Below are 57,671 nucleotides of genomic sequence, written 5' to 3'. Positions count from 1 at the left end.
GACGCTAAGCATCTCCCCGGCGGTAAGCGGCGACTGTTCGGCCATCTCAATAAGCGTCGCGTCGTTAAAGACGACGTATGGCGGGATGTTCTCCTCGTCGGCAATCGCTTTACGTAATTTACGCAGCTTGGCGAACAGCTTGCGGTCGTAATTGCCGCCGAAGGATTTCTGCATCGCTTTCGGTTTTAGCGCCACGATACGCGGCACGGCGAGCTGCAGCGGGACTTCACCGCGCAGTACCGGACGCGCGGCCTCGGTGAGCTGCAGCGCGGAGTGCTGGGCAATATTTTGCGTCACCAGTCCGAGGTGGATTAACTGGCGAATCACGCTCACCCAGTGCTCGTGGCTCTGCTCGCGACCAATACCGTAAACCGGCAGTTTATCGTGGTTCAGGTCGCGGATACGCTGATTGTTGGCGCCGCGGAGTACTTCAACCACGTAGCCCATCCCGAAGCGTTGATTCACCCGGTAAATAGTTGAAAGCGCCTTGCGCGCGTCCATTAAGCCATCGTACTGCTTTGGCGGGTCAAGGCAGATATCACAGTTGCCGCACGGCTCCTGGCGCCCTTCGCCAAAATAGTTCAGCAGCACCAAACGGCGACAGGTCTGCGCTTCGGCGAAGGCGCCCATCGCATTCAGCTTATGACGTTCAATATCCTGCAGCGGCCCGGCGGGCTTCTCCTCCAGGCAGCGGCGCAGCCACGCCATATCCGCCGGATCGTAAAACAGCATCGCTTCCGCCGGCAGGCCGTCACGCCCGGCGCGGCCGGTTTCCTGATAATAGGATTCAATATTGCGCGGGATATCAAAGTGCACCACAAAGCGGACGTTCGGCTTGTTAATGCCCATACCGAAGGCCACCGTCGCCACCACGATCTGCAGATCGTCACGCTGGAATTTCTCCTGCACGTCGGCACGAATATCATTTTCCAGGCCAGCATGATAGGCCGCCGCGCTGATGCCGCGGCTTTGCAGCCTGGCTGCGGTGTCTTCAACTTTAGAACGGCTGTTGCAGTAGATAATCCCTGATTTACCGCGCTGATCCTGGACGTATCGCATCAACTGATCGAGCGGCTTAAATTTCTCCATCAGCATATAGCGGATATTGGGGCGATCGAAGCTACTAACCTGAATCAGCGGATCGTTAAGCCCCAGCAGGCGAACAATATCGCGGCGGGTGGTGTCATCCGCGGTGGCGGTGAGCGCCATAAACGGAATATGCGGCATCCGCTGACGCAGCTGGCCCAACGCGGCATATTCCGGGCGGAAATCATGGCCCCACTGCGAGATACAGTGCGCCTCATCCACCGCCAGCATCGCTAAGTTCCAGTGGCTCAGATGCTCCAGGAAGTTGTCCAGCATCAGGCGTTCCGGCGCGATATACAGCAGACGAATCTGCCCGCTGCGGCACCCCGCCATCACCTCTTGCTGCTGCTCGCGGCTCTGAGTCGAGTTAAGACAAGCCGCGGCGACGCCGTTAGCCAGCAGCTGATCGACCTGGTCTTTCATCAGCGAAATCAGCGGCGACACGACAACCGTCAGGCCGCCTAGCACCAATGCAGGCACCTGATAGCACAGCGACTTACCGCCGCCGGTCGGCATCACCACCAGGCAATCGCGGCCTTCCAGCGCCGTGGCGATGATCGATTCCTGGCCCGGGCGGAACTGCTGGTAGCCGAAGGTCTCTTGTAAAACCTGCTTAGCCAGCGATTCCTGATTTAATACTTCCGCCTGTGCCACGTTGACCCCATCCGCCTGAAAAGAAAACAGGCGCTATTTTCAGCGCCTGAGAGCCAGAGTGCAACGATTAAAACAGATCGTTGAGCATCACGCCGACGCCGACCCGCGTCTGATTGAAGTTATAGTCGATGAGCGACTCGCCATAACCGCTGTACACCTGAGTATAGGCGCGCACGTGTTTGGTAATAGGGTAACTGACCCCGATTTCCGCGCCGCCGTAGCCCGTATTCCAGTTATATTGCCCCTGAGCGCTAAAAATAGCTTCCCCCAGCTGGTAGCCAATCTTCAGGCGGTAGTACCCCAAGTATTTCGTAATATCCGGGTTATCATCGGTGCTGCCGACCACATACCACGGCTTCACTTCAACTAGCCAGTTACCGTTTTGCGCCATCAGGCGAGTATACAGGCGGTTCCAGCTACGTGACGTTGGATCGGAACGGCCGTTAGAGTCGTGGTTATAGCCGACTTCGATATCGCGCAAGGTCCAGCCGGCAAACTCATAATCCGTCGCGAAGCCAAGGAAGAGCTGAGGCTCGTAGTTAGTTTCGCGAAACGGCGCCGAGCCTTTACTGTTAGAGAGCTGCCACCAGGATTTTTGCGTATAGGAGGCGCCAAGCAGCGAATTATCGCCGAGAATGCCGCGCCATAACGGGAATGCCAGGCTGAGCTGGAACTTCACCTCATCCTTACGCGCGTCATCTGCCCAGTCGTAACTACGAATAGCCTCTTTATTGAGATCGCTGGTCCACGTATAGAGCAGATAGTTGCTCTCATAAGGATAAAGCAGGAACGGATTATCATGGTCCTGCAGCAGGTTGGCGATAATACTGCCCCGTACCGCGGGTTTGTCATGAACGGATTGTTCAATCGGCGCGTCCTGCGCCAGAACGCCCGCCGGCAGCGCGCTAAGCGCCAGCAGCCAGGCTAAAGAGATACGCATTACTGTTCTCCTGAAGAAGGGTTCTTATTTAATGTTTTGTCCTGCTGCCATTCTACCTATTTATCCACCTCCCGCTGCGTTATCGCCTCCGAAAGTGGAAATCAATATTTTTGAAGCATAAAATCAACATTTCATTAACGAAATGGACCTCTGCTATGTCTGAACTGACCGCCGCCGCCGCGCTAAAGCTGGTGGGAGAGATTTTTGTTTATCACATGCCTTTTAACCGCGCGCTGGGGCTTGAGCTGGAGCGTTATGAAAAGGAATTTGCCCAGCTCAGCTTTAATAATCAGCCGATGATGGTTGGCAACTGGGCACAGAGTATCCTGCACGGCGGCGTTATCGCCTCTGCGCTGGATGTCGCCGCTGGGCTGGTCTGCGTCGGCAGCACCCTGACTCGCCATGACACTATCAATGAAGAAGAGCTGCGCCAGCGCCTCTCGCGGATGGGAACTATCGATTTGCGCGTCGATTACTTACGCCCTGGCCGCGGCGAGCGCTTTACCGCCACCAGCAGCCTGCTGCGCGCTGGAAACAAAGTCGCGGTGGCCCGCGTCGAGCTGCATAACGAAGAGCAGGTTTATATCGCCAGCGCCACGGCCACCTATATGGTGGGTTGATTGCCGCAGATCGAGTAACATCACTCTCTTTGGCAATGGATTCTACCAATGGACGCAAAACAAACGCGGCTGGGCGTTATGCTGGCGCTGGCCGCCTATTTTATCTGGGGTATCGCACCGGCGTACTTCAAACTTATTTACTACGTTCCCGCCGATGAAATCCTCACGCATCGCGTGATCTGGTCTTTCTTTTTCATGGTGGCGCTCATCAGCGTCAGCCGCCAGTGGCCGCAGGTAAAAAAACTGCTAAAAACCCCGCGCAAGATCTTCCTGCTCGCGCTCTCTGCAGTGCTGGTCGGCGGCAACTGGCTGCTCTTTATCTGGGCGGTCAATAACCACCATATGCTGGAAGCCAGCCTCGGCTACTTTATTAACCCGCTGGTTAATATCGTGCTCGGGATGGTTTTCCTCGGCGAACGCTTTCGTCGGCTGCAGTGGTTGGCGGTGATCCTCGCCTTCTGCGGCGTGCTGGTGCAGTTGTGGACCTTTGGCTCACTGCCGGTAATCGGCCTTGGGCTAGCCTTCAGCTTTGCCTTCTACGGACTGGTACGTAAGAAAATCGCCGTCGATGCGCAGACCGGCATGTTGGTGGAAACGCTATGGCTGCTGCCAGTGGCGGCGATCTGGCTTTTCGGCATCACCGATAGCCCAACCAGCCATATGGGAGACAACCCCTGGTCGCTCAATTTGCTGCTAATGGCCGCGGGCGTGGTAACCACCATCCCCCTGCTGTGCTTCACCGGCGCGGCGACCCGCCTGCGCTTGTCGACGTTGGGCTTTTTCCAGTACATCGGCCCGACGCTGATGTTCCTGCTGGCGGTAACGTTCTACGGTGAAGTGCCGGGCACGGATAAAATGGTAACCTTCGCCTTTATCTGGGTGGCGCTGGCGATATTCGTGATGGATGCGGTATATACGCAAAGACGGGGGCGTCGGGGATAGGATATTACCCGATGTCGGCTACGCCTTATCCGGCCTACAAAAGCACAACACGTAGGCCCGGATAAGCGAAGCGCATCCGGCACAACAACTACAGCCAGTTTTTACGCTTGAAGTAGAGATACGGCGCCAGGCCGGCCAACATCATAAACACGATGGCTCCCGGATAACCAAAGCTCCAGTGGAGTTCCGGCATAAACTCAAAGTTCATCCCATAGCTGGACGCCACCAGCGTCGGCGGCAGGAACACCACTGAGACCACCGAGAAGATCTTGATAATGCGGTTCTGCTCGATGTTGATAAAGCCCATCGCCGCCTGCATCAGGAAGTTCACCTTCTGGAACAGCGATTCGTTGTGCGGCAGCAGGGATTCGATATCTCGCAGGATCTCTCGCGCCTGTTCCAGCTGGCCTGCCGGCAGGCGCGCCTTGCGCACGAGGAAGTTGAGCGCGCGCTGGGTATCCATCAGACAGAGGCGAACCTTCCAGCCGATATCTTCCAGTTCCGCCAGCGTCGACAGCGCTTCGTCGTACTCGTCGCCCTGGTGGCCTTCCATAATCACGCGGCTCAGCTTTTCCAGGTCGCTGTAGATGTTTTCTATTTCATCCGCCAGCTGTTCGATTTTGGTCTCGAACAGGTCTAACAGCAGCTCATAGGCGTTGCCGTCGACCAGCGTCTGGTTACGCACGCGCATGCGGTACAGGCGAAAAGCGGGCAGTTCACGCTCGCGCAGGGTAAACAGGCGGCCTTCGCGGATAGTAAACGCCACGGTTGAGTTACCGGCGTGATCGTCAGCATCTTCGAAAAAGAAAAAGGAGTGGATGTGTAAACCATCTTCGTCTTCAAAGAAACGCGCTGACGCTTCGATGTCTTCCAGTTCCGGGCGCGTCGCCAGGTTCTGGCCTAGCTCCGTTTGCACACGGCTACGTTCGTCATCGTCTGGCTCGACCAGATCGACCCACACCGAGCTGGCAAGATGCTTGATCTCATCGGCCTCAAGGCGCGTTAAACGATTATTTTCCAGTTGAAATGCGCTCAGCATGACCGGGACTCCCAATACAAAAAATTTATCGGACAGTTCGATGGGCACACAGAAACTATTTGGGTTTCAGACCATTAAGCCTGACTCAGAGCGACGGGGATAGGACGAGTCGCCGACAACCGCTAAGGCTATCGGCATAAGGGGATAGCCTTAGGAGTTGTTCCTGAATGACAGGAAGTTGAGCCAGCATCTACTGGGTGTGTCCAAGGCGAATGTCCTCTTAGCGTAATCGTGCGCGCATGTTACGCCAGCGCCAAAACGGCGTCAACACGCAAGGGAACGCTAAAGAGCAAATCCTGCCCTTTAGCATATAAGGCTAGCAGATTATTACAAAAAAATTATATTTTTCTTAAAGTTACACCGTTTCCAGCCGGGCGTAGGCGGCAACCAGCCATTTAATTCCCTGCCCCTGGAATGCCACCTGCAGCCGGCTATGTTCACCGCTGCCCTCAAGGTTTACGATGGTGCCTTCGCCGAACTTCGGATGCCGAACCCGCTGGCCCAGCTTATAGCCGGTATCGTTCTCCGCCACCGGAGTACCGAGGCGCTGATGGTTAACCGGGCGGCTCACCGTCGCCCGCAGCCGCACCTCTTCCACGCACTCTTCCGGCAGCTCGCCGATAAAGCGCGATGGGCGATGGTAAACCTCTTTGCCGTACAAACGACGGGTTTCGGCGTAGGTCAGCGTCAGTTTCTGCATCGCGCGCGTCACGCCGACGTAGGCCAGACGACGCTCTTCCTCCAGACGACCGCCCTCATCAAGCGCCATCTGGCTCGGGAACATCCCCTCTTCAACACCGACGATAAACACCTGCGGGAACTCCAGCCCTTTCGCCGAGTGCAGAGTCATCAGCTGTACCGCATCCTGCCAGGTATCCGCCTGCCCTTCGCCGGCTTCCAGCGCGGCGTGGGAGAGGAACGCCTGCAGCGGCATGAGATCTTCATCTTCTTCGTTGTAGCTGAACTGGCGCGTCGCCGTCACCAGTTCTTCCAGGTTTTCGATACGGGTCTGGCCCTTCTCGCCTTTCTCCTGCTCATACATCATACGCAGGCCGGAATCTTTAATGACCCGGTCAGTCTGGACATGCAATGGCATATCGGCGGTTTCCTGCGCCAGCGCGTCGATAAGCTCCATAAAGCGCTGCAGCGCGCTGGCAGCGCGGCCAGCCAGCGCTTTCTCTTTCAGCAGCTCGCGGCAGGCCTGCCACAGCGTCAGCTGACGATCGCGCGAGGTCTGGCGCACCACATCCAGAGTACGATCGCCGATGCCGCGGGTAGGCGTATTGACCACACGCTCAAACGCCGCGTCATCGTTGCGGTTGGCAATCAGGCGCAGATAAGAGAGCGCATCTTTGATTTCCTGACGTTCGAAGAAGCGCATGCCGCCGTAGATACGGTAAGGCATGCTGGCCTGCAGCAGCGCCTCTTCCAGCACGCGCGACTGGGCGTTACTACGATAGAGGATGGCGCACTGCTCCAGCGCTCCGCCGTTCTCCTGCCAGGTTTTAATTCGGTTAACGACGAAACGCGCTTCATCGAGATCGTTGAAGGCGCAGTACAGCGAAATGGGCTCACCGTCGGCGCCGTCGGTCCACAGTTTTTTGCCCAATCGCCCGTTGTTATTTTCAATCAGGGCGTTAGCCGCGCTGAGAATATTGCTGGTCGAACGGTAATTTTGCTCCAGGCGGATGGTTTCCGCGCCGGGGAAGTCATTAAGGAAGCGCTGAATGTTTTCGACCTGCGCGCCGCGCCAGCCGTAAATCGACTGGTCATCATCGCCGACAATCATCACTTTGCCGGTATCGCCCGCCAGCAGGCGGATCCAGGCATATTGAATGTTGTTGGTATCCTGGAATTCGTCGACGAGAATATTGGTGAAGCGCTCGCGGTAGTGCTGCAGGATGTGCGGTTTGTTCAGCCACAGCTCGTGCGCGCGCAGCAGCAGCTCGGCGAAGTCCACCAGCCCGGCGCGATCGCAGGCTTCCTGATAGGCCTGATACACCTTCTGCCAGGTCTGTTCGACCGGGTTGCCGTAGCTCTGAATATGGTGCGGGCGCAGCCCTTCATCTTTTTGGCTGTTGATGTACCACATCGCCTGACGCGGCGGCCATTGCTTCTCATCCAGGTTCATCGCCTTAATCAGGCGCTTCAGCAGGCGTAGCTGGTCTTCGCTATCGAGGATTTGGAAATCCTGCGGCAGGTTGGCATCCAGATGATGGGCGCGTAGGAGGCGATGGGCCAGGCCGTGGAAGGTGCCGACCCACATACCGCCCTGGGTGGTTCCCATCAGTTGGCCGATACGGTGGCGCATCTCCGCCGCCGCTTTGTTGGTAAAGGTCACCGCCATAATGGAATATGGCGAGCAGTTCTCTACGCTCAGCAGCCAGGCGATACGGTGCACCAGTACGCGCGTCTTACCACTGCCCGCCCCTGCCAGAACCAGCATATTGGTGCGCGAGGCCGCTACGGCTTCACGCTGTTTGTCATTAAGGCTGTCGAGCAGGTAAGAAACGTCCATTGGCACCGCCGGAAGAGAAGGGGTTCCACGAACCCCTGTTAATATATACAGAGTTACTGGTGATTATATCAGCGAGGTCAGAGATGCCAACCGTGAAATTTCAATATGCGGCAGCAGGCGGCTATCGGCGGTTTTCATCAGCGAGGCGTCCTGCGGCTTGATCCAGCAGGCCTGCATTCCACAGCGAATTGCGCCAGCTACGTCGGTGGTCAGATCATCGCCGACGTGCAGAATCCGCCCGAGCGGCAAATCCAGACGCTCCGCCGCCAGATGGTACATATCGGCAAACGGCTTGGAGCGGCCATCCGGACCCGCGCGCAGCACGAAACGGAAATAGTCGTTCAGGCCGAACAGTTCCGGCTGGGCGTTACCGTTGGTGATAGCCACCAGCGGCCATTTCTGCGCCAGCTTCGCCAGCGTATCGTGCGTCTCCTGCGGCACATCGACGCGGCTGCGCCAGTGGGCGAAGTTTTCCATCGCCGCATCGGCGCCGGCTTTCGCCTCGGCGGCGGAGAGCCCGGCGTTACGCATCCCTAACTCCAGCGCGCGGTGGCGCCAGACGGTGACATCATGATAAATCTCAGGTTCTGAGGACAATAGCGTTTGTCGCAGCTGACTAAGCGCATGGGCATCAAACTGGCTCAGCGCCGGATGGTAATTGCGCACAAACGTCAGCGATTCCTGCATCGTCCGGTCAATCACCGGACGGTTATCGTAAAGGGTGTCATCCAGGTCGAACGTCAGCGCGGAGATCGGGCCCAGAGGTCGGTAAAAACGCATTATTTCCCCCGTTTAGCGCGCGGATGCGCGGCATCGTACACCGAGGCAAGGTGTTGAAAATCGAGATGGGTATAGATTTGGGTGGTGGAGAGATTGGCATGCCCCAGCAGCTCCTGCACGCCGCGCAGATCGCCGCTCGACTCCAGCATATGCGTCGCGAAGGAGTGCCGCAGCTTATGCGGATGCACGTGGCTATTGAGCCCCTGCTTTATGCCCCACTCGGCAAACCGCTTCTGCACGTTGCGCGCTGAAATGCGCTTACCCAGCTTCGACAAAAACAGCGCGTCGTCATCGCCGCCGAACAGGCCGCGCAAATCCAGCCAGTGTTCGATCCACGCCACCGCGTTGCGTCCAATTGGCAGGCGGCGCTCTTTGCTGCCTTTCCCCATCACCCACACTTCCCCTGACTCAAGATCAAGGTGCTTAATATCAAGGTTAACTAACTCAGAAAGACGCAGCCCCGCGCCGTACATCACTTCCAGCATCGCCCGGTCGCGCACCGCGAGCGGGTCGTTGAGGTCGATATCCAGCAGCCGATTCACATCATCAACGTCGATATTTTTCGGCAAATGGCGGGGGATCTTCGGCGCCGCAATCCCCTTCGCCGGGTTAGCGGCCAGCTCGCCCTGGCTGACCATCCAGTCGAAAAAGCTGCGCAGGGCGGAAAGCCGCAGCGCCAGGCTCGCCGGCCCTAAGCCCGCGCGGCGGCTACGCACGGCAAAGCTACGAACCTGAGCGGCATCGCACTGCTGCCAGCTTGTCACCCCGGCATCCTCCGCCAGCGCGATCAGCGCTTCTAACTGACGCTGGTAATTCGTGAGCGTAATGGGGCTAAGCTGGCGCTCAACGCCGAGATAGCGCAGAAAGCGATCGACGCAGGATAATAGCGGGGAGTGGCTCATGCGCGTTCAATCCAGCGCTCCAGCAGGCCGGGCAGCATACGGGCGATCTCCTGCAGTAGCTGCGTCCCCTGGCCTTGCTGATAATGCTGCGGATCGCGGCTGCTGAAAAACATCACCCCCGGCGCGTCATCATCGCCCAGTAGCGACATCGCCACCGAGCCGATAGCTTTCGCATCCGGCAGCACCACCAGCAGCTCTGGCCCATTCAGCGGCCCAAGATAGTGACGAGCCTGGCCCAGCCGCTGGATACGAATGGGTTCGAACGCCTGCCGGCTCAACGCCAGATGGGTGAATTTAGACGGCGCGCCGAGATGCCAGCTGTCCGGAAACAGGCGCACCGTCGCACCTGCCAGGCCCAGCTCGCGCGCCCAACGATGAAAGCGGTTGAGCATTTCATCCAGGCTATCGGCGGACGCCAGACGCGTCTGCAGATGGAACAGGCGCTGAAACAGGCTTTGATTGGCCGTCGCCTGTTCCATCAGCAGCGTCATGTTCTCTTCCAACACGTTGATATGGTTACGCGCCCGCAGCATATGCCACTCGACCAGCGAGATGGTGCCACGCACCGGATGCGGGACGCGGATATGCTCTACCTGCGCCGCATTACGAATAAAGAACTCAGGATTTTGCAGCAGATAATCTACTACCGCGCTGTCGTCGAGCGCTGTGGCGAGTTCCTGCTGTTCTTCCCCGATCTGTTTCATAGATGAATAAATCCGTCGTAGACGTGTGCCGCCGGGCCAGTCATATACAACGGTTGACCCGGACCTTTCCAGGCGATGTCGAGACGCCCGCCTGGCAATTCCACGCGTACCTCTTCGGCGAGTAATCCTTGTTGGATACCGACCGCCACCGCCGCACAGGCGCCGCTGCCGCAGGCCTGCGTTTCACCTGCGCCGCGTTCATAGACGCGCAGACGAATATGAGAGCGTTCCACTACCTGCATAAAGCCGATATTGGCGCGTTCCGGAAAACGTTCGTGGCTTTCCATCACCGGACCGAGGGTTTCCACCGCAGCGGTATCCACGTTATCGACCTGAATCACGCAGTGCGGGTTGCCCATTGAGACGACGCCGCACAATACTGTCTGTTCAGCCGCGCGCATAATATAGGTCTTTTCCGCTTTGTTGGCGCGGAACGGGACCTGAGAAGGTTCGAAATTCGGCTCACCCATGTTAACGCGCACCAGATCATCTTCCGTTACGCTTAATACCATACGACCGTTGGCGGTGCTCACGCGGATATCACGTTTATTGGTCAGGCCTTTTAAACGGACAAAGCGGGCGAAGCAGCGCGCGCCGTTGCCGCACTGCGAGACTTCGCTACCGTCAGCATTGAAGATACGGTAGTGGAAGTCCAGATCGGGATCGTACGGCGGCTCGACAACCAACAGCTGGTCGAAGCCGACGCCAAGATGCCGATCCGCCAGGCGACGAATCAGCTCCGGTGAGAAGAAAACATTCTGCGTTACCGCATCAACAACCATGAAGTCGTTGCCGAGGCCATGCATTTTAGAGAACTGCATTATCTACTCCAATTGCGCGGAACAGAACGTTATCGTTAATAGTTAACCTGAGTCGGACCGCCATTATCGCCGCGATCGTTACGATCCGGCGTCGCGCTCTGAATGCCTGGGTTAACCGGCTTGGTCGGCGGCGGCGCAGTTTTGTCTGCCGGCGGGAAATACAGCGGCCCTTTCAAACCGCAGCCGGTCAGGCTGAAGATTGCAAACAGAACGGCAAGCGTGGGTAAAACGTTTTTCATTGATAGTTGCCCATGATTCATTCGTTACTGCTTTCTATCATCGCAGGAGAAGACGTAAAAGCAAGCGTTTAGCATCTGACTGCGCGCGCTTTTGTTTCGCGCTATACTGCGGCCATCTTCAAAAATCAAAAAAGCAGAATATAACTATGAACGACAGTGAATTCCATCGCCTGGCCGATAGCCTGTGGATGACCATCGAAGAACGTCTGGACGACTGGGACGGCGACAGCGATATCGACTGCGAAATCAATGGCGGCGTGCTGACCATCAGCTTCGAAAATGGCAGTAAGATCATTATTAACCGTCAGGAGCCGCTGCATCAGGTCTGGCTGGCGACCAAGCAAGGCGGCTATCACTTCGATCTGCAAGGCGACGAGTGGATCTGCGATCGCAGCGGCGAACGCTTCTGGGATCTGCTGGAGCAGGCGGCGAGCAATCAGGCCGGCGAGACGGTGAGCTTCCGTTAATGACGTCTTTCCCGGATGGCGGCGCATCGCGCCTTATCCGGGGCAAATCTACGAGTAGCGCTGCTGCAGCACCGGTGAGGCGACCGCTTCCTGGCCCGGCGGCACCGCGGCGGCAATCGCCTGACTGCGGAACGGGATCACCTGCGTGCGTCCGTCAACTTCGACTATCTGATAGAACTGCGGCAGGTTGAAGTTAATGAAGCTTGAGCCGTAGGTGAAGCGATCGTGCGATGACGAGTAGAAGCGGCTGACGTCGCGCACCAGCTCTTCTTTGCTGCCTTCGCAGTGGTGATAGACCTCGGCGCGGTTGCTTTCGTCGAGAATGTAGATGTTAAAGCCGCTGTCATTGTTATCCGCATCTTCAAAGAAGAATTGAATAATCCCTTCGCTGGCGAAGCCATCCACCACCGCCGGCAGCTTAACGTGATTGGTTTCTACCTGTACTGACAGGCCGTGGAGCTTGTTGTGCGAGATAGCGCCGTAGAACTCAATGGCGTTTTCCAGCTTCTGCACCGAAACGTTCAGGCGCTCGAAGAACAGGCCCCAGGTCTGGCCGGAGACGCGCAGCGCTTTGAAGCGCCCGGTGTCCTGACGGGTACTAGAGAGGCGCAGTTCGATGCACTCGGAGACCATCTGCTGCACGCGGGTGCGGATAAGGCCACGCAGATGCTGGCTATAGCAGAACACCTCCACGCTATCCGGCGGCGCGGCATCCTGATGCATTTTGCCGAGAATAGTCTTCAGCGCTTCGATCATCGCCTGCTCGCCGTTAAAGTGCAGCGTGCGCACTTCGTTCCACGAGTTGCGATACAGCAGGTCGACGCTGCCAATCAGGCATTTTTGCTCTTCGCCGAAGCTGAAAACATCGAGCTTACGGAAGTCGAAATGCACCACCTGATTGCGGAAAGCCGCCGTCGGGTCATATTCGAGGTTGACGATAATCGCCAGGTGGCGAATTTCGCACGGGCTGTACAGCGCTTTTGGCGTCGGCGCCGGCAGGCGCAGCGGGAAGTGGTGCGACACGTCGGCCACCATCTCCTGCAGCTTCGGCAAATCGACGATACCGTTGCCCTTAATAAACAGACGGGTGCGTGAGGTCAGCAGGCCGTTAAACCAGGCCCAGGCCACCAGCTTATTAAGATAACGGTTATATTCCAGCGGCTGATGGCTGATAATCGATTCCATATCCGGCGCGCGGTTATACAGATACCAACCGGTACGGTTGGCGCGGCCCGGCGGCACGTGGATAAAGGTCAGATTCGGCTCCGACAGGTCCGGTGAAATTTGCGGGTTCACCAGGGTGACCTTGCCCGGCAGCGCTTCAAAGGCCGCATACAGCTTGCGCGTCAGCACGCCGATATCTTGCGGGCTGGCGGAGACGCTAAGGTTATTGCGCCGAGCGAAGCGGATCAGATTACGATAGCTCTGCATCATCGCGTCGAGCAGTTCGTTGTGCGCTTTGCGCACTTCATCGATTTTCCAGTTAGCGCGGTTATCAAGCATCATCAGACGCTTTTCATCCCAGCCCCACTCTTTCACCAGCTGGCTGACGACTTCACGACGCCAGCCCACGCAGGCGCGCTCGCGGCTGAGTTTTTCACAGACTTTCAAATAGAAGCAGCGACGAACCAGATCGAGACGGGTGTCGTCTTCGATAGCCTGCAGATAGGCGGTTACGCGCTCCAGCATCATGCAGTAAGGGTCGAGACCGAATGAGACAATCTCGCCATCGTGCAGGCGCTGTTTAATATCTTTCGCCAACAGGCGGTTGTTGGGGTATTCCCAGGAGTAGGCTTCCAGCAGCAGCGTTTTCAACACCGCTTTATACGGGGAGTCGATGCTTTTATACAGCTGCCACAGGCTGGCGCCGAAGTACTCTTCCGCCGACAGCGAACTGAGGCCGCCGAGATCGAGCCATTCGTTTGGCGTCAGCACGCCCTGGGCATACAGCCCCATCACGTAATCATCGTAATGATCTTCTTCATCGCCCGGCACCATATTCCACAGAATACGTTTCCCGGCAAGACGCACGGCGGTGCGGTAAAATTCATCGAGCAACAAAATATGCTGGGTCGAACCACAGTCTTCGCCGCCCAGGCTGCCGCTTTCGTTATGGCGGAAGCGGTTTTCGTCGATCAGGAAGAAACTGACCTCGACGCCGAGCGACGCCGCCCAGCTTTCAAGCAGGCTGCATTTACGCTGCAGCAGTTGGCGTTCTTCGTTATCCAGCCAGGCCTGATGGCATACCCAGATATCCAGATCGGAAGAGCAGCTTTGCCCAACGGAAGAGGTACTGCCCATCGAATAGACGCCGGTAATCGGCAGTTCGCCTTTCGGCGGTTCCTGCGTTAGCAGGCCGCGATGCAGTTCGAGTTCGTCAAGATAGTGGCGTTGGGTTTCATCAGGCGTGTAGAGGCAAATGCCGCGGGGAACGTTACCGTCAAGGTAACCCGGCATCAGCGGGTGATGATAATGTAGTAATGTCGGCAGAAGACTGTAAACCTGCTGGAAAGCGGGTCCCATGGCAGCAAGCGCGCGATCCACGCGCAATTGATTGATGGCATCCAGTCTCTGTTTCAGTGTCTCAATATAGAGGTACAAGACATATCGCCTGATGTTCAAAAATCCGACGTACAATAGTACGGAGGATTTCAGTATTTCAACAAGAACCGTCACCATTCGTCATCGGTGTGGTTGTGATGAACTGCTGGCTGACAAATGGTTTAAAACGTGATCAATTTAACACCTTGCTGATTGACCGTAAAGAAAGATGCGCTACATACAAGTGTAGCACCGTTTGCCGGGTGTAAATTCCCCACTACGCTTGCGGCAACCGCATCCGCATGAAACGCTAAAGGTCATCATGCCAGCATCCCACATTAACCGCGAAACTAACATCCCTAAAGCAACAATGTTAGGATGGCTCATGGTCGACAATGACGGTAACAAGCATGTTAGACAAAGTTTTGAGAATTGCCACACGGCAAAGCCCGCTTGCGCTATGGCAGGCACATTATGTGAAAGAGCGTCTGGAGTCCTGTCATCCGGGGCTTTCCGTTGAGCTGGTGCCCATGGTCACCCGCGGCGACGTGCTCCTTGATACCCCGCTGGCGAAAGTGGGCGGCAAGGGCTTATTTGTAAAAGAGTTAGAGCTCGCCATGATTGAGGGGCGCGCCGATATTGCCGTCCATTCGATGAAAGATGTCCCGGTCGAATTCCCTGAAGGCCTGGGATTGGTCACCATCTGCGAACGTGAAGATCCGCGCGACGCCTTTGTTTCCAATCACTATGCCTCAATTGACGCGCTGCCGGCTGGCAGCATCGTTGGCACGTCAAGTTTACGTCGCCAGTGCCAGTTGGCGGCAGAGCGCCCCGATCTGGTGATTCGCTCGCTACGCGGCAACGTCGGCACGCGATTAGGCAAACTCGATAACGGCGAGTATGACGCTATTATCCTTGCCGCCGCCGGGCTGAAACGCCTGAAACTGGAAGCGCGTATTCGCCAGCCGCTCTCGCCTGAACAATCTCTGCCGGCCGTCGGCCAGGGCGCGGTGGGTATCGAATGCCGCCTTGACGATGAATGGACCAAAGCGCTATTAGCGCCGCTTAACCATACGGAAACCGCCGTGCGCGTACGTGCCGAGCGGGCGATGAACACCCGTCTCGAAGGCGGTTGTCAGGTGCCGATTGGCAGCTATGCCGAACTGCGTGATGGTGAGCTGTGGCTACGGGCGCTGGTAGGCGCGCCGGATGGGTCGCGGGTCGTGCGCGGCGAACGTCGCGGGCGGCCGGAAGAGGCAGAGGCGCTCGGCGTTTCGCTGGCGGAAGAGCTACTGGATAACGGCGCCCGCGACATCCTCGCGGCGGTCTATGATGGAGAAGCCCCACGATGAGCATCCTGGTCACTCGTCCGCTACCGCAAGGTGAAGAGTTAGTCAGCCGCCTGCGCGCGCTGGGACGCGTGGCCTGGAGCTTTCCGCTGATTGAATTCACGCCGGGTCGAGAACTGGCAGCGCTCCCGCGCCAGCTGGCGGCATTAGGCGCGGACGATTTGTTGTTTGCGCTGTCGCAGCATGCAGTGGAATTCGCCCATGCCCGTCTGCTGAAGGAGAGCCAACGCTGGCCCTCCGACCCGGCCTATTTCTCGATAGGCCGCACCACCGCGCTGGCCCTGCATACGGTCAGTGGTAAAAATATCCGTTACCCGTTAGATCGGGAAATCAGCGAAGTCTTGCTACAATTACCTGAATTACAAAACATTGCGGGCAAGAAAGCCCTGATTCTGCGCGGCAACGGCGGGCGGGAATTATTAGGCGACACGCTGCGTGAACGCGGCGCCGAAGTAACATTTTGTGAATGTTATCAACGTTGTGCGAAGTACTATGATGGTGCGGAAGAGGCTATGCGCTGGCAATCTCGTGGAGTCACTACGCTGGTGGTCACCAGCGGCGAGATGCTGCAGCAGCTGTGGTCGTTAATACCCCAGTGGTATCGCGAACAGTGGCTGCTGCACTGTAGCCTTGTCGTTGTCAGCGAACGTCTGGCCCTTCAGGCCCGGGAATTGGGCTGGCAGGATATTCAGGTTGCCGATAACGCCGACAACGATGCGCTGCTACGCGCATTACAATAACTCTCAACATTGGAAGCCATAATGACGGAACAACAAAATCAATCCGCCGTGGTTGAAGAGACCAGGGAGGCCGTGGAAACCACGCCACAGCCAGAAAACAACGAGAAGAAAAAGGCCGGCAACAAAACCAGCCTGGCGCTCAGCGCGATTGCTATCGCTATCGCCCTCGCCGCCGGTATTGGCCTGTATGGCTTAAATAAGCAACAGGTTACTCGGCAAAACGAAACCAGCTCTGAATTAGCAAGCCAGCTCGCGGCGCTGCAAAAAGCGCAGGACAGCCAGAAGAGCGAGCTGGAAGGCATTATCAAACAGCAGGCCGATCGGCTGAGCGAAGCCAAACGCGAACAGGAAACCCTGACGAAACAGCTTGATGAGCTACAGCAAAAAGTTGCCGTGATTTCCGGCAGCGACGCCAAAACCTGGCTGCTGGCGCAGGCTGATTTCCTGGTTAAGCTGGCGGGACGTAAGCTGTGGAGCGATCAGGATGTGACGACCGCCGCCGCACTGCTGAAAAGCGCCGATGCCAGCCTCGCCGACATGAACGACCCAAGCCTTATCGGCGCGCGCCGCGCCATCACCGATGACATCGCTTCGCTGTCGGCGGTAAGCCAGGTCGATTACGACGGCATTATCCTCAAGGTTAACCAGCTGGCGAACCAAATCGACAATCTGCGTCTGGCTGATAATAACGACGATGATTCCCCGATGGATGCCGACAGCGATGAGCTCTCCAGCTCCATCGGCGAATGGCGCGTTAACCTGCAGAAAAGCTGGCAGAACTTTATGGATAGCTTTATTACCATACGTCGCCGCGACGAAACGGCGGTGCCGCTGTTAGCGCCAAATCAGGATGTCTATCTGCGCGAAAATATCCGCTCTCGTCTGCTGGTTGCCGCGCAGGCGGTGCCGCGTCATCAGGAAGAAACCTATAAGCAGGCGCTGGAAAACGTCTCCACCTGGGTACGCGCCTATTACGATGCTGAAGACGCCACCACCAAGGCTTTCCTTGAAGAGGTGGATAAGCTCAGTCAGCAGAGTATCACCATGAGCGTGCCGGAAACGCTGCAGAGCCAGAGCCTGCTGGAAAAGCTGATGCAAACCCGGGTGCGTAATTTGATGGCCCAGCCTGCGGCAGCCGCTCCGGCGCCAGCGCCAGCAGCGACCGCGCCAGCCCCTGCGCCGCAAGGAGAATAACCGATGCTGAAAATTCTCCTGCTTTTCGCACTGCTGATCGCCGGGATCGTCGTCGGCCCGATGATCGCGGGCCACCAGGGCTACGTTCTGATCCAGACCGATAACTACAATATCGAAACCAGCGTGACGGGCCTTGTGATCATCCTGATCCTCGCAATGGTGGTACTGTTCGCTATCGAGTGGCTTCTGCGCCGCATTTTCCGTACCGGCGCGCACACGCGCGGCTGGTTCGTCGGCCGTAAGCGCCGCCGCGCGCGTAAGCAAACCGAGCAAGCGCTGCTGAAACTGGCGGAAGGCGATTACCAACAGGTTGAAAAGCTGATGGCGAAAAATGCCGATCACGCCGAACAACCGGTCGTGAACTATCTGTTAGCGGCGGAAGCGGCCCAACAGCGCGGCGATGAAGCTCGCGCCAATCAGCACCTTGAGCGCGCCGCCGAACTGGCCGGCGACGATCTCATCCCGGTCGAAATTACCCGCGTGCGCCTACAGCTGGCGCGGAACGAAAACCACGCCGCTCGTCACGGCATCGATAAGCTGCTGGAAGTGACCCCGCGTCATCCGGAGGTGCTGCGTCTTGCCGAGCAGGCCTATACCCGCACCGGCGCGTGGAATTCACTGCTGGACATCATTCCATCCATGGCGAAAGCCAACGTGGGGGATGAAGAGCACCGCGCCGCGCTGGAACAGCTGGCGTGGATTGGCCTGATGGACAAAACGCTGGCCGACGGCGGTAGCGAAGGGCTACGCGAATGGTGGCGCAACCAGAGCCGTAAAACGCGCGCGCTGATACCGCTGCAGGTGGCAATGGCCGAACGCCTTATCGAGAGCGACGATCACGATACCGCCCAGCAGATTATTATCGATGGTCTGAAGAAACAGTATGACGACCGCCTGGTCATGCCGATCCCGCGACTGAAGACCAATAATCCGGAGCAACTGGAGAAAGTGCTGCGCCAGCAGATCAAAGCCGTCGGCGACCGTCCGCTGCTGTGGAGCACCCTGGGCCAGTCGCTGATGCGTCACGGTGAATGGCAGGAGGCCAGTATCGCCTTCCGCGCCGCGCTTAAGCAGCGTCCGGATGCCTTTGATTACGCGTGGCTTGCCGATGCGCTGGACCGCCTGCATCAGCCGGAAGAAGCGGCGACCATGCGTCGTGACGGCCTGCTGTTGACGCTGCACAATAACCCTCAGCAGTAATTCACGATAACGCTATCGCCTCGTTCGAGGCGATAGCGCCCTTCTCTCGCGAAAAGATAACCTTCCCCTGAAAGAAAAAAACGCCTGCACTGAAATCAGGGCAGGCGTTAAAACAGGTCTGTTTGACAACAAATTGGGTGCTTCACTCAACGTTATGTCCATGGTGTTTGATGAGACATATAAAATGCGACATCTATCAGTGGACGATAAGCACCGTAAGTACGGCTCTGCATCATTCCCGAGTTTATGAGGCACGAAGGCGAACATAAGAGATGGAATGAGCATCTACCCGGTTATTATCGCACAGGATCCAGCGAGATTGCATCTATCGCAGCAATCATTTGGGACAATTCCGGACAATAATTCGCAGAGATAGAAACTATTTTTTACGAGGAAGATCAGCGGGATAAAAGATGATTGAGCAAATCCGGAAAACAAAAAACCCCGCCGAAGCGGGGTTCAAAATTGGTCGGCGAGAGAGGATTCGAACCTCCGACCCACTGGTCCCAAACCAGTTGCGCTACCAAGCTGCGCTACTCGCCGAAATACTGCTTTTTGAATTTTTAGTTCAATTCTTTAAAGTCGTGGTGCGAGGGGGGGGACTTGAACCCCCACGTCCGTAAGAACACTAACACCTGAAGCTAGCGCGTCTACCAATTCCGCCACCTTCGCAATTCACAACTCTATCAAATAATGGGGTGGCTAATGGGATTCGAACCCACGACAACTGGAATCACAATCCAGGGCTCTACCAACTGAGCTATAGCCACCACAACAATTCTTTTACGCGGTATTAAAACCACCGCAGCTCCAGCACCGGGTAAATGGTGCGCCCGACAGGATTCGAACCTGAGACCTCTGCCTCCGGAGGGCAGCGCTCTATCCAGCTGAGCTACGGGCGCTTAGCGCCGTTGCGGGGGTGGATAATACGGACTTCCCCCCCCCCTGTCTAGTGCCTTTTTAAATAAAATTTCTATTTGCTCACAGTTTGTGCGCTTTGGCGCTTATTCCGCCGTTTTATCGAGATTTCCCCGCTTGCCGAGGCCGAAAACCTTATAAATAAGGGTCACCAGGGCGAGGAAAATAATTCCGACAAAGAGCGACATCCGGGTTTCATCGTTAATTCCCATGCCGATTAGCACACAAACGAGGAATGCCATCGTCAAATAGTTCGCCCACGGGAACAACAGCGAACGGAACGGATGGCTGGCCATCGCCTGCTGATGCTCGCGACGGAAACGCAGCTGGCTAATCAGGATCACAAACCACGGCACCATCCCCGGCAATACGCTGGCGCTATAAACATAGACAAACACGCGCTGCGGGTTAGGAATAATGTAGTTCAGGCACGAACCGATGAGCAGAATCACGATCGATAGCGCGACGCCCGCTACCGGTACGCCCTGACGCGACACTTTGGCCATTGCCGCCGGTAGCTGGCGGTTGCGCGCCAGCGCGTACAGCATACGCCCACAGCTATACATCCCGCTGTTGCACCCTGACAGCGCTGCGGTCAGCACCACGAAGTTGATAATCCCCGCCGCCGCGGTAATGCCGATTTTGGCGAAGGTGAGGACGAACGGGCTTCCAGTCGAGCCAATCTGGTTCCAAGGGAAGATAGTCACGATAACGAAAATCGCCCCCACATAGAAAATCAGGATACGCCAAAGCACTTTGCCCACCGCGCTACGCAGCGTGACTTGCGGGTTTTTCGCTTCTCCGGCGGTGATACCGATAAGTTCAACGCCCTGATAAGAGGCGACGACAATACACAGCGCCGTCAGGAAGCCTTTCCAGCCGCCGGCGAAGAAGCCGCCGTGTTCGGTCAGGTTGCCAAAACCGATCGACTGTCCGCCATTGCCGAAGCCAAAGAAGATAACGCCCAGGCCGATGACAATCATCACGATAATGGTGGTGACTTTAATCATTGCAAACCAGAACTCGATCTCACCGTAAAGACGTACTGCCGCCAGGTTCGCTAGCGCGACCAGCCCGACGGCAATCAGCGCCGGGATCCACTGCGCCATCTCCGGGAACCAGAACTGCACATATACTCCAATGGCGGTGATCTCAGATATCCCCACCGCCATCCACATAAACCAGTATGACCAGGCCGTGAGATAGCCGAAGAACGGGCTCATATAACGGTGTGCGTAAACGGCGAACGAGCCGGTTACCGGTTCGAGGAACAACATTTCGCCCATCGAACGCATGATAAAGAAGACAAATAAACCGGCGATAATATACGCCAGCAGGACGGACGGACCGGCCCACTTCAGCGTACTTGCCGCCCCCATAAATAACCCTACGCCAATCGTCCCGCCTAGCGCGATTAGCTCAATATGTCGGGCCTCCAGTCCACGCTGGAGTTCCGCTTTTTTCTCAGTCATAAAGCCTCTTGTGTTTGCTGTATTCCGGGTACTGCCGGTTATTGTTATTAATTGAAACCATAGCCTTGCCGACGCGCAGGTCTCCCCCACGCGTTTGAAGCATGCGAATGGTTAATTAATTTTACGGAAATGGCAAATAAAGTATCAGGCGAGTGAAGAGATTACACAGAATATGTATGCAATCTCTTCTGGTTGCAGTGGAATATCAGAGCTTGCCGGAATAATGCCAACGTAAATAGCGCAGTAAACGGAACTGTCTTTTAATGCGGCTCGGCTGCAGGAGCAGGCGATAGAACCACTCCAGCCCCAGGTTCTGCCAGAATTTGGGCGCTCGGTGTACGTGGCCGGTAAAGACGTCATAAGTGCCGCCAACGCCCATATACAGCGCTGCGGAATACACCAGTCGGCAGTCGCGCATCAGAATTTCCTGGCGCGGCGATCCCATCGCGACGGTGACAATTTTCGCCCCGCTGTCGCGTACCCGCTCAAACAGCTGCTGGCGCTGATCGGCGGAAAAATAGCCGTCCTGACTGCCGACGATATTCACCTTCCAGCGCTCACGCAGCTTTGCTTGCGTCTCCGCCAGCACCTCGGGCTTACCGCCAATCAGAAACACCGGCGTTCCCTGCGCCCCGGCGCGCTCCATTAAGGCTTCCCACAGATCGGCGCCGGCAACGCGCGACACCTCAGCCTGCGGATATTTTTTGCGTAATGAGCGCACGACGCTGATGCCGTCGGCATATTTAAACTCGGCGGCCTCAATCAGCGCTCGCACTTCCGGGTTATCTTCTACCGCCAGCATTTTTTCGGCGTTGATCGCAACCAGCGTTCCCTGACGCAGTTCGCCGTCGGCGAAGAGATAGTTGAGCGCATGCTGCATGTCGCGCCAACCAATAAGCTGCAGCCCTCGCAGCGCATACTGCGGCGCGGAAGTGTTATCAGTCATGTTCATCCTTATCATACCTGCGGTTGCGAAAGCGGCTTCAACCGCTTATGAATCAATCCTGCGCTGTCCAGGAGCCAGTACAGCAATTTCGCCGCTAACAAGCAGATACCAAAGATCACGAGGAAAAACACCACGCGGGAGCCAAACGAATCCAACCCTTCGCGCGCCAGCACTATCATGTTGAAGATAGCGCCGAAACAGAAACTATGCAGGATAGCCGCTTTGTAGCGATTGCTCTCCCGATTGCCAAGTTCGTACAACCAGTCAAACCATTTAATGATGAGCCCTACCGCGACGGCGCCCAGCGGTACGAACCATACGCCGCCCATCACCACCAGCGAACCAATCAGCGTCGGCGATATCGCCAGCCCCGAGTGGTTGTTTAACACTTCCCAGGTGAAGTAATTGGCGGTATTCAGCACCATTGTTGGGCGGCCGTGCCACATCCAACTGGGGATAAAGACGTAGAAGTCGCGGATCATCGGCGCCAGCCCCTGGAACTCAATCTTGTCGTAGTTCTGCAGCAGCAGCGCCAGGTTCTCCCACGGCGAGAAGGTATCGCGCGTGAGATAGAGGAAAGTATAAAACGCTTCATCGCCGCTAACGTTCATCCCGTAGCGCTTCAACGCCAGCCAGAACATACCGACAATGCCCAGCACGCCCGCCGCCGCCAGCATCCACAGGCTGATCCAGCCGCGAATAATGCCGATAAACAGGAAGATAGCGAAAGCGATAATGATATTGGCGCGGGTACCGCCGACGATCGCGTAGGTCAGCAGGCCAAAGGCGACGGTGCTCACCAGGAAAAAAATCCACGCCTTGTAATCCTGACGCAGGAAATAGATCACCAGCATCGCCGGAATAAAGAAGTAGAAGAAGCGCTTCAACGCCACGCCGGACACTTCCGCAGAGAATATCTGGCTGTATGAATTGAGCTTAAATAGCAGGAAACCGTTGTGGGCGAAGAAGATACCGACGCACAGCAGCGCCAGCCCCATCAAAATCCCCCAGGCCAGATGGGTTTCAACCCGGTTCATGGTAAACAGCGGACGACGTGGAACATCGCGCGATGCCGGACGCAGGCGCGTTTTGTAGGTCACGTAGTAGATAGCATAGAAACACACCGCAACCAGCAGCGTCTGCAGCAAAATCTCCGGTGGCGCCACGCTGACGTCAAAGCGGAACACCAGGATACTGGTTAACGGGAAGCCGAAGAAAAAGGTGAGCAGGAACAACAACGAGAAAAAGACGTTGAAGTTAAATCGCACGCGGCGGAACTCAAACCAGGTGGCGGTAGCGATAAACAGCGTCGACAGTAGCCAGACCACCAACAGCCCGCTAAATTGCATTAACGTCATACCCGCGCCTCCGCTGCCAGCTGTAGCGCCCGCTGCCACCCCACCAGATAGTTCGGTCGGAAGAAGGCGATTTGCGTTTTATCAACGCTCGCTAACTGACGCTGCGCTTCGCGCACCATGTCGACATCCAGGGTATCGCTGGTAAACAGCACCGGGATCTGTTGTTCGGTCATATCCTGCCAGAACGGATTTTCGCGATTGAGCACGCAGGGAATACCCGCCTGAATCAGCAGGCACAGCGTGCCGATACCCTGCTGGCGAGCAAACAGGAAATAACCCAGATCGCAGCGGCGCAGCAGCGCCAGATAATCATCAAACTCAAGCTTCTCGCTAAGGATCTGCAGATGCTCGCGACTAAACAGCGTCTCTCCCGCCTGGCGCACTTCGTCAATGTACGCTTCATTGTTAGCCGGATAGCCCATCGGTACGATGACATTCACCGTATCGCCAAACTGCTGATGTATCGCCTTCAGCGCTGCAATATGCTCGTTACTACGATCGCCGGAATTCCCCACCAGAATGGTCAGGGTGTCACCGCGCGGGGCGGTATCGGCAAGGGAATTTAGCGTCGGATCCATACGGGTCGGGAAGTACAGCAGTTCGCCCGGCACGCGTGGATGGCGATTAGCAAACCAGCTGAGATCGCCGCGGGTGGCGAATACGCGCCCTACCCGCCCTTGCGCCATGCGGCGCAGAGGATAAAAAAGACGGAATTTCAGGCTAACGGAGTTCTCATACAGATCCGCGCCCCAGATATGCCAGTTAAATTGCGACGGGCGGATCCCGCCGCTCAACAACGCCAGCCACAGACCGGTATTAAACTGGCCGTGGAAAAAAAAGCGCTGCTGGCGATCGGCTTTCGCTTTGGCAATCACCGCCTGCGCCAGCGATTTCTTAGCCGGGTAGCAGGTAATCTCCAGCGCCGGATACGCCTCGCGCATACCTGTCGCATCACCCACGACCATAAACGTCCTGGCCCGCGCGTCGGCGGCCAGTTCGTCGTTAAAGAACCGCAATACGGTCTGGTTGTGGTGCGGGATATCCGATCCCAGTACGTGTATCAGTGCTGTCATGCCCGTTTACGCCAGAGTAAAAACACGCCACTACAAAGGGCGAAATAAACAATATAAGTGGCCATATACGCCTGCGCCGCGCCAAGTGCGCCGTGCGCCGGAATAAGCCAGTGTGAAAATGCGGTCAGCAGCGTGAACTGGCTGATTTCCGTCAGAATATAAAAACGCAATGACGCTTTGGCGATCACCAGATAGCCGTAGACGTAAGCGCCAACTTTTAAAACATCGCCCACCAGCTGCCAGGCGAACAAGTCGCGCATCGCGGTGAAGCGCGCGGAAAACAGTAACCAGATGGCAAAATCGCGCAGCAGCCAGACCGTCAGGCTCGCCGCCGCCACCGCCGGCAGAACGAATTTCAACGACTTCACTATCTCACGCGTGATGTCCGTTTTGGCGCTCAGCCGCGACAGCGTAGGCAGCAGATACACGCTAAAGGAGGCGGTAATAAACTGCAGGTAGGCATCTGAGATACTGCTCACCCCCTGCCAGATACCGACCGCCTCCCAGCCGTAATGCGCCGCCAGCAGATTACGCATCATCACATAGGCCACCGGCAGCGTCACCGAGGTAATCAGCGCCATCAGGGTAAATTTCGATAGCTGCCCTGCAAGCCCGTTATCCCAACGCGGGCGTAGCGCGCTCAACGGGATCGCGCCACGCCGCCATAGCATAATGGCGGCCGGAACCACCACCAACGCGGGGACTAACGCCAGCCCTAACAGCGCCCCCTGATAACCACCGAAGTAGTAACAGGCGTAATAGGCCGCAACGCCAATCAGGCTACCGGCAATCAGCGAAAAAGCGTTACCCGCAGCATCGCGAAAACCTTTCATCAGCGCCAGCAAATAGTTGGCCCACGCAATCCCCATCTGCACCAGCGCCACCAGACGTACCAGATTCTGGTAGTGCGAATGGCCGAACAGCGCCTGGCTTATGGGCGCCGCCGCCAGCAAAAAGACCAGCGCTAACAGGGTGGAAAAGCCGAGCACCATTGATGACGACGTCCCAACCACCTGCTTCAGGCGTAGCGGATCGTCGTGATGTTGGGCAACCAGCTTAGTGACGCCATTAAAAATCCCGGCGCCCGCCAGTACGCCAAGGACGGTGACCAATTGCCGGAAGTTACCGGCCTGGCCCACGCCCGCCGGGCCAAATGAGACCGCCAGCAGCTTTACCACCAGCAGACCGGCGCCTATTTTGACTAAGGTGGACGCCGCGGTCCACAGTGACGCTTTTGCCAACGACATATCAGGAGAAGTAGCTCAGCAGCGAGTTAATCACCGTCCGTTGGTTTACCGCAGACAGGTTATAGAACAGCGGCAAACGCAGCAGGCGTTCGCTCTCCTGGGTGGTATAACGATCTTCCCCGCAGAACTCGCCGAACTGTTCGCCAGCCGGGCAGCTATGGAGCGGAATATAGTGGAACACCGCCAGTATTTCTGCCTCTTTCAGCCAGTTAATCAGCGCCGCGCGGTCATCGTTATCCCGCAGCTTAATGTAGAACATATGCGCGTTTTGCCCGCAATCCGCCGGTACCGCCGGCAGATCGATACGGCCCGCGCGCGCCAGCGGCAGCAGCGCGTCATAATAATTTTGCCACAGCATCAGACGCTGCTGGTTAATACGTTCAGCGGCTTCCAGCTGCGCCCAGAGATAGGCGGCCTGCAGATCGGACATCAAATAGCTGGAACCGATATCGCGCCAGGTGTACTTATCCACCAGACCGCGGAAAAACTGGCTACGGTTAGTGCCTTTTTCGCGAATGATCTCCGCGCGTTCCACCAGTTTACGATCGTTGATAAGCGTTGCGCCGCCTTCACCGCCGGCGGTGTAGTTTTTCGTCTCATGGAAGCTAAAGCAGCCAATATGGCCGATGGTGCCCAGCGCGCGGCCCTTATAGGTGGACATCACGCCCTGCGCGGCGTCTTCCACCACGTACAGGTTATATTTGGCGGCGAGCGCCATGATGGTGTCCATCTCACAGGCCACGCCCGCATAATGCACCGGCACGATCGCCCGGGTTTTATCGGTGATCGCCGCTTCAATCAGCGATTCATCAATATTCATCGTGTCGCGACGGATATCGACAAAGACGATTTTCGCCCCGCGGAGTACAAAAGCATTGGCGGTGGAAACAAAGGTATAGCTGGGCATGATGACTTCATCGCCCGGCTGAATATCCAGCAGCAGCGCCGCCATCTCCAGCGACGCGGTGCAGGATGGCGTCAGCAGCGCTTTGGCGGTGCCGAAGCGCTGTTCAAACCACTGCTGGCAGCGACGGGTAAAACCGCCGTCGCCGCAAAGCTTGCCGCTGTTCATCGCCGATTGCATGTAATCGAGCTCAGTCCCCACCACCGGCGGTGCGTTAAATGGAATCATCGTGTCACCTGTATAACCAGTACGCGGTGCTTTCCACATTCGCACCGCTGAGAATATAACGTTTAAGCGCGGCGGTGTTGCCCATTTGGGTCGCCACCCGCAGTGTAGAAAGCCCGCGTTGCGCCGCCCAGTGGCGCGCCGCCTGCATAAGCTCGGCTCCAGCGCCGCGTCCGGCCAACAGGCCGATACGCGCGTCGGTGTCATTGAGCTGACGCAAAGAAACAAATGCGCGGATGTCGCCATCGGACGCGCGAAATAACAGACACTGGTGGTCAAAGGTTCCCAGTACCGCGTTTTCGATCCATTGCGCGTAGAACCGGCCGCTGGCGTCAGCGGCGTACCAGGGAGCGCGAAAACGGCTCCTGGCAAAGGCCTGCGCCGCCAGTTCGCGCAGTCGCACAATATCGCCTTCAACGGCCCATTCGGCGCCAGCATCAGCCGACTCGCCTACCGGCAACGCCAGATCGACCTCGCCTTCCACCAGTTGAAAACCGATCTCCTGTAGCGCATCCAGCCGGGCGGTGTCGCTGGCGGCGACTTTCGCCTGCACTCGCGACCATCCCGCCAGGGCTTCAGCGGTGAGCAGCGGCGCGCGTTCGTCAAAGCGAACGATGCCGCTATTAACGGCGAAGAAGCGGTTTTCCCACTCCAGCGCTTCAATACTGGCGCGGGCGGGCACGGAGGAGATCCAGCAAGTATTGGCCATAGCCGGTTTTTTCCAGCCGCTTCGCGGCGCGTTTGACGCCGTCATCATCAAGCCAGCCGTTACGCCAGGCTATTTCTTCCAGACAGGCGATTTTAAAGCCCTGCCGCTTCTCTACCGTCTGTACAAACATGCTGGCTTCAATCAGGCTATCGTGCGTGCCGGTATCCAGCCACGCAAAGCCGCGCCCAAGCAGCTCGACGGTTAACGCGCCATCCTCAAGATACATCTGGTTGATGGAGGTAATTTCCAGCTCGCCGCGCTCGGACGGTTTGACCCGTTTGGCGTATTCGGCCACTTTTCCATCGTAGAAATAAAGCCCGGTGACCGCCCAGTTCGACTTGGGTTGTTTCGGCTTTTCCTCCAGCGACAAGGCGCGGAAGTTGTCATCAAACTCCACTACGCCGAAGCGCTCAGGATCCATCACCTGATAGCCAAATACCGTCGCCCCTTCGGTGCGGGTTGCGACGCTACGCAGCTTAGGGCTAAAGCTCTGGCCAAAGAAGATATTATCGCCCAACACCAGGCACGCCGGTTCGCCGTTGAGAAACGTTTCCCCGATAATAAATGCCTGGGCTAAACCATCAGGCGTCGGCTGAACGGCATAATGCAATTGGATACCGAACTCGGAGCCATCGCCGAGCAGGCGTTGGAAATCGCGCTGATCTTCCGGCGTGGTGATGATAAGGATTTCACGGATCCCGGCCAGCATTAACACCGACAGCGGGTAGTAAATCATCGGCTTGTCGTAAATCGGCAGCAGCTGTTTCGACACGCCGCGCGTGATGGGATGCAGGCGCGTACCGGAACCGCCTGCCAGAATAATACCTTTCATCATGCCCTCCTGGGCCAGTTAGCCGTGCAGCCCAAGACGCTCGCCCTGATAGCTACCGTCCTGAACCTGCCGCCACCATGCCTCATTTGCCAGATACCACTGGACGGTCTTGCGCATGCCGGAAGTAAAGGTCTCATCCGGCGTCCAGCCCAGCTCGCGTGCAATCTTCCCCGCGTCAATCGCATAACGCAGATCGTGGCCCGGCCGGTCAGCGACGAAGGTAATCAGATCGCGATAGTGCGCCACGCCCTGCGGTTTATGCGGCGCCAGCTCTTCGAGCAGTTCGCAAATGGTTTCCACCACCTCGATGTTTTTACGCTCGTTATGACCGCCGATATTGTAAGTTTCGCCCGGCTCGCCGCGGGTCGCCACCAGATACAGCGCTCTGGCGTGATCCTCGACGTACAGCCAGTCGCGAATCTGTTGGCCGTTACCGTAAACCGGTAGCGGTTTTCCCGCCAGCGCGTTGAGAATAATCAACGGGATCAGCTTCTCCGGGAAGTGATACGGGCCGTAGTTATTCGAGCAATTAGTGATAAGCGTCGGCAGGCCATAGGTACGCTGCCAGGCGCGCACCAGATGGTCGCTGCTAGCTTTCGAGGCCGAATAAGGACTGCTTGGCGCATAGGGCGTGGTCTCGGTAAAGAAATCATCGCTGCCGTGCAGATCGCCATACACTTCATCCGTCGAGATATGATGGAAGCGAAACGCCGATTTTTGCTCCGCCGCCAGCGTATTCCACCAGCTGCGCGCGGCTTCCAGCAGCGTATAGGTACCGACGATATTGGTTTCGATGAACGCCGCCGGGCCATCGATGGAACGATCGACATGGCTTTCCGCCGCGAGGTGCATCACCGTATCGGGTTGATGCTGGCGGAAGATGCGATCCAGCTCGGCTCGGTTGCAGATATCCACCTGTTCAAAGGCAAAACGCGCATCCTGCGCCACCGGCGCCAGCGACATCAAATTGCCGGCGTAGGTCAGCTTATCCACGACCACGACGCGATCGGCGGTGTGCTGGATGATTTCACGCACTACCGCGGAGCCAATAAAGCCCGCGCCGCCGGTGACCAGAATCGTTCTCACCGCCACACTCCTTTGGTGTCGATGATATAGGCCTGAGTAACGCTATCGCCGCTAACGGCTTTAAACTCGTTGTGATCGACCAGCATCACCAGCACATCGGCGCTCGCCAGCGCGTCATCGAGGGTCGCCAGCGTACACAGGCCATCAAGTTTCTTCGGCAGCGCATGAATGTTGGGCTCAACCACCTGCGTCGCGCCGCTGTGCCAGCGGGCGATCTGCGCGGCAATTTCCATCGCCGGGCTTTCGCGCAGGTCATCAATGTTAGGCTTAAAAGCCAGGCCGAAGCAGGCAATAGTCAGTTCGCTGGCGCGTTTATTGCTGGCATTCAGGCACTCGGCAACCTGTGCTTTTACCCGATCGATTACCCATTCCGGCTTGTGGTCGTTAACCTCGCGCGCGGTGCGAATCAGACGCGCCTGCTGCGGGTTTTGCGCCACGATAAACCACGGGTCGACGGCGATACAATGGCCGCCGACGCCCGGACCCGGCTGCAGAATATTGACGCGCGGATGGCGGTTCGCCAGGCGGATGAGTTCCCAGACGTTGATCCCCTGATCGGCGCAAATCAGCGATAGTTCGTTAGCAAAGGCGATGTTGACGTCGCGGAAGCTGTTTTCCGTCAGCTTGCACATTTCCGCAGTGCGCGAGTTAGTCACTACGCATTCGCCTTCAAGGAAAATTTTATACAGCTCACTGGCACGCGCCGAGCAGACCGGCGACATTCCGCCAATAACGCGGTCGTTTTTGATGAGCTCAACCATCACCTGCCCCGGCAGCACGCGCTCCGGACAGTAGGCGACATTAACGTCGGCCGCCTCGCCAACCTGCTGTGGGAAGCTGAGATCGGGGCGCATCGCCGCCAGCCACTCGGCCATCTGTTCAGTCGAGCCGACCGGCGAGGTGGATTCCAGGATCACTAACGCCCCTTTCTTCAGGGTCGGCGCAATAGATTTAGCGGCGGATTCAACAAAGGCCATATCTGGCTCATGCCCGCCTTTAAACGGCGTCGGAACGGCAATCAGGTAGGCGTCAGATTCCTCCGGCACGGTGGTGGCGCTTAAATATCCCTGTTCAACCGCCGTTTTCACGACGCTCGCTAAATCCGGCTCGACGATATGAATCTCACCACGGTTAATGGTCTCAACGGCGTGTTGATTGATGTCCACGCCAACCACCCGCCGTTGCCGGGAAGCAAATGCGGCAGCGGTTGGCAGACCAATGTACCCAAGGCCAATCACTGAAATGGTAGAAAAACTCATAGCGTTACCTGATTATTTTTAAGGGCGGATAAAATACGATCGCATGCCTGACCATCGCCGTAAGGGTTATGGGCCCGACTCATCGCCTGCCAGGCGGCATCATCCTGCAGCAGCCGGGTGACTTCATCGACGATACGCTGCCTGTCGGTGCCGACCAGCCGCACGGTGCCAGCGGCGACCGCCTCCGGGCGCTCAGTCATTTCGCGCATCACCAGTACCGGTTTCCCCAGCGACGGCGCCTCTTCCTGAATCCCGCCGGAATCGGTCAGAATCAGCCACGCCCGATTCATCAGCCAGACGAACGGCAGGTAATCCTGCGGTTCAATTAATTTCACGTTAGCGACATGGCCAAGAATACGGTTGACCGGTTCGCTGACGTTCGGGTTCAGGTGAACCGGATAAACAATCTGCACATCAGGATGATGGCTGGCGATATCCGCCAGCGCATGGCAAATGTGCTCGAAGCCGAGACCAAAGCTCTCGCGACGGTGGCCGGTCACCAGAATTAATTTCTTATCCTCTTCAAGGAACGGGTAGCGCTGCATCAGTTCATTGCGCAACGCCTCGTCGCCAAGGACACGATCGCGAACCCAGAACAGCGCATCGATCACCGTATTGCCGGTGACGATAATGCGTTCTGCGTCAATATTTTCCCGCAGCAGGTTATCGCGCGAGGTGGCGGTCGGGGCGAAATGGTACATCGCCAGGCGCCCTGTCAGCGTGCGGTTGCCCTCTTCCGGCCACGGCGAGTTCAGGTCGCCGGTACGCAGGCCCGCTTCCACGTGGCCCACCGGGATCCGCTGATAAAACGCCGCCAGACTGGCCGCCATCGTCGTCGTGGTATCGCCATGGACCAGCACTACGTCCGGCTTAAACGACTCCAGTACCGGCTTTAAACCTTGCAGAATGCGGCAGGTGATCTCGGTTAATCCCTGACCCGGCTGCATAATGTTCAGATCGTAGTCCGGCGTAATCGAAAACAGTTTCAACACCTGATCGAGCATCTCCCGATGCTGCGCGGTTACGCAAACCTTTGCCTCAAAATGAGGATCCTTTGCCAGCGCATGGACCAGCGGCGCCATCTTGATGGCTTCTGGTCTCGTGCCAAATACAGTTAGTACTTTCACATCGATTCTCTTCGATTAGGTGATGATGGCGCGGAGCCTTCATCACAGGCCCCATTCACTGGACACGACGACGTGCTAACGCCACGCCTGCGCCGATGAGCGCGCCCACAATCCCCCACATGATCATCAGAAATACGCGCCGCGGGCTATCGCGTTTTACAGGTTCTTCCGGCGTACGCAAATATCTGTAAGTCTGAAAACGTGGATCCAGCGTCGGGCCAACGTTTAGCGTGTTCAGCATGGCGCGATTCTGGTCATAGTCGAGATCGTATTCCGGCCCTACGGCCTGCAGATTTTCGAGGCGCGCCTGCAGCATCGGCCGGCCCAGTAAGAAGAGTTCGGAGGCCGGCAGCTGCTCCGCTGGAACATCGGTCTCGCTGCGCGAAATGTTATGCTGCTGGGCGATTTTCAACGCCTGCTCGACGCTCTGCACGCGGCGGTTGTAGATCTCGCTCGCCACCTCTTCCTGACGCTTCACCTGCGCTTTCATCTGTACGGTACGCGCCGCCCAGGCGCCCTTCAGCTCATCATTAAGATGACCGGCGGCACGCTGACTGGCGAAAGCGACGTACTGACGCAGCAGATTATTGGCATCTGGCGCGGTCTCCGCCGTCAGCTTGATGCTGTCATTGACGCTTTTCAGCGGGTCGCCCGGGATAAACTGAATATCGTTAATGAGATCGTCAAGCATCGCCGCATCCGCGCGCGCGTTACCTGACTGACGCTGCTTGTAGTAGTCGGTCTGCAGCCAGAAGTCACGGCGGGTATCCCATGACGCCTGTTGCATAATGAACTCTTTGTATGCCTCATCCATGGCGGAAGGTTGGTCTACCGAAGCCAGATCGGCTTTGATATCCAGGTTACGTAAGAACTGCTGTTGCGAATAGTATCCGCCCAGCATATTGACGGTCGGCCGGTCGGTAATTGCCGTCGCGCTCCACTCCTGGCGAGCAAAAAAGGAATAAATAAGAACGATCAGCGCGAATAGCGCGGCGGTGCCGACTATCCAGCCTTTTCCTGCCCATAAGGCGCGAAACAGCCCGCGAATATCCAGTTCGTTCTCAACGTTCACTGCTTGTGCTCCCGGTAATGGTTGAGTCATCACGTCCCCAGTTTTACTTGGTTAAATTTGGATTATTGCCGCTGTGTCGCCGAATTCTGCGTCTAATGCGCTTAACCAGACGCGCCACTTTCCATGCGCGCTTAATGCAGTAGCCATAAAGTAAAAAAGCAAACAAAAAGAGTATTAACATCACCCATTCAGGAACAATACGGGTGTATTCCGCCACTACGCCGACCAGCGCCAGTAAAGCGGCAGCCAGCGTAATCAAGACAAAGGCCTGCCGGGAAGTAAACCCGGCACGCATGATTAAATGATGAATATGCTGACGATCCGGCGAGAACGGGCTCATCCCCTTTCTCAGGCGGCGATACATAATCGCCACCATATCCATCAAAGGAATCGCAATAATCCACAGCGCCGTCACCGGGCTGATGGGATGCGTTTTACCCTGCGTGGTCTCCAGCAGGATCCAGATAATGGTGAAGCCAATCATGGTGCTGCCGGCATCGCCCATAAACACTTTATAGCGACGTCCAAGCGCGCCGAGATTAAGTAAAATATAGGGCAGGATGGCGGCGATCATCGCAAAACACCACATCGCCAGGCTGTACTGGCCGTCAAACCATAAGATGATGCCGGTTGCGGCGAAGGAAACGGACGAAAGCCCGCCGAGCAACCCGTCAATGCCATCCACCATATTGAAGGCGTTGATTGCCGCCCAAACGGCGAAAAGCGTGAGGAAAAAACCAAAGGGGCCGAGGACTAACTCCCACGAACCGAAAATATAGCCGAGGCTGCTGAGATGCAGATTACCCGCCGTCATCATGATAACGGCTATCGCGGCCTGAATAACCGCACGAATTTTTACGCTGATATCAAATCGGTCATCCAACGCGCCGACCAACACCAGCACGCCCGCACAGGCCAGATACAGCGTGGCATGAGGGATATAATAATCGGCAATCGCAAAGGTAAAACAAATACCGGCATAAACTGAGATACCACCAACTAACGGAATCAAACCTTGATGCCGTTTCCGATAGTTTGGCTTATCCACTAACCCAATTTTTTTCGCTGCTTTACGGGCAACAAATATAAACAGGGTCGTGAATAAGAAAACACTGATTAATTCAGTAATAGCAGTGAGTAAATTCACAACACATGTGCTCTCAGCATAGTTAATCCGGGGAGTATAACGATGATGTCTCCACTCCTGAAGGGGAAAAGCAGAACATTACAAATTTATTGTATATATTTTAGACTGTTAAAGTCCTTTCTGCCTTACCCGCCGCGCATATCATACGGCAACGCTGGCGGCGCTTTTCCCGCCTGGATCATACAAAGCTACAAAACAAAACGCCACGCAATCGCGTGGCGTTTTTTCGGCGTATTCCTTCCTACGAACGCTTCATCATATCGAAGAAGTCGTCGTTAGTTTTGGTCATCGCCAGCTTATTAATGAGGAACTCCATTGCGTCGATTTCACCCATAGGATGGATGATTTTGCGCAGGATCCACATTTTCTGCAGCTCTTCCTGGGTGGTCAGCAGCTCTTCTTTACGGGTACCGGAACGGTTGTAGTCGATAGCCGGGAAGACGCGTTTTTCCGCAATCTTACGGGAGAGGTGCAGTTCCATGTTACCGGTGCCTTTGAACTCTTCGTAGATAACTTCATCCATTTTAGAGCCGGTATCGATAAGCGCGGTAGCGATGATAGTCAGGCTGCCGCCCTCTTCCACGTTACGCGCCGCACCGAAGAAGCGCTTCGGACGATGCAGGGCGTTGGCGTCCACACCACCGGTCAGCACTTTACCGGAAGCCGGAACCACGGTGTTGTAGGCACGGGCCAGACGGGTAATGGAGTCGAGCAGGATAATAACGTCTTTTTTGTGCTCAACCAGACGTTTCGCTTTCTCGATAACCATTTCGGCAACCTGCACGTGACGAGATGCGGGTTCGTCAAAGGTAGAAGCGACAACTTCACCTTTAACCAGACGCTGCATCTCGGTCACTTCTTCCGGACGTTCGTCGATAAGCAACACCATCAGCACGCAGTCAGGATGGTTGTATGCGATGCTCTGCGCGATGTTCTGCAGCAGCATGGTTTTACCGGCTTTCGGCGGCGCGACGATCAGGCCACGCTGGCCGCGGCCAATCGGCGATGCCAGATCCAGTACGCGGGCGGTTAAGTCTTCGGTAGAACCATTACCACGCTCCATACGCAGGCGTGAATTCGCGTGCAGCGGCGTTAAGTTCTCGAACAGAATCTTGTTACGCGCGTTTTCCGGCTTGTCGTAGTTAACTTCGTTAACTTTCAGCAGCGCGAAGTAACGTTCACCCTCTTTAGGAGGACGAATCTTACCGGAAATGGTGTCACCAGTGCGGAGGTTGAAGCGGCGGATTTGGCTGGGGGATACGTAGATGTCGTCTGGACCGGCGAGGTAGGAGCTGTCTGCTGAGCGGAGGAATCCAAATCCATCCTGCAGTATCTCCAGTACGCCATCGCCAAAGATATCTTCGCCACTCTTTGAATGCTGCTTGAGGATGGCAAAAATAATATCCTGCTTACGCATACGAGCCAGGTTTTCCAGCCCCATATTTTCGCCGAGAGTAATCAGCTCAGAAACCGGCGTATTCTTTAATTCGGTAAGATTCATAGTGGTGTGGGTTCTTAAACTCGGGGTAAATCTCGAACTTAATGTTGTGAATGGTATGGCAGGAACATCCATGCCTGTTAGCGGCTTCATCTCGTGTCTGTACGTTGCCTGGTCACAGGAAAGAACGCAGAACTGAAACGACAAGACGGAATGAGTGATAAGCCCGGAATTATTAGCCTCACGCGCATAGTCTGCGGGACGCTTTGGGTAAAACAAGATTCAAACAATAGGTATGTTTAAAACGAAGTCTGGAATTAACTTAGCACGACTCAGGCCGGGCGTCCAGAGTTCCACAAAAAATAGGAATCCGGACGCCGGAATGGCAAACCGATTACGCCAGGTTGGCGTCGAGGAACTCTTTCAGTTGGCCTTTGGACAGCGCGCCGACTTTAGTCGCCGCGACTTCGCCGTTCTTGAACAGCAGCAGCGTCGGGATGCCGCGGATGCCGTACTTCGGCGCCGTGCCCGGGTTCTGATCGATGTTCAGTTTAGCCACGGTCAGTTTGCCTTGATACTCTTCAGCGATCTCATCCAGAATCGGGGCGATCATTTTGCACGGACCACACCACTCTGCCCAGAAATCGACGAGGGTCAGCCCGTCAGCCTTGAGTACGTCCGTGTCAAAACTGTCGTCAGTCAGGTGAATAATTTTATCGCTCATATATAACTCCACAGGAATAAGCCTGGTGTGTTGGTGTCGCAGTCATCAACGACGTGTTGATGCTACGTTATGCACGCTATTCTTCAGGATGCCTCTTTTATAAGCTACCTGCGGGAATGGATCCACCATGGACCACCACCGCCGATGCTTAAGCGCACTGTCTGCAAATCAACCTGCGGCAGATTTACCGCCCCCGTTGCGCTTAGTAGTCTAAGCTTTCCGGGATCCGTTCAGTAGCCGGAGACGCACCTTGAATAATTTCGTATATCGCCAACGAAAGGTTGACGTTATTTCACCGGATACGCTTTCTTAATGCAATAGTTAGCTGATATTCTACCACACTATGAGCAAAACACATTTGACAGAACAGAAGTTTTCCGACTTCGCCCTGCACCCGGCAGTTGTCGAAGCCCTTGAAAAAAAAGGGTTTCATAATTGCACACCCATTCAGGCTCTCGCCCTTCCGCTCACGCTGGAAGGCCGCGATGTCGCCGGGCAGGCGCAAACCGGTACCGGTAAAACGATGGCGTTTCTGACGTCAACGTTTCATTATCTTCTCTCTCACCCGGCCATCGCAGACCGCCAGGTTAACCAACCGCGCGCGCTGATCATGGCGCCGACGCGCGAGCTGGCGGTACAGATTCACGCTGACGCCGAACCGCTGGCGCAGGCCACCGGCCTGAAGCTCGGTCTGGCTTATGGCGGCGACGGCTACGATAAGCAGCTGAAAGTACTGGAAAGCGGCGTTGATATTCTGATCGGCACCACCGGTCGCCTTATCGATTACGCTAAACAAAACCACATTAATCTCGGCGCCATTCAGGTTGTCGTGCTGGACGAAGCCGATCGCATGTACGATCTCGGCTTTATTAAAGATATCCGCTGGCTATTCCGCCGCATGCCGCCGGCCACTCAGCGCCTGAACATGCTGTTCTCCGCCACGCTGTCTTACCGCGTACGCGAACTGGCGTTCGAACAAATGAACAACGCCGAGTACGTTGAAGTCGAACCGGAACAGAAAACCGGCCACCGCATTAAAGAAGAGTTGTTCTACCCTTCCAACGACGAAAAAATGCGCCTGCTGCAGACGCTTCTGGAAGAAGAATGGCCTGACCGCGCTATTGTTTTCGCCAACACCAAGCATCGTTGTGAAGATATCTGGGGCCATCTGGCGGCAGATGGGCATCGCGTTGGTCTGCTGACCGGCGACGTAGCGCAGAAAAAACGCCTGCGTATTCTCGAAGAGTTCACCCGCGGCGATCTCGATATTCTGGTTGCGACCGACGTAGCCGCTCGCGGTCTGCATATCCCCGCCGTCACTCATGTCTTTAACTATGACCTGCCGGATGACTGCGAAGACTATGTCCACCGTATTGGCCGTACCGGCCGCGCGGGCGCCAGCGGACACTCCATCAGTCTGGCCTGCGAAGAGTACGCGCTGAATCTGCCGGCAATCGAAACCTATATCGGCCATTCGATCCCGGTCAGCAAGTACAATCCGGACGCGCTGATGACCGATTTACCGAAGCCGTTGCGTTTGACGCGTACCCGCCCAGGTAATGGCCCGCGCCGTAATGGCCCGCCACGCAATCGTCGTCGTTCAGGTTAACATCTATGCCATACGCGAAATCTTTCAGGATGCGCCACGGAGATAATCCCGGGCAACGCGTTCAGATAAGTGGAATGGGCAACGAAGCCCAGTCGACACAGGAGCCGCCTGAAAGATGAAGAGTATGAGTTCCACCTCGCTGTATGCCGCCATCGACCTTGGCTCCAATAGTTTTCATATGTTGGTGGTGCGCGAGGTGGCAGGCAGTATTCAAACGCTGAGCCGCATTAAGCGCAAGGTGCGTCTGGCCGCTGGCCTGAATAGCGATAATGCGCTCTCCGCGGAAGCGATGGAGCGCGGCTGGCAGTGCTTACGCCTGTTTGCAGAGCGTTTGCAGGATATTCCTTCGGCGCAAATTCGCGTCGTCGCCACCGCCACCCTGCGTCTGGCGGTCAACGCCGGCGAGTTTCTGGCGAAAGCGCAGGAAATCCTCGGTTGCCCCGTCCAGGTGATTAGCGGTGAAGAAGAAGCCCGCCTAATCTACCAGGGCGTAGCCCATACCACCGGCGGCGCCGATCAGCGTCTGGTGGTGGATATCGGCGGCGCCAGTACTGAACTGGTGACCGGCACCGGCGCGCAAACCACCTCGCTGTTCAGCCTGTCGATGGGCTGCGTCACCTGGCTTGAACGCTACTTCGCCGACCGTAGTCTGACTAAAGAAAACTTCGATCTCGCTGAAGCGGCGGCGCGCGATGTGCTGCGTCCGATCGCCGATGTCCTGCGTTATCACGGCTGGAAAGTGTGCGTCGGCGCTTCAGGCACCGTGCAGGCGCTGCAGGAAATTATGATGGCGCAGGGAATGGATGAGCGCATCACCCTCAGCAAGCTACAGCAGCTTAAGCAGCGCGCCATCCAGTGCGGCCGACTCGAAGAGCTGGAAATCGAAGGGCTGACGCTCGAACGCGCCCTGGTTTTTCCAAGCGGCCTTGCCATTCTGATTGCTATCTTTAGCGAACTGAATATTCAGTGCATGACGCTGGCTGGCGGCGCCTTACGCGAAGGGCTGGTCTACGGCATGTTGCACCTTTCTGTCGATCAGGATATTCGTAGCCGCACGCTGCGTAATATTCAGCGGCGCTTTATGATCGATACCGAACAGGCGCAGCGGGTTGCTAATCTGGCCACCCATCTGGTGGATCAACTGGAAAGCGGCTGGGAGCTGGATCCGCTTAGCCGCGATTTACTCGTCAGCGCCTGCGCGCTACATGAAATTGGCCTGAGCGTTGATTTTAAACGCGCGCCGCAGCACGCTGCCTATCTGGTCAATAACCTCGACCTACCCGGCTTCACCCCGGCGCAAAAGAAGCTCATCGCCACGCTGCTGCTCAACCAGACTAACGCCATCGACCTTTCTTCGCTCCATCAGCAAAACGCGGTACCGCCGCGCGTTGCCGAACATCTGTGTCGCCTGCTGCGACTGGCGATTCTGTTTGCCAGCCGCCGGCGCGACGATCTCCTGCCAACCATTCAGCTTACCGCCGACGACGAAAAACTGACGCTGACGCTGCCGGATGACTGGCTGGAAGAACATCCGCTGGGCCGGGAAATGGTCGAGCAAGAGTGCCAGTGGCAAAGCTATGTCCACTGGGCGCTGCTGATCGACGACGACGCGGCGAGGTAATTTCCGGCCAGGAGGGCGCATGCGGGAAGAACTGGATTTCAAATCACTACGCTTTTTCTCCGCGCTCTACCGTTTGGGGAATGTCTCTCCGGCGGCGGAAGCGCTTGATATCAGCCAGCCAACCGGAAGCCTGCTGCTAAAAAAGCTACGCGAGCACTTTGACGACCCGCTATTTGTGCGCGTTGGTCAACGAATGGCGCCAACGCCGCGCGCGGACGCTATCGCCCCCACTATTTTTACTCTGCTGCAATTGGCCGATACCGATCTGGCGGCTAAGCCGGAATTTATCCCACAAGAGAGCAACCGTAACTTCACCATCGGCATGACCGATATCAGCCAGATGACGCTTCTTCCTTTGCTGCAAAGCCAGATCCAACGGCTGGAAGCCAGCGACATCACCTTTACGGTGCTGAATATTGACGATCAAACGCTTAGCGCGCTGGAATCCGGGAAATGTGATTTGGCGATCGGGTATCTTACCCAGTTGCCGGATAGCGTCTATCAGCAGCATCTGTTCGATCAATCGTATGTTTGTCTGGCAGCGGACAATCATCCGCGCATTCGTCATCATTTCAGCGCCGAAGACTGGCGTCAGGAAAAGCATCTTGCGGTTCGCGTCAACGGCACCGCCCACGGTGATATTGATAAACTGCTCGCGGAACACAGTATGCCGCGACGCATCGCATTGACGCTGCCCAGCTTTTTAGGCGCAGGCGAGCTGGTTGCCGGCAGCGAGATGATCGCGGTGGTGCCGGAACAGCTGGCGCGCCACATCACCAGACGTTACCCCTGCCGCAGCTGGCCGCTGCCTTTCTCACTGGCTAACATCGCGATTCGCCAGGTCTGGCACCAGCGCCTGCACCGCGACCCAGGGCATATCTGGCTGCGCACGCAGATTGTAGCCCTTGCCGCCTCTGGCGGTTCTATTAGCATTTAAATCATAAAAGAATCGGCTGTATTAGTATTACTGATACGCCGTATTCTATTTGGTTTATTGCTGTCAATACGTCAAACATTTTAATCTCCTCGCATCAGTTCATATCGATAGAATAAATAAAGGAACTTATCATGCGCGGAAAAATCGCTTTAGAAGAACATGTATCCACCCCTGAAAATAATCGTTTGTGGGATTCGACCGGCGAAGCTAACCGTAACGGTAGCGAATATATGCAAGATGTTGAACGCCGCCTGCTAGACCGCAGTATTCAGCTCGAAGAGATGGCGCAACGTAATATTGACCACGTAATTCTTTCTCTGACTTCACCCGGCGCGCAATCTATTTTAGATAAAGCCAAAGCGGTCTCTTTCGCTCGCGACACTAACGACTTTATCGTTGATAATTATGTAAAACCGAATCCGGATAAATTTAGCGCTTTCGCCACGCTGGCGTTACAAAACCCGGAAGCGGCGGCGGAAGAGCTGGAGCGCGCGGTGAAAAAACTGGGCATGAAAGGCGCGTTGATTAACGGCTATACCAACGTCAAAGATAACGAACATGGCCTGTATCTTGATGATGAATCCATGTTGGTATTCTGGGATAAAGTTAACGAGTTAAACGTGCCGGTGTACCTGCATCCGCGTGAACCGCTGGAAGGCTCGGCTCGCGGTATTTATACCGGTTACGAAAGCCTGATCGGTTCCGCCTGGGGCTTTGCGCAGGAAACCGCCGTTCATGCCATTCGCCTGATGATGAGCGGCCTGTTCGACCGTTATCCAAACCTTAATCTGGTGCTGGGACACCTCGGTGAAGGGCTGGTACACATGCTGCCGCGCACTCAACATCGTCTCTATCGTCAGCGTTTCGGCTGCGGTTTGGGCAAGGCGGAAAAACCGTTAATGCACTATCTGCAAAATAACTTTATCGTCACCACCAGCGGTCATTTTAATACTCACTCGTTGAATAATGCGATTGAAGTGATGGGTGCCGACCGCGTAATGTTCTCCGTCGATTATCCCTATGAAGATATTCATCAGGCCTGCGACTGGTTTGATCCGTTAGAAATGGATGCGGGGCTGAAAGATAAAATAGCCTGGGGCAATGCCAGCCGCGTATTTAATATCAAATAATTAAAAAAACACTCTTCAGGGCCTGATTTCAGGCCCTGAGTTTATTACAGGGAGAATATACTATGCCGGTAGGTATCTTTGTTTGTAGCGGTTCATTACTCGTCGGCGCGATTGCAGGCGCCTCGCTCAACCGATTTATCCCAGACCACTTTAAGAAAACGCTACCGCTCATTTCCGGGTTAATCTCCATCAGCATGGGGGTTTTCTTCCTTAACAAACTGATCAATCTGCCGCCCATTGCGCTGGCCGTTATCATCGGCACGATTATTGGCGGCCTGTTGAATATTGAGAAGTGGATTGAGCGGGCGGGCACCAAACTACGCACGCCCATCGAGCGCATTTTTCCAGGCCAAAACAACGCTGGTGTAGAAGGCGGAGATTTTATGAACCAGTTTATCGCGGTGCTGATCCTGTTCTGCGCTAGCGGTACCGGTATTTTTGGCGCCCTAACCGAAGGGATGACCGGCGACCCGACCATTCTACTGACCAAGTCGATACTCGACTTTTTCACCGCCGCTATTTTCGCATCCACGCTGGGCTACATTATCACTGCGATTTTTATTCCCCAGCTGATCATCTTCGTGATTCTGTTCTTCGCCGCCACGTTTATTATGACGTTGATAAGCCCATCGATGATCGCTGATTTTACTGCCTGCGGCGGTATTATTATGCTGGCGACCGGTTTTCGGCTTTGCGGTATTCGCCATTTCCCCACCGCCAACATGCTGCCGTCGCTGCTGCTGGTGATGCCATTTTCTACCGCCTGGCAGCAGTTTGTCGCCTGAAACGTTAGCCCTTTTTCGCCTTCGCCAGCATCGCCTTGATATTCGCGACGTTGGCCTGGCCTTTATGCATACGTTCTTCCGCAGAGATGACTTTCCGCTCCTGCTCCCAAATCAGATCGTCTTGCGGGAGCTCAAGCAGAAAACGGCTCGGCTCCGGGCGCACCAGCTCGCCATACTGACGACGCTCCTTACAGAGCGTAAAGGTTAACTCTTTCTGCGCGCGCGTGATACCTACATAGGCCAGTCGCCGTTCTTCATCAACATTATCTTCATCGATACTGCTCTGATGCGGCAGCAATCCCTCTTCCATTCCCACCAGGTAAACATACGGGAACTCCAGCCCTTTTGAGGCATGCAGGGTCATCAACTGCACCTGATCCAGCTCTTCATCCGATTCGCCGCGTTCCATCATATCGCGCAGGGTAAAGCGGGTAACCACCTGCGTCAGCGTCATCGGCTCATCTATCTCGCTGCCTTCCAGCATTTCGGTCATCCAGGTGAACAGCTGGTTGACGTTTTTCATCCGCATTTCCGCGGCTTTCGGGCTCGGCGAGGTTTCATATAGCCAGGACTCATAATCAATCCCGCGAATTAAATCCCGCACGGCATTGACTGGTTCACGTTCGGTCAGTTGCTGAATTTCCCGCAGCCAGTGGGTGAAACGAGTGAGGGATTCATACCCGCGCCCGGTCAGCGTCTGGCTTAACCCCATATCAAAGCTGGCGGTGAATAAGCCTTTATTGCGGCTCATCGCCCATTCGCCCAGTTTTTGCAAGGTCGCCGGGCCAATCTCTCGCTTCGGCGTATTGACGATACGCAGGAAGGCGCTGTCGTCATCCGGGTTGGTGAGTACGCGCAGATAGGCCAGCAGATCTTTAATTTCCGGACGCGAGAAGAACGACGTGCCGCCCGAGATTTTGTACGGGATGCGGTTCTGCATCAGCATCTTTTCAAAGACCCGCGACTGGTGATTGCCGCGATAAAGGATGGCGTAATCTTTGTAGTTGGTTTTATTAATAAAGTGGTGGGCAATCAGTTCGCCAGCGACGCGCTCCGCTTCATGATCTTCGTTATTGGCGGAGAGCACTTTCAGCTCGGTACCGTAGCCAAGTTCCGAGAACAGCCGCTTTTCAAACACGTGCGGGTTATTGGCGATCAAAATGTTGGCAGCCTTCAGAATACGCCCTGATGAACGGTAGTTCTGTTCAAGCTTGATCACCTGCAGCGCCGGAAAATCCTGGCTTAACAGCACCAGGTTCTGCGGCCGCGCGCCGCGCCACGAGTAGATCGACTGGTCATCATCACCCACCACGGTAAAGCGCGCGCGCTGCCCCACCAGCAGCTTCACCAGCTCATACTGGCTGGTGTTGGTATCCTGATACTCATCCACCAGCAGGTAACGGATCTTGTTCTGCCAGCGCTCGCGCACCTCTTCATTTCGCTGCAGCAGCAGCGTCGGTAGCAGGATCAGGTCGTCAAAATCGAGGACGTTGCAGGCCTTCATATGCGCATCATAGAGCCCATAGCAGTGGGCGAAGATGCGGTCCCGTTCGCCTTTCGCGCCAGCCGCCGCCTGCGCCGGCGTTTTCAGATCGTTTTTCCAGTTGGAGATCGTCGAGATCAGCTGCTGCAACACCACTTTGTCATCTTCGATCAACCCTTCGGTGAGCTCTTTGAGCAGCGCGACCTGGTCGGTATCATCGAACAAGGAAAAGTTAGATTTCATTCCCAGCGCGGCGTATTCACGTTTGATGATGTCCAGTCCCAGGGTGTGGAAGGTGGAAATCATTAGCCCGCGCGCCTCTTTTCGCCCCAGCGTTTGCCCGACGCGCTCTTTCATTTCGCGCGCGGCCTTGTTAGTAAAGGTGACGGCCGCGATATGGCGCGCCTGATAACCGCAACCGCGGATCAGGTGGGCGATTTTATTCGTAATTACGCGGGTCTTACCGGAACCGGCGCCCGCCAGCACCAGGCACGGTCCGGTAACGAATTCGACGGCTTGTTGTTGGCCAGGGTTTAAACGCATGGGAATATTGCTCAATCTTCGAACGGGGTGTGGATTGTAGCAGAAAGCGAGGCCGAGATTTACCGGCTGATGGTAAAGTGTCAGCCACGCAATTCATCCTGAGGCTCCGGTAATGGCAAAAAGCGCAGCGGCCCTGCATATTCTGGTCAAAGAAGAAAAACTGGCACACGAGATCCTCGCCAAGCTGGAACGGGGCGTCAGCTTCGATCATCTGGCGAAGCGCTACTCAAAATGTCCGTCAGGACGCCATGGCGGCGATCTGGGGGAGTTCCAGCAGGGCGCAATGGTCGCTCCGTTTGATAAAGCCGTGTTCAGCTGTCCGCTGCTCAAACCCTATGGCCCGGTACAAACCAAATTTGGCTACCATATCATCAAGGTGCTGTATCGCCGCTAGCGCGTGTTACTATGGCGCCCTGATTTATCCCAACTCAATCAAGGCGCAATCATGGCTAAAACAGCGGCAGCACTGCATATCCTGGTAAAAGAAGAGAAACTGGCTCTCGATCTGCTTGAGCAGCTCAAAAACGGCGCCGACTTCGGCAAGCTGGCAAAAAAACACTCTATCTGCCCGTCAGGAAAACGCGGCGGCGATCTGGGCGAATTCCGCCAGGGCCAGATGGTTCCGGCATTCGATAAAGTGGTCTTCTCCTGCCCTGAACTGGAGCCAACCGGCCCGCTGCATACCCAGTTCGGTTACCACATCATCAAAGTGCTGTACCGGAAATAAACAACAAGGCCTTCTCAAAGAGAAGGCCTTTAATGTTTGCCCCCTCTCCCTGTGGGAGAGGGTTGGGGTGAGGGCATCCGTCCGCACCTTTTGTTCTATCAGCCGGCAACCGCGATACGCTTCATATCGGTCATATACCCGCGCAGTTTTTTACCCACCGCTTCGATAGCGTGGCTGCGAATCGCTTCGTTCACGTCACGCAGCTGAGCGTTATCCACCGCGCCTTCGGCAATCGCTTTACCCAGGTCGCCGGTCTGCAGGGTAGTCATGAACTCTTTCAGCAGCGGTACGCAAGCATAAGAGAACAGGTAGTTACCGTACTCCGCGGTATCGGAGATAACCACGTTCATTTCATACAGGCGCTTACGGGCGATTGTGTTGGCGATAAGCGGCAGTTCGTGCAGTGATTCGTAGTAAGCGGACTCTTCGATGATGCCGGAATCAACCATGGTTTCGAAGGCCAGCTCAACGCCCGCTTTCACCATCGCAATCATCAGAACGCCTTTATCGAAGTACTCCTGCTCGCCGATTTTACCTTCATACTGCGGCGCGGTTTCGAACGCGGTTTTACCGGTCTCTTCACGCCAGGTCAGCAGTTTTTTGTCGTCGTTCGCCCAGTCAGCCATCATGCCGGAAGAGAATTCGCCGGAGATGATGTCATCCATATGTTTCTGGAACAGCGGCGCCATGATCTCTTTCAGCTGTTCGGACAGCGAGTAAGCACGCAGTTTCGCCGGATTAGACAGGCGATCCATCATCAGGGTGATGCCGCCTTGCTTCAGCGCTTCGGTGATGGTTTCCCAACCGAACTGAATCAGTTTTTCCGCATAGGCCGGATCGGTACCTTCAGCCACCAGCTTGTCGAAGCACAGCAGAGAACCCGCCTGCAGCATACCGCAGAGGATGGTCTGTTCGCCCATCAGGTCAGATTTCACTTCCGCCACGAAGGAGGATTCCAGAACACCCGCACGATGGCCGCCGGTCGCTGCTGCCCACGCTTTAGCAATGGCCATACCTTCGCCTTTCGGATCGTTTTCCGGGTGTACGGCGATAAGCGTCGGCACGCCGAAACCGCGTTTGTACTCTTCACGAACTTCGGTACCCGGGCACTTCGGCGCCACCATCACCACGGTGATGTCTTTGCGGATCTGCTCGCCCACTTCAACGATGTTGAAGCCGTGGGAGTAACCCAACGCCGCGCCGTCTTTCATCAGCGGCTGTACGGAACGCACAACGTCAGAGTGCTGTTTGTCCGGAGTCAGGTTGACAACCAGGTCAGCCTGCGGGATCAGCTCTTCATAGGTACCCACTTTGAAGCCGTTTTCCGTCGCTTTACGCCAGGATGCGCGCTTCTCGGCAATCGCTTCTTTACGCAGCGCATAGGAGATATCCAGGCCGGAGTCACGCATGTTCAGACCCTGGTTCAGGCCCTGCGCGCCACAGCCGACGATGACTACTTTTTTACCCTGAAGATAGCTCGCGCCATCGGCAAATTCATCGCGCCCCATAAAGCGGCATTTGCCCAGCTGAGCCAGCTGCTGGCGCAGATTCAGTGTGTTGAAGTAGTTAGCCATGGTGATACCTCGTGATGTTGTGTTGTCGTGCTTATTGTTCGGTTCGCGTTTTGCGAGAATGAACCCACTATATGACAGGAATTTCGTTGCGAAAATTGATATATTCACAACATCACATTGCAATAACTGCAACGTTATTCTCAGGGGATTGAGCCATGGATTTACGCGATCTGAAAACCTTTCTGCATCTGGCGGAAAGCCGCCATTTTGGCCGCAGCGCGCGGGCTATGCACGTTAGTCCCTCGACGCTTTCGCGGCAGATTCAACGCCTCGAAGAGGACCTCGGCCAGCCGCTGTTCGTTCGCGATAATCGCACCGTGACCCTAACCGAGGCTGGCGAAGAACTTCGCTCCTTTGCCCAGCAGACTTTACTGCAGTATCAGCAACTGCGTCACGCCATCGACCAGCAGGGGCCGTCGCTCTCCGGCGAGCTACATATTTTCTGCTCCGTGACCGCCGCTTACAGCCATCTGCCGCCGATTCTCGACCGCTTTCGCGCCGCGCATCCCTCAGTAGAGATAAAGTTATCGACTGGCGATGCCGCTGATGCGATGGAAAAAGTGGTCACTGGAGAAGCCGATCTGGCCATTGCCGGTAAGCCGGAGACGCTGCCGGGCTCGGTGGCGTTTTCGATGCTGGAAAATCTTGCGGTAGTGCTGATTGCCCCGGCGTTACCCTGCCCGGTGCGCAATCAGGTGTCGGTCGAACATCCTGACTGGGCAACGGTACCGTTTATTATGGCCGATCAGGGGCCGGTGCGCCGCCGCATCGAGCTGTGGTTCCGCCGCCATAAAATCAGCAATCCATCCATTTACGCCACCGTCGGCGGCCATGAAGCCATGGTATCGATGGTCGCCCTCGGCTGCGGCGTGGCGCTACTGCCGGAAGTGGTGCTGGAAAACAGCCCTGAGCCGGTCCGCAATCGCGTGATGATCCTCGATCGCAGCGATGAGAAGACGCCATTTGAGCTGGGCGTCTGCGCACAAAAAAAGCGGCTGTACGAGCCGCTTATTGATGCGTTCTGGAAAATCCTGCCTAACCACTAGCCCGCGAGGAAAAAGCGGAACGCCGGGTTATGGGTTTCGTCATGACACTCGTAGCCCAGTTCATTAAGACGGGTTTCGAAGTCCGGCTCATGCTCGCCAAGCTCAAACGCCGCCAGAACGCGGCCAAAATCGGTGCCGTGGCTGCGATAGTGGAACAACGAAATATTCCAGTGGGTGCCGAGGGTGTGCAGAAACTTGAGCAGCGCGCCAGGCGATTCCGGGAACTCGAAGCTAAACAGGCGCTCCTGCAGCGGTTTAGACGGACGTCCGCCGACCATATAGCGCACGTGCAGCTTCGCCATTTCGTCATCGGAAAGATCGACTACGCTGTAGCCGCCTTCGCTTAGCAGCTCGAGGATCTCTTTGCGCTCATCCAACCCGCGGCTCAGCCGCACGCCAACGAAAATACAGGCATCTTTGGCATCGGCAAAACGGTAGTTGAACTCGGTGACCGAACGGCCGCCCAGTAGCTGACAGAACTTAAGGAAGCTGCCTTTCTCTTCCGGTATCGTCACCGCCAGCAGCGCTTCGCGCTGTTCCCCGAGCTCGCAACGCTCAGAAACGTAGCGTAGTCCGTGGAAGTTGACGTTGGCGCCGGACAGGATGTGAGCCAGACGCTCGCCGCGGATGTTATGCTGGGCGATATACTTTTTCATCCCCGCCAGCGCCAGCGCGCCGGAAGGCTCCGCCACCGCCCGCACATCTTCGAACAGATCTTTCATCGCCGCGCAGATAGCATCGCTATCGACGGTGATGATATCGTCCAGATACTCCTGGCATAAACGGAACGTTTCATCGCCGATGCGCTTCACCGCCACGCCTTCAGCAAACAAACCGACGCGCGGTAGATCCACCGGATGACCGGCATCCAGCGCCGCTTTCAGACACGCCGAATCTTCCGCTTCCACCGCTATCACTTTAATCTGCGGCATCAGCTGCTTGATCAGCACCGCCACGCCTGCCGCCAGACCGCCGCCTCCAACAGGGACGAATACGCGGTCAATGTGGGCATCCTGCTGCAGCAGCTCCAGCGCCAGCGTTCCCTGACCGGCGATCACCATCGGGTGATCGAACGGCGGCACCCAGGTAAAACCCTGCTGCTGCGCCAGCTCAATCGCGCGGACTTTCGCTTCGTCAAAGTTGGCGCCGTGCAGCAGCACTTCGCCGCCGAAGCCGCGAACGGCATCGACTTTGATATCGGCGGTCGCTACCGGCATCACGATCAGCGCCTTAACACCCAGCCGGGATGCGGAAAACGCCACGCCCTGCGCATGATTACCCGCCGAAGCGGTGATCACGCCATTTGATTTTTGTTCCGCCGTCAGGCCGGACATCATCGCGTAAGCGCCGCGCAGCTTAAAGCTATGCACCGGCTGGCGGTCTTCGCGTTTCACCAGAATCACGTTATCCAGCCGCGAAGAGAGCTTATCCATTTTTTGCAGCGGCGTTTTCTGCACCGCTTCATAAACCGGCGCGCGCAGTACCGCCCGGAGATACTCCGCCCCCTCAGGGGCGGCGGATAGGGGTTGCGATTCGGCCATTATTAACCCCCAAGTTTTGATTTATCGCGCACGGCGCCCTTGTCGGCACTGGTCGCGAGGCTGGCATAAGCGCGCAGCGCGAAGGAGACCTGGCGCTCGCGGTCTTTCGGCGTCCACGCCTTATCGCCACGCGCTTCTTGCGCTTCGCGACGGGCGGCGATTTCGGCATCGCTGAGCTGCAGCTGAATACCGCGGTTCGGAATATCGATAGCAATCATGTCGCCATCTTCGATGATAGCGATGTTGCCGCCGCTCGCGGCTTCCGGCGATACGTGGCCGATGGAAAGCCCGGAGGTGCCGCCGGAGAAACGGCCATCGGTGATCAACGCGCACGCTTTGCCAAGACCCATGGACTTGAGGAAGGTGGTCGGATAGAGCATCTCCTGCATTCCCGGCCCGCCTTTCGGCCCTTCATAGCGAATAACCACGACGTCGCCTTCCACGACTTTGCCGCCGAGGATAGCCTCAACCGCTTCGTCCTGGCTTTCATAAACTTTCGCCGGGCCGGTAAATTTCAGGATGCTATCGTCGACGCCAGCGGTTTTGACGATACAGCCGTTTTCGGCAAAGTTACCGTACAGTACTGCCAGGCCACCGTCTTTACTGTAGGCATGTTCCAGAGAACGGATACATCCCTCAGCGCGATCGTCATCCAGCGTATCCCAGCGGCAATCCTGCGAGAACGCCTGGGTAGTACGGATCCCCGCCGGACCGGCGCGGAACATTTTTTTCACCGCGTCGTCCTGGGTCACCATCACATCGTACTGTTCCAGGGTCTGCGGCAGCGTCAGGCCAAGGACGTTTTTAACATCGCGGTTGAGTAACCCCGCGCGATCCAGCTCGCCGAGAATACCCAGCACGCCACCGGCGCGGTGCACGTCTTCCATATGGTATTTTTGCGTACTCGGCGCCACCTTACACAGCTGCGGCACTTTGCGGGACAGCTTGTCGATATCACTCATGGTGAAGTCGATTTCGGCTTCCTGCGCCGCCGCCAGCAGGTGCAGTACGGTATTGGTTGAGCCGCCCATTGCGATATCGAGAGTCATGGCGTTTTCAAATGCCGCCTTGCTGGCGATATTGCGCGGTAGCGCGGAAGCGTCGTCCTGCTCGTAGTAGCGTTTGGTCAGTTCAACGATACGTTTACCGGCGTTGAGAAACAGCGCTTTACGGTCGGCATGGGTCGCCAGCAGAGAACCATTACCCGGCTGCGACAGACCTAATGCTTCGGTCAGGCAGTTCATTGAGTTCGCGGTGAACATCCCCGAGCACGAACCGCAGGTCGGACAGGCGGAACGCTCCACCTGTTCGCTCTGATCGTCAGAGACTTTCGGGTCTGCCCCCTGAATCATGGCATCAACCAGATCCAACTTGATGATTTTGTCAGACAGCTTAGTTTTCCCGGCTTCCATCGGGCCGCCGGAAACAAAGATCACCGGAATATTCAACCGCAGGGAGGCCATCAGCATCCCCGGGGTGATTTTGTCACAGTTGGAGATACAGACCATGGCATCGGCGCAGTGGGCGTTAACCATGTACTCGACTGAATCGGCGATGAGCTCGCGGGATGGCAGTGAATAGAGCATACCCCCGTGACCCATGGCGATCCCATCATCCACCGCGATGGTGTTGAATTCTTTAGCGACGCCGCCCGCAGCTTCAATCTGCTCGGCAACCAGTTTGCCGAGATCGCGCAGATGCACGTGCCCTGGAACAAACTGGGTAAAGGAGTTAACAACGGCGATGATTGGTTTGCCGAAATCGGCATCGGTCATCCCGGTTGCGCGCCACAGCGCGCGGGCGCCCGCCATATTGCGGCCATGTGTGGTGGTGGCGGAACGGTACTTAGGCATGCTCTTTTTACTCCCATCTCTGTTTATGCAATGGGACGGTGCGTGCCGTCCCATTTTTAATCACTTACTTACCGGATCCAGCCAGCCCCATTTATCTTCCGTTTCACCGGTGAAGAGGCCAAAGAAGGCTTCCTGAATGCGTTTGGTCACCGGGCCACGGCGGCCTGCGCCAACCTGGATACCGTCAACGCTGCGTACCGGCGTGATTTCCGCAGCGGTACCGGACATGAACACTTCATCCGCCAGGTACAGAGATTCGCGGGACAGCACCTGCTCGCGGACTTCGATACCGAGATCTTTCGCCAGTTTGATGATGGCGTCGCGGGTGATACCCGGCAGCGCGGAAGAGGTAAACGGCGGAGTAAACAGCACGCCATCTTTCACCTCAAACAGGTTTTCGCCTGCGCCTTCGGAGATATAGCCGTTAACGTCCAGCGCGATACCTTCCTGATAACCGTGACGACGTGCTTCGCTGCCGACCAGCAGAGAGGAGAGATAGTTGCCGCCCGCTTTCGCTGCGGTTGGGATGGTGTTTGGCGCCGCGCGGTTCCAGGAAGAAACCATCGCATCGATCCCCTGCTCCAGCGCTTCTGCGCCAAGGTATGCACCCCACGGGAACGCCGCGATGATAACGTCGGTTTTATAGCCGTCCGGCGGGTTAACGCCCATGCCAACATCGCCAACAAACACCAGCGGACGGATATAAGCGCTGGTCAGTTTATTGGTACGGATAACTTCGCGGCAGGCTTCCATCAGCTCGTCAACGCTCTGAGAAACCGGGAAACGGTAGATTTTTGCTGAATCATGCAGACGCTGCATGTGTTCACGATGGCGGAACACCACTGGCCCTTTGTGAGAATCGTAGCAGCGGATACCTTCGAATACCGAAGTCCCGTAGTGCAACGCGTGGGACATGACGTGTACTTTCGCCTCGCCCCATGGGGTCATCTCGCCATTGAACCAAATGTAATCAGCTTTCTTCGTCGTCATTTTTTTTATTCCTCTGCGCTCAGGCGCGGATTTGTTGTGATGTGGGTTGCTGGATCTCGACGCAGGCGACGTCGACCAGTTTGCGTAACTGACTAAACAGTAATTCGACGGGCCGCTGACTGGCAACGGTCAGTTCGATATTTATGTTTTGCGCATCCGACGCGGTTTCCATATTCATTGAGCAGATTTGAAAACCGCGATGGCGCACCACGCGCAGCACGCGTTCTAAGGTTTCGGGGTTGAAGCGAGCCTGTAAAGCGACCTGATGTTGCATCATGATAATTTCTCCAGCATTTCTGCATTACTGGCGCCGGGCGGCACCAACGGCCAGACATTCTCAAGTTCATCGATTGAGACATGAAGCAGGTATGGCCCCTGGCTCGAAAGCATGGTGTCGAGTGCCGCTTCAACCTGGTCTTTACGGGTGATGTGCTGGCCTGGAATGCCGAAGGCGCTGGCCAGCGTAAGAAAATCAGGATTATCGGTAAGCGTGGTTTCGCTGTAACGCTCCTGGAAGAACAGCTGCTGCCACTGGCGAACCATACCTAGACGTTGGTTATCCAGCAGCACGATTTTCAACGGTAACTGCTTACGTTTAACGGTGCCCAGCTCCTGCACGTTCATCATGAAAGAGCCATCGCCGGAGATACAGATAACCGTATCGTCCGGGCGGGCCACCTGCGCGCCAACGGCTGCCGGCAGACCAAAACCCATGGTGCCCAAGCCGCTGGAAGTGATGAAATTTTCCGGGCGGGTATAGGTCATGTGCTGGGCCGACCACATTTGGTGCTGGCCAACATCGGTCGTCACGACGCAATCCGCCGGTTTGCGATCGGAAAGCTGCTTGAGCAACAGCGGCGCGTAGATTGCCTCGCCGGGATGATCGTAACGCCAGGTGTGCTCCGCGCGCAGCTGTGCGTTGTGCTCGCGCCACGCATCAATGGCCAACGGCTGCTGCAATGCTGGCAGCATGGCGTTTAAATCTCCAGTTAAAGCGACGTGCGCCTGGCGCAGTTTGTTCAGCTCGGCCGGGTCAATATCCATATGGATAACTTTGGCGTGCGGGGCAAAGGTATTCAGCTTGCCGGTCACCCGGTCATCAAAACGGGCGCCGACGGCGATCAATAAATCGCACTCCTGCACTGCCAGGTTTGCCGCCTTGGTACCGTGCATACCCAGCATGCCGAGATAATAGGGATAATCTGCGGCAACGGCGCCCAACCCTTTCAGTGTGCAGGTGACAGGCATCTGCGTCACCGCCAGAAATTCGCGCACGGCCGGCACCGCTTGCGCCATTCCGACGCCGCCGCCCACGTACAGCATCGGCTTATGGGACTGTGCAAGCATCGCTAACGCCTGCTCGACTTGTATGTGAGGGAACTCAACATCGTCAGGAACGGTAGAGAAATGCGGATCTAATTCGCCTTTAGCCAGCTGGATATCCTTAGGGATATCCACCAGTACCGGGCCAGGACGGCCTGAGTTTGCCACCTGGAAAGCTTCCGCGATCACGCGCGGCAGCTCTTCCAACGACTGCACGAGGAAACTGTGTTTGGTGCAGGCCAGCGACAAACCGAGAACGTCCACTTCCTGAAAAGCATCGGTGCCGATAAACGGCGCCGCCACTTGACCGGTGATGGCGACAACAGGCACAGAATCAAGTAACGCGTCAGCCAAACCGGTGATCAGGTTGGTGGCGCCAGGGCCGGAAGTGGCGATGCAAACTCCAGTTTTGCCGGTCGCGCGGGCATAACCGATGGCGGCCATTGCGGCGCCTTGCTCGTGCCGACACAGCAGGTGTTCCACGCCGCCATCATACAAAGCATCGTAAACCGGCATAATCGCGCCACCCGGATAGCCAAATACCGTGTCGACACCCTGTGTTCGCAAAGCATGTACCACCCACTGCGCCCCGTTCATAGTTACTTCCCCGTCATAGATCGGGAGAAACAGAATTTTATGCTAAAACCCATATCCTGCTCCTCGCTTATGTTTTTTAAGTTATAAAAAAACCCCCGGACCTTTCGGTGCGGGGGTCTTAGTTCGTTAAGGCTTGATTTCTAAGCCTTTCCTCGTCCAAGTGCAGCCCCGCACGGTGGGATAATAATCACCACCACGCTAATCACGACCAGGCTAATCACTCGTAGAAGGGCTGTCATTTTCTGTTCTTTCTGGCTTCTTGTTCGAAGGAATACCTAAAGAGTTACCACAGACATCACATTAAGCACAAGATTTTTTTATGTTCCATTTTCTGATCTTGCTAACGATTTTTATTAAACCAGTTGTTTTTAAAAAGAAAAAAATTAAATGAAAAAAATTCAGCTTATTCTCGCTTTTGCATCCGTGTTTTACGGCATTAAAACGGCGTCATGACGGATTTGCGCGCGCACTCCGAAAACAATGAAAATGCAAAACTTTGCAGACAATTGTCTGGAACAGGCAGCGTAAAGTTAAACATTCATAGGTTCATGAAACCACAGAAATAGACATAATCATTCCGCTCAGGAGGCGTTATGTCACTCGCAATTGTCTATACCCGCGCGGCGCTCGGGGTCAGCGCGCCGCTAATTACCGTCGAAGTCCATATCAGCAACGGACTCCCCGGTTTGACGATGGTAGGTCTGCCGGAAACCACGGTAAAGGAAGCCCGCGATCGGGTACGTAGCGCCATTATTAACAGCGGCTACAGCTTTCCGGCAAAGAAGATAACCATAAACCTTGCCCCAGCCGATCTGCCGAAAGAGGGCGGGAGATATGATTTACCTATCGCTCTCGCGCTCCTGGTCGCTTCGCAGCAGCTTGCCGCCCCGAAACTTAATCAGTATGAGTTTATTGGCGAATTAGCGCTTACAGGCGCATTACGCGGCGTTCCTGGGGCAATATCCAGCGCTATGGAAGCGATAAAAGCCGGAAGGCAGATTGTCGTTGCTGGAGATAACGCCGAAGAGGTCGGCTTGATTAACGGCAATGAGTGCCTTATAGCAGGGCACCTGCAGGAAGTCTGTGCGTTTCTGGAAGGGAAACATACTCTGCAGCCGCCGACTGGTGAAATAACTGCGGGAGAGGACGATTATGACGATCTCGGCGATGTCATTGGCCAACAGCAGGGAAAACGCGCGCTGGAGATAGTCGCAGCGGGCGGTCACAATTTACTCTTGATGGGTCCACCGGGTACAGGAAAGACGATGCTCGCCAGCCGTTTGCCGGGGCTTTTACCGCCGCTAAGCAACCAGGAAGCGTTGGAAAGCGCGGCCATCCTCAGCCTCGTCAATGCTCATTACGTCACGCGTCAGTGGCGTCGGCGGCCTTTTCGCGCCCCTCACCATAGCGCGTCGCTAACGGCGATGGTCGGCGGCGGCTCAATCCCGGCCCCTGGAGAGATCTCTCTCGCGCATAACGGTATTCTGTTTCTTGATGAACTACCTGAATTCGAGCGTCGGGTTCTGGATGCACTACGAGAGCCCATTGAATCAGGAAAAATTCATCTTTCCCGCACTCGGGCTAAGATTGACTATCCTGCGCGATTTCAGTTGATTGCCGCCATGAATCCCAGCCCAACAGGACATTACCAGGGTCAGCATAATCGGGCCACACCGGAACAGACCCTGCGCTACCTGGGCCGATTGTCAGGGCCATTTCTCGACCGCTTCGATCTCTCGCTTGAGATTCCACTTCCTCCACCGGGCGTATTAAGCCGGGGCGGCGTTGGCGAAGAGCGAAGCGCCACCATTCGTCTACGGGTATTCGCGGCGCGCGACAGACAGATCGCACGGCAGAATAAACTTAATGCACAACTGGATAGCGGGGAGATAAAAGTCTGGTGCAAGCTGAAAGAAGACGACGCGATATGGCTGGAACAGACGCTCTCAGCGTTAGGGCTCTCAATCCGCGCATGGCAACGTTTACTGAAAGTTGCGCGTACTATCGCCGATCTGAATGAGGATAGGGATATCGAACGTCATCATTTGCAGGAGGCGCTAAGCTACCGGGCTATCGACCGTATGTTAAATCACCTGCAGACGCTGATGGCATAAAAAAAGGGCTTTCGCCCTTTTTTTTAATCGTCGCTTTCAGTGTAGTCTTCAGCGCCTTCAACCTGCGGCTTGCCGCCAGATAAAGTATGAAAACGCTTCGGACGTTTGATTCGCGCCATATACTTAATCCAAACGCGTTCCGCTTCGGTTACCGGCTCACGTTCGCCGTGGCATACCGCAACGAATTGTTTTTCATCTTCGGTAACAGGCTCGCGTTTACCCAATTCCAGCTCATTAAAGGCGTAACCATGACGTTCAAGCAGTTGCGCCTCTTTGATGGTGAAATCACCGTGACGGGAGAACCCGCGTGGATAATTTTTATTGTCGAAAAAACGATTAGTCGTCGTAAAGCTTTCCGCCATCCTACACGCTCCTGATTCTTTGGCCGAGCTATTTATGGCGCGGAGTATTAGTTACGCTTGACAGAGCGTCAAACAAAACATTTAAATCATCACGACAAATAATTTTGCGGAGAAGAGTGTGGACACGGAATTGCTCAAAACTTTCCTTGAAGTGAGCAGAACTCGCCACTTTGGCCGGGCAGCGGAAGCGCTTTATTTAACACAATCAGCGGTTAGCTTCCGCATTCGTCAGTTGGAGAACCAGCTGGGCGTAAATTTATTCACCCGCCATCGTAACAATATTCGTCTGACGTCAGCCGGCGAAAAGCTCCTGCCCTATGCAGAAACGTTGATGAATACCTGGCAGGCCGCGCGTAAGGAGGTCGCCCACTCTTCTCGCCATAATGAATTTTCGATCGGCGCCAGCGCGTCGCTATGGGAATGCCTGTTGAACGGTTGGCTGGGAACGCTCTACAAAGATCCCTATAACCTGCAATTTGAGGCGCGGATAGCCCAGCGCCAGTCATTAGTTAAGCAGTTGCATGAACGCCAGCTCGATCTCCTGATCACCACTGAATCACCGAAGATGGATGAATTAAGCAGCCAGTTATTGGGTCATTTCACCCTGGCGCTCTATTGTGCCGCACCGGGAAAAAATAAGAATGATTTGAACTATCTGCGACTGGAATGGGGGCCGGATTTCCAGCAAAACGAAGTGGGTTTGATCGGCAGCGATGATGTACCCCTGTTGACGACGAGTTCCGCAGAACTGGCTTATCAGCAACTCAGTACGCTGAATGGTTGTACATGGTTACCCGTTAGTTGGGCACAGCAGAAAACCGGCCTGCACACGGTGACCGATAGCGCGACGCTTTCACGTCCTCTGTATGCCATCTGGCTACAAAATAGCGATAAGCAGGCCCATATTCGCGAGATTCTGAAAAGCAGCATCCTGGAATAGCGATCTGACTCCATGGACGGAGTGACAAAACAACAGGAAAGGCAGAGTAAGAGGAGAAATTAAAGACAAAAAAAATCCTTTGCCGAAGCAAAGGATTATATATGGCAGGGGCGGAGAGACTCGAACTCGCGACACCCGGTTTTGGAGACCGGTGCTCTACCAACTGAGCTACGCCCCTAAATCTTTCTCGCTATTAAGCCCGCTAATATAGCAGGCTTAATAT

Annotated in this window: 53 protein-coding genes and 5 tRNA genes (1 of these 58 running past the window's edge); 17 read left to right on the top strand and 41 right to left on the bottom strand. The window is 56.0% G+C overall.

What is annotated here, in order from left to right; all coding sequences use genetic code 11:
• Positions 1-1,740: the 5' portion of an ATP-dependent DNA helicase RecQ gene (gene recQ / locus ACSEMK_RS22000; protein WP_015368858.1), read on the bottom strand. The gene continues 87 nt to the left of window position 1, outside the view; the window shows 1,740 of its 1,827 coding nt (coding positions 1-1,740); its start codon is at positions 1,738-1,740; the stop codon falls past the left edge of the window.
• Between the two features lie 67 nt (positions 1,741-1,807).
• Positions 1,808-2,680, bottom strand: coding sequence for a phospholipase A (gene pldA, locus ACSEMK_RS21995; protein WP_430915463.1), 873 nt, complete (start codon positions 2,678-2,680; stop codon positions 1,808-1,810).
• A gap of 155 nt (positions 2,681-2,835) precedes the next feature.
• On the opposite strand from pldA, the gene yigI reads away from it, so the two are divergent.
• Positions 2,836-3,300 carry an acyl-CoA thioesterase YigI gene (gene yigI / locus ACSEMK_RS21990; protein WP_004097567.1) on the top strand — a complete coding sequence of 155 codons (465 nt, stop codon included), beginning with the start codon at positions 2,836-2,838 and terminating at the stop codon, positions 3,298-3,300.
• 48 nt (positions 3,301-3,348) lie between these two features.
• Positions 3,349-4,242, top strand: coding sequence for an EamA family transporter RarD (gene rarD / locus ACSEMK_RS21985; protein ID WP_113374973.1), 894 nt, complete (start codon positions 3,349-3,351; stop codon positions 4,240-4,242).
• 88 nt (positions 4,243-4,330) lie between these two features.
• Here rarD and corA read toward each other — a convergent pair whose 3' ends face one another.
• The 8 genes from corA to lptM form a co-directional block, all read right to left on the bottom strand.
• The gene (corA, locus tag ACSEMK_RS21980) at positions 4,331-5,281 is read right to left on the bottom strand and encodes a magnesium/cobalt transporter CorA (protein WP_002883400.1); all 951 of its coding nucleotides are present in this window, start codon (positions 5,279-5,281) and stop codon (positions 4,331-4,333) included.
• Between the two features lie 150 nt (positions 5,282-5,431).
• Positions 5,432-5,488: a YsgD/CorL family protein gene (ysgD, locus tag ACSEMK_RS21975; RefSeq protein ID WP_349815745.1), complete on the bottom strand. Its 57-nt coding sequence runs from the start codon at positions 5,486-5,488 to the stop codon at positions 5,432-5,434.
• A 148-nt stretch (positions 5,489-5,636) separates the two neighbouring features.
• Positions 5,637-7,799: a DNA helicase II gene (gene uvrD / locus ACSEMK_RS21970; RefSeq protein WP_015368861.1), complete on the bottom strand. Its 2,163-nt coding sequence runs from the start codon at positions 7,797-7,799 to the stop codon at positions 5,637-5,639.
• Between the two features lie 63 nt (positions 7,800-7,862).
• Entirely contained in the window at positions 7,863-8,579 is a 717-nt protein-coding gene (gene yigB / locus ACSEMK_RS21965) for a 5-amino-6-(5-phospho-D-ribitylamino)uracil phosphatase YigB (protein ID WP_430915462.1), read from the bottom strand.
• Complete coding sequence (gene xerC / locus ACSEMK_RS21960; protein ID WP_113374972.1) at positions 8,579-9,481, bottom strand: tyrosine recombinase XerC; 903 nt, start codon at positions 9,479-9,481, stop codon at positions 8,579-8,581. The genes yigB and xerC overlap by 1 nt, the downstream gene beginning before the upstream one ends.
• Positions 9,478-10,185, bottom strand: a complete 708-nt coding sequence (locus ACSEMK_RS21955; protein WP_015368864.1) for a DUF484 domain-containing protein — start codon at positions 10,183-10,185, stop codon at positions 9,478-9,480. The genes xerC and ACSEMK_RS21955 overlap by 4 nt, the downstream gene beginning before the upstream one ends.
• A complete protein-coding gene (gene dapF / locus ACSEMK_RS21950) occupies positions 10,182-11,006 on the bottom strand; it encodes a diaminopimelate epimerase (protein WP_015703982.1) in 825 nt (274 codons plus the stop codon). The genes ACSEMK_RS21955 and dapF overlap by 4 nt, the downstream gene beginning before the upstream one ends.
• A 35-nt stretch (positions 11,007-11,041) precedes the next feature.
• Positions 11,042-11,245, bottom strand: a complete 204-nt coding sequence (gene lptM, locus ACSEMK_RS21945; RefSeq protein ID WP_020077593.1) for an LPS translocon maturation chaperone LptM — start codon at positions 11,243-11,245, stop codon at positions 11,042-11,044.
• Between the two features lie 146 nt (positions 11,246-11,391).
• Between lptM and cyaY the strand changes: the two genes are divergently transcribed.
• On the top strand, positions 11,392-11,712 hold the full coding sequence (gene cyaY / locus ACSEMK_RS21940; protein WP_015368867.1) for an iron donor protein CyaY: 321 nt from the start codon (positions 11,392-11,394) through the stop codon (positions 11,710-11,712).
• A 48-nt stretch (positions 11,713-11,760) separates the two neighbouring features.
• Here the strand turns inward: cyaY and cyaA are convergent, their stop codons facing one another.
• The gene (gene cyaA / locus ACSEMK_RS21935) at positions 11,761-14,313 is read right to left on the bottom strand and encodes a class I adenylate cyclase (RefSeq protein WP_015368868.1); all 2,553 of its coding nucleotides are present in this window, start codon (positions 14,311-14,313) and stop codon (positions 11,761-11,763) included.
• 350 nt (positions 14,314-14,663) lie between these two features.
• Here cyaA and hemC point away from each other — a divergent pair, with 350 nt between their 5' ends.
• The 4 genes from hemC to hemY are packed head-to-tail and all read left to right on the top strand — an operon-like array spanning position 14,664 to position 18,736.
• The gene (hemC, locus tag ACSEMK_RS21930; protein WP_032715387.1) at positions 14,664-15,605 is read left to right on the top strand and encodes a hydroxymethylbilane synthase; all 942 of its coding nucleotides are present in this window, start codon (positions 14,664-14,666) and stop codon (positions 15,603-15,605) included.
• Positions 15,602-16,342: a uroporphyrinogen-III synthase gene (gene hemD / locus ACSEMK_RS21925; RefSeq protein WP_430915461.1), complete on the top strand. Its 741-nt coding sequence runs from the start codon at positions 15,602-15,604 to the stop codon at positions 16,340-16,342. Before hemC ends, hemD begins: the two co-directional genes overlap by 4 nt.
• A gap of 21 nt (positions 16,343-16,363) precedes the next feature.
• On the top strand, positions 16,364-17,536 hold the full coding sequence (hemX, locus tag ACSEMK_RS21920; protein ID WP_430915460.1) for a uroporphyrinogen-III C-methyltransferase: 1,173 nt from the start codon (positions 16,364-16,366) through the stop codon (positions 17,534-17,536).
• A gap of 3 nt (positions 17,537-17,539) precedes the next feature.
• Positions 17,540-18,736, top strand: a complete 1,197-nt coding sequence (hemY, locus tag ACSEMK_RS21915; protein ID WP_430915459.1) for a protoheme IX biogenesis protein HemY — start codon at positions 17,540-17,542, stop codon at positions 18,734-18,736.
• Positions 18,737-19,202: 466 nt separating this feature from the next.
• Here hemY and ACSEMK_RS21910 read toward each other — a convergent pair.
• From ACSEMK_RS21910 to trxA, 20 genes are all read right to left on the bottom strand, one after another.
• Positions 19,203-19,279: transfer RNA gene (locus ACSEMK_RS21910), tRNA-Pro, on the bottom strand.
• A gap of 42 nt (positions 19,280-19,321) precedes the next feature.
• Positions 19,322-19,408: transfer RNA gene (locus ACSEMK_RS21905), tRNA-Leu, on the bottom strand.
• 22 nt (positions 19,409-19,430) lie between these two features.
• Positions 19,431-19,506, bottom strand: a tRNA-His gene (locus tag ACSEMK_RS21900).
• 55 nt (positions 19,507-19,561) lie between these two features.
• Positions 19,562-19,638 (bottom strand) — tRNA-Arg (locus tag ACSEMK_RS21895).
• A gap of 102 nt (positions 19,639-19,740) precedes the next feature.
• The gene (gene thrP, locus ACSEMK_RS21890; protein ID WP_087858704.1) at positions 19,741-21,126 is read right to left on the bottom strand and encodes a bifunctional threonine/serine APC transporter ThrP; all 1,386 of its coding nucleotides are present in this window, start codon (positions 21,124-21,126) and stop codon (positions 19,741-19,743) included.
• Positions 21,127-21,331: 205 nt separating this feature from the next.
• Positions 21,332-22,072 carry a lipopolysaccharide N-acetylmannosaminouronosyltransferase gene (gene wecG / locus ACSEMK_RS21885; RefSeq protein ID WP_430915458.1) on the bottom strand — a complete coding sequence of 247 codons (741 nt, stop codon included), beginning with the start codon at positions 22,070-22,072 and terminating at the stop codon, positions 21,332-21,334.
• Positions 22,073-22,083: 11 nt separating this feature from the next.
• Complete coding sequence (wzyE, locus tag ACSEMK_RS21880; RefSeq protein WP_087858705.1) at positions 22,084-23,430, bottom strand: ECA oligosaccharide polymerase; 1,347 nt, start codon at positions 23,428-23,430, stop codon at positions 22,084-22,086.
• Complete coding sequence (locus tag ACSEMK_RS21875; protein ID WP_411326016.1) at positions 23,427-24,503, bottom strand: TDP-N-acetylfucosamine:lipid II N-acetylfucosaminyltransferase; 1,077 nt, start codon at positions 24,501-24,503, stop codon at positions 23,427-23,429. Before ACSEMK_RS21875 ends, wzyE begins: the two co-directional genes overlap by 4 nt.
• On the bottom strand, positions 24,500-25,750 hold the full coding sequence (gene wzxE / locus ACSEMK_RS21870) for a lipid III flippase WzxE (RefSeq protein WP_045378694.1): 1,251 nt from the start codon (positions 25,748-25,750) through the stop codon (positions 24,500-24,502). The genes ACSEMK_RS21875 and wzxE overlap by 4 nt, the downstream gene beginning before the upstream one ends.
• A 1-nt stretch (position 25,751) precedes the next feature.
• On the bottom strand, positions 25,752-26,882 hold the full coding sequence (gene rffA, locus ACSEMK_RS21865) for a dTDP-4-amino-4,6-dideoxygalactose transaminase (protein ID WP_113374967.1): 1,131 nt from the start codon (positions 26,880-26,882) through the stop codon (positions 25,752-25,754).
• 4 nt (positions 26,883-26,886) lie between these two features.
• Positions 26,887-27,561: a dTDP-4-amino-4,6-dideoxy-D-galactose acyltransferase gene (rffC, locus tag ACSEMK_RS21860; RefSeq protein ID WP_430915468.1), complete on the bottom strand. Its 675-nt coding sequence runs from the start codon at positions 27,559-27,561 to the stop codon at positions 26,887-26,889.
• On the bottom strand, positions 27,539-28,420 hold the full coding sequence (gene rfbA, locus ACSEMK_RS21855; protein WP_411326014.1) for a glucose-1-phosphate thymidylyltransferase RfbA: 882 nt from the start codon (positions 28,418-28,420) through the stop codon (positions 27,539-27,541). Before rfbA ends, rffC begins: the two co-directional genes overlap by 23 nt.
• Positions 28,421-28,438: 18 nt before the next feature.
• Positions 28,439-29,506, bottom strand: coding sequence for a dTDP-glucose 4,6-dehydratase (gene rffG, locus ACSEMK_RS21850; RefSeq protein ID WP_430915457.1), 1,068 nt, complete (start codon positions 29,504-29,506; stop codon positions 28,439-28,441).
• Entirely contained in the window at positions 29,503-30,765 is a 1,263-nt protein-coding gene (wecC, locus tag ACSEMK_RS21845; RefSeq protein WP_430915456.1) for a UDP-N-acetyl-D-mannosamine dehydrogenase, read from the bottom strand. The genes rffG and wecC overlap by 4 nt, the downstream gene beginning before the upstream one ends.
• Positions 30,762-31,892, bottom strand: a complete 1,131-nt coding sequence (wecB, locus tag ACSEMK_RS21840; protein ID WP_213317858.1) for a non-hydrolyzing UDP-N-acetylglucosamine 2-epimerase — start codon at positions 31,890-31,892, stop codon at positions 30,762-30,764. The genes wecC and wecB overlap by 4 nt, the downstream gene beginning before the upstream one ends.
• A gap of 55 nt (positions 31,893-31,947) precedes the next feature.
• Complete coding sequence (wzzE, locus tag ACSEMK_RS21835) at positions 31,948-32,994, bottom strand: ECA polysaccharide chain length modulation protein (RefSeq protein WP_087858711.1); 1,047 nt, start codon at positions 32,992-32,994, stop codon at positions 31,948-31,950.
• A 13-nt stretch (positions 32,995-33,007) separates the two neighbouring features.
• Positions 33,008-34,111: a UDP-N-acetylglucosamine--undecaprenyl-phosphate N-acetylglucosaminephosphotransferase gene (gene wecA / locus ACSEMK_RS21830; RefSeq protein ID WP_015368885.1), complete on the bottom strand. Its 1,104-nt coding sequence runs from the start codon at positions 34,109-34,111 to the stop codon at positions 33,008-33,010.
• A gap of 241 nt (positions 34,112-34,352) precedes the next feature.
• Entirely contained in the window at positions 34,353-35,612 is a 1,260-nt protein-coding gene (rho, locus tag ACSEMK_RS21825) for a transcription termination factor Rho (protein WP_002883293.1), read from the bottom strand.
• A gap of 86 nt (positions 35,613-35,698) precedes the next feature.
• Positions 35,699-35,800 carry a rho operon leader peptide gene (locus ACSEMK_RS21820; RefSeq protein WP_049245627.1) on the bottom strand — a complete coding sequence of 34 codons (102 nt, stop codon included), beginning with the start codon at positions 35,798-35,800 and terminating at the stop codon, positions 35,699-35,701.
• Positions 35,801-35,943: 143 nt separating this feature from the next.
• Positions 35,944-36,273 carry a thioredoxin TrxA gene (gene trxA, locus ACSEMK_RS21815; RefSeq protein ID WP_002883224.1) on the bottom strand — a complete coding sequence of 110 codons (330 nt, stop codon included), beginning with the start codon at positions 36,271-36,273 and terminating at the stop codon, positions 35,944-35,946.
• 343 nt (positions 36,274-36,616) lie between these two features.
• Here trxA and rhlB point away from each other — a divergent pair, with 343 nt between their 5' ends.
• From rhlB to ACSEMK_RS21790, 5 genes are all read left to right on the top strand, one after another.
• On the top strand, positions 36,617-37,882 hold the full coding sequence (gene rhlB, locus ACSEMK_RS21810) for an ATP-dependent RNA helicase RhlB (protein WP_015368886.1): 1,266 nt from the start codon (positions 36,617-36,619) through the stop codon (positions 37,880-37,882).
• A gap of 115 nt (positions 37,883-37,997) precedes the next feature.
• On the top strand, positions 37,998-39,503 hold the full coding sequence (gppA, locus tag ACSEMK_RS21805) for a guanosine-5'-triphosphate,3'-diphosphate diphosphatase (RefSeq protein ID WP_213317857.1): 1,506 nt from the start codon (positions 37,998-38,000) through the stop codon (positions 39,501-39,503).
• Positions 39,504-39,522: 19 nt separating this feature from the next.
• Positions 39,523-40,440, top strand: coding sequence for a LysR family transcriptional regulator (locus ACSEMK_RS21800; protein ID WP_213794871.1), 918 nt, complete (start codon positions 39,523-39,525; stop codon positions 40,438-40,440).
• A 131-nt stretch (positions 40,441-40,571) separates the two neighbouring features.
• Complete coding sequence (locus tag ACSEMK_RS21795) at positions 40,572-41,570, top strand: amidohydrolase family protein (RefSeq protein WP_430915455.1); 999 nt, start codon at positions 40,572-40,574, stop codon at positions 41,568-41,570.
• Between the two features lie 62 nt (positions 41,571-41,632).
• On the top strand, positions 41,633-42,355 hold the full coding sequence (locus ACSEMK_RS21790) for a DUF554 domain-containing protein (RefSeq protein WP_430915454.1): 723 nt from the start codon (positions 41,633-41,635) through the stop codon (positions 42,353-42,355).
• A gap of 4 nt (positions 42,356-42,359) precedes the next feature.
• Here the strand turns inward: ACSEMK_RS21790 and rep are convergent, their stop codons facing one another.
• Complete coding sequence (gene rep, locus ACSEMK_RS21785; protein ID WP_045367558.1) at positions 42,360-44,381, bottom strand: DNA helicase Rep; 2,022 nt, start codon at positions 44,379-44,381, stop codon at positions 42,360-42,362.
• Between the two features lie 112 nt (positions 44,382-44,493).
• Here rep and ppiC (ACSEMK_RS21780) point away from each other — a divergent pair, with 112 nt between their 5' ends.
• Together ppiC (ACSEMK_RS21780) and ppiC (ACSEMK_RS21775) are read left to right on the top strand one after the other, a co-directional pair.
• Positions 44,494-44,775: a peptidylprolyl isomerase PpiC gene (ppiC, locus tag ACSEMK_RS21780; RefSeq protein ID WP_032709514.1), complete on the top strand. Its 282-nt coding sequence runs from the start codon at positions 44,494-44,496 to the stop codon at positions 44,773-44,775.
• Between the two features lie 51 nt (positions 44,776-44,826).
• Positions 44,827-45,108 (top strand): peptidylprolyl isomerase PpiC, encoded by a 282-nt coding sequence (gene ppiC, locus ACSEMK_RS21775; protein WP_002883180.1) that lies wholly within the window; start codon positions 44,827-44,829, stop codon positions 45,106-45,108.
• A 98-nt stretch (positions 45,109-45,206) separates the two neighbouring features.
• Here the strand turns inward: ppiC (ACSEMK_RS21775) and ilvC are convergent, their stop codons facing one another.
• Positions 45,207-46,682: a ketol-acid reductoisomerase gene (ilvC, locus tag ACSEMK_RS21770; RefSeq protein WP_407251238.1), complete on the bottom strand. Its 1,476-nt coding sequence runs from the start codon at positions 46,680-46,682 to the stop codon at positions 45,207-45,209.
• A gap of 155 nt (positions 46,683-46,837) precedes the next feature.
• On the opposite strand from ilvC, the gene ilvY reads away from it, so the two are divergent.
• Positions 46,838-47,728, top strand: a complete 891-nt coding sequence (gene ilvY / locus ACSEMK_RS21765; protein WP_430915453.1) for an HTH-type transcriptional activator IlvY — start codon at positions 46,838-46,840, stop codon at positions 47,726-47,728.
• On the opposite strand, the gene ilvA is transcribed toward ilvY, so the two are convergent.
• The 6 genes from ilvA to ilvL form a co-directional block, all read right to left on the bottom strand.
• Positions 47,725-49,269 carry a threonine ammonia-lyase, biosynthetic gene (gene ilvA / locus ACSEMK_RS21760; protein WP_435336641.1) on the bottom strand — a complete coding sequence of 515 codons (1,545 nt, stop codon included), beginning with the start codon at positions 49,267-49,269 and terminating at the stop codon, positions 47,725-47,727. The genes ilvY and ilvA overlap by 4 nt on opposite strands.
• Before the next feature lie 2 nt (positions 49,270-49,271).
• Positions 49,272-51,122 carry a dihydroxy-acid dehydratase gene (gene ilvD / locus ACSEMK_RS21755; RefSeq protein ID WP_015368896.1) on the bottom strand — a complete coding sequence of 617 codons (1,851 nt, stop codon included), beginning with the start codon at positions 51,120-51,122 and terminating at the stop codon, positions 49,272-49,274.
• A 60-nt stretch (positions 51,123-51,182) separates the two neighbouring features.
• Positions 51,183-52,112: a branched-chain amino acid transaminase gene (locus ACSEMK_RS21750; protein ID WP_008807980.1), complete on the bottom strand. Its 930-nt coding sequence runs from the start codon at positions 52,110-52,112 to the stop codon at positions 51,183-51,185.
• A gap of 19 nt (positions 52,113-52,131) precedes the next feature.
• Positions 52,132-52,389, bottom strand: a complete 258-nt coding sequence (ilvM, locus tag ACSEMK_RS21745; protein ID WP_015368897.1) for an acetolactate synthase 2 small subunit — start codon at positions 52,387-52,389, stop codon at positions 52,132-52,134.
• A complete protein-coding gene (gene ilvG / locus ACSEMK_RS21740) occupies positions 52,386-54,032 on the bottom strand; it encodes an acetolactate synthase 2 catalytic subunit (protein ID WP_435336640.1) in 1,647 nt (548 codons plus the stop codon). The genes ilvM and ilvG overlap by 4 nt, the downstream gene beginning before the upstream one ends.
• 140 nt (positions 54,033-54,172) lie before the next feature.
• Positions 54,173-54,271, bottom strand: a complete 99-nt coding sequence (gene ilvL, locus ACSEMK_RS21735; RefSeq protein WP_001311244.1) for an ilv operon leader peptide — start codon at positions 54,269-54,271, stop codon at positions 54,173-54,175.
• A 354-nt stretch (positions 54,272-54,625) separates the two neighbouring features.
• Between ilvL and ACSEMK_RS21730 the strand changes: the two genes are divergently transcribed.
• On the top strand, positions 54,626-56,146 hold the full coding sequence (locus tag ACSEMK_RS21730; RefSeq protein WP_430915451.1) for a YifB family Mg chelatase-like AAA ATPase: 1,521 nt from the start codon (positions 54,626-54,628) through the stop codon (positions 56,144-56,146).
• A 23-nt stretch (positions 56,147-56,169) separates the two neighbouring features.
• Here ACSEMK_RS21730 and ACSEMK_RS21725 read toward each other — a convergent pair whose 3' ends face one another.
• On the bottom strand, positions 56,170-56,508 hold the full coding sequence (locus ACSEMK_RS21725; RefSeq protein ID WP_015368901.1) for a DUF413 domain-containing protein: 339 nt from the start codon (positions 56,506-56,508) through the stop codon (positions 56,170-56,172).
• A gap of 118 nt (positions 56,509-56,626) precedes the next feature.
• Between ACSEMK_RS21725 and hdfR the strand changes: the two genes are divergently transcribed.
• Complete coding sequence (gene hdfR / locus ACSEMK_RS21720; RefSeq protein WP_045389306.1) at positions 56,627-57,448, top strand: HTH-type transcriptional regulator HdfR; 822 nt, start codon at positions 56,627-56,629, stop codon at positions 57,446-57,448.
• Between the two features lie 102 nt (positions 57,449-57,550).
• Here hdfR and ACSEMK_RS21715 read toward each other — a convergent pair.
• Positions 57,551-57,626 (bottom strand) — tRNA-Trp (locus ACSEMK_RS21715).
• Between the last annotated feature and the right edge of the window lie 45 nt (positions 57,627-57,671).

It is taken from the genome of Klebsiella sp. K-3, from assembly GCF_051207495.1.
Taxonomy (GTDB): domain Bacteria; phylum Pseudomonadota; class Gammaproteobacteria; order Enterobacterales; family Enterobacteriaceae; genus Klebsiella; species Klebsiella aerogenes.
This window is presented reverse-complemented; position numbering and strand designations above follow the sequence as displayed.

Bases quoted from the DNA above. Each gene is read 5' to 3' on its own strand.
- pldA (WP_430915463.1), bottom strand. From the start codon at position 2,680: ATGCGTATCTCTTTAGCCTGGCTGCTGGCGCTTAGCGCGCTGCCGGCG.
- yigI (WP_004097567.1), top strand. From the start codon at position 2,836: ATGTCTGAACTGACCGCCGCCGCCGCGCTAAAGCTGGTGGGAGAGATT.
- rarD (WP_113374973.1), top strand. From the start codon at position 3,349: ATGGACGCAAAACAAACGCGGCTGGGCGTTATGCTGGCGCTGGCCGCC.
- corA (WP_002883400.1), bottom strand. From the start codon at position 5,281: ATGCTGAGCGCATTTCAACTGGAAAATAATCGTTTAACGCGCCTTGAG.
- uvrD (WP_015368861.1), bottom strand. From the start codon at position 7,799: ATGGACGTTTCTTACCTGCTCGACAGCCTTAATGACAAACAGCGTGAA.
- yigB (WP_430915462.1), bottom strand. From the start codon at position 8,579: ATGCGTTTTTACCGACCTCTGGGCCCGATCTCCGCGCTGACGTTCGAC.
- xerC (WP_113374972.1), bottom strand. From the start codon at position 9,481: ATGAGCCACTCCCCGCTATTATCCTGCGTCGATCGCTTTCTGCGCTAT.
- ACSEMK_RS21955 (WP_015368864.1), bottom strand. From the start codon at position 10,185: ATGAAACAGATCGGGGAAGAACAGCAGGAACTCGCCACAGCGCTCGAC.
- dapF (WP_015703982.1), bottom strand. From the start codon at position 11,006: ATGCAGTTCTCTAAAATGCATGGCCTCGGCAACGACTTCATGGTTGTT.
- lptM (WP_020077593.1), bottom strand. From the start codon at position 11,245: ATGAAAAACGTTTTACCCACGCTTGCCGTTCTGTTTGCAATCTTCAGC.
- cyaY (WP_015368867.1), top strand. From the start codon at position 11,392: ATGAACGACAGTGAATTCCATCGCCTGGCCGATAGCCTGTGGATGACC.
- hemC (WP_032715387.1), top strand. From the start codon at position 14,664: ATGTTAGACAAAGTTTTGAGAATTGCCACACGGCAAAGCCCGCTTGCG.
- hemD (WP_430915461.1), top strand. From the start codon at position 15,602: ATGAGCATCCTGGTCACTCGTCCGCTACCGCAAGGTGAAGAGTTAGTC.
- hemX (WP_430915460.1), top strand. From the start codon at position 16,364: ATGACGGAACAACAAAATCAATCCGCCGTGGTTGAAGAGACCAGGGAG.
- hemY (WP_430915459.1), top strand. From the start codon at position 17,540: ATGCTGAAAATTCTCCTGCTTTTCGCACTGCTGATCGCCGGGATCGTC.
- thrP (WP_087858704.1), bottom strand. From the start codon at position 21,126: ATGACTGAGAAAAAAGCGGAACTCCAGCGTGGACTGGAGGCCCGACAT.
- wecG (WP_430915458.1), bottom strand. From the start codon at position 22,072: ATGACTGATAACACTTCCGCGCCGCAGTATGCGCTGCGAGGGCTGCAG.
- wzyE (WP_087858705.1), bottom strand. From the start codon at position 23,430: ATGACGTTAATGCAATTTAGCGGGCTGTTGGTGGTCTGGCTACTGTCG.
- ACSEMK_RS21875 (WP_411326016.1), bottom strand. From the start codon at position 24,503: ATGACAGCACTGATACACGTACTGGGATCGGATATCCCGCACCACAAC.
- wzxE (WP_045378694.1), bottom strand. From the start codon at position 25,750: ATGTCGTTGGCAAAAGCGTCACTGTGGACCGCGGCGTCCACCTTAGTC.
- rffA (WP_113374967.1), bottom strand. From the start codon at position 26,882: ATGATTCCATTTAACGCACCGCCGGTGGTGGGGACTGAGCTCGATTAC.
- rfbA (WP_411326014.1), bottom strand. From the start codon at position 28,420: ATGAAAGGTATTATTCTGGCAGGCGGTTCCGGTACGCGCCTGCATCCC.
- wecC (WP_430915456.1), bottom strand. From the start codon at position 30,765: ATGAGTTTTTCTACCATTTCAGTGATTGGCCTTGGGTACATTGGTCTG.
- wzzE (WP_087858711.1), bottom strand. From the start codon at position 32,994: ATGACTCAACCATTACCGGGAGCACAAGCAGTGAACGTTGAGAACGAA.
- rho (WP_002883293.1), bottom strand. From the start codon at position 35,612: ATGAATCTTACCGAATTAAAGAATACGCCGGTTTCTGAGCTGATTACT.
- ACSEMK_RS21820 (WP_049245627.1), bottom strand. From the start codon at position 35,800: ATGCGCGTGAGGCTAATAATTCCGGGCTTATCACTCATTCCGTCTTGT.
- trxA (WP_002883224.1), bottom strand. From the start codon at position 36,273: ATGAGCGATAAAATTATTCACCTGACTGACGACAGTTTTGACACGGAC.
- rhlB (WP_015368886.1), top strand. From the start codon at position 36,617: ATGAGCAAAACACATTTGACAGAACAGAAGTTTTCCGACTTCGCCCTG.
- gppA (WP_213317857.1), top strand. From the start codon at position 37,998: ATGAAGAGTATGAGTTCCACCTCGCTGTATGCCGCCATCGACCTTGGC.
- ACSEMK_RS21800 (WP_213794871.1), top strand. From the start codon at position 39,523: ATGCGGGAAGAACTGGATTTCAAATCACTACGCTTTTTCTCCGCGCTC.
- ACSEMK_RS21795 (WP_430915455.1), top strand. From the start codon at position 40,572: ATGCGCGGAAAAATCGCTTTAGAAGAACATGTATCCACCCCTGAAAAT.
- ACSEMK_RS21790 (WP_430915454.1), top strand. From the start codon at position 41,633: ATGCCGGTAGGTATCTTTGTTTGTAGCGGTTCATTACTCGTCGGCGCG.
- rep (WP_045367558.1), bottom strand. From the start codon at position 44,381: ATGCGTTTAAACCCTGGCCAACAACAAGCCGTCGAATTCGTTACCGGA.
- ppiC (WP_032709514.1), top strand. From the start codon at position 44,494: ATGGCAAAAAGCGCAGCGGCCCTGCATATTCTGGTCAAAGAAGAAAAA.
- ppiC (WP_002883180.1), top strand. From the start codon at position 44,827: ATGGCTAAAACAGCGGCAGCACTGCATATCCTGGTAAAAGAAGAGAAA.
- ilvC (WP_407251238.1), bottom strand. From the start codon at position 46,682: ATGGCTAACTACTTCAACACACTGAATCTGCGCCAGCAGCTGGCTCAG.
- ilvY (WP_430915453.1), top strand. From the start codon at position 46,838: ATGGATTTACGCGATCTGAAAACCTTTCTGCATCTGGCGGAAAGCCGC.
- ilvA (WP_435336641.1), bottom strand. From the start codon at position 49,269: ATGGCCGAATCGCAACCCCTATCCGCCGCCCCTGAGGGGGCGGAGTAT.
- ilvD (WP_015368896.1), bottom strand. From the start codon at position 51,122: ATGCCTAAGTACCGTTCCGCCACCACCACACATGGCCGCAATATGGCG.
- ACSEMK_RS21750 (WP_008807980.1), bottom strand. From the start codon at position 52,112: ATGACGACGAAGAAAGCTGATTACATTTGGTTCAATGGCGAGATGACC.
- ilvM (WP_015368897.1), bottom strand. From the start codon at position 52,389: ATGATGCAACATCAGGTCGCTTTACAGGCTCGCTTCAACCCCGAAACC.
- ilvG (WP_435336640.1), bottom strand. From the start codon at position 54,032: ATGAACGGGGCGCAGTGGGTGGTACATGCTTTGCGAACACAGGGTGTC.
- ilvL (WP_001311244.1), bottom strand. From the start codon at position 54,271: ATGACAGCCCTTCTACGAGTGATTAGCCTGGTCGTGATTAGCGTGGTG.
- ACSEMK_RS21730 (WP_430915451.1), top strand. From the start codon at position 54,626: ATGTCACTCGCAATTGTCTATACCCGCGCGGCGCTCGGGGTCAGCGCG.
- ACSEMK_RS21725 (WP_015368901.1), bottom strand. From the start codon at position 56,508: ATGGCGGAAAGCTTTACGACGACTAATCGTTTTTTCGACAATAAAAAT.